This is a genomic window from Streptomyces sp. NPDC001796 (genome assembly GCF_042892355.1).
Lineage (GTDB): Bacteria > Actinomycetota > Actinomycetes > Streptomycetales > Streptomycetaceae > Streptomyces.
This window is the reverse complement of sequence record NZ_JBIAUC010000004.1, coordinates 338440-396110: the sequence shown is the minus strand read 5'-3', so window position 1 is coordinate 396110 and position 57671 is coordinate 338440. Positions and strand designations below refer to the sequence as shown.

General features: G+C 71.1%; 44 protein-coding genes and 2 pseudogenes (2 of these 46 only partly in view). 26 read left to right on the top strand and 20 right to left on the bottom strand.

From position 1 onward, the window contains the following. The 4 genes from ACFYZE_RS11380 to ACFYZE_RS11365 form a co-directional block, all read right to left on the bottom strand. A protein-coding gene (locus ACFYZE_RS11380; RefSeq protein WP_388991175.1) for a M48 family metalloprotease crosses the window boundary here: on the bottom strand, window positions 1-1427 show its 5' portion. The gene continues 763 nt to the left of window position 1, outside the view; the window shows 1427 of its 2190 coding nt (coding positions 1-1427); it begins with the start codon at window positions 1425-1427; the stop codon falls past the left edge of the window. Between the two features lie 113 nt (window positions 1428-1540). After that, window positions 1541-2176 carry a hypothetical protein gene (locus ACFYZE_RS11375; RefSeq protein WP_388991173.1) on the bottom strand — a complete coding sequence of 212 codons (636 nt, stop codon included), beginning with the start codon at window positions 2174-2176 and terminating at the stop codon, window positions 1541-1543. 211 nt (window positions 2177-2387) lie between these two features. Further along, window positions 2388-3170, bottom strand: coding sequence for a VOC family protein (locus tag ACFYZE_RS11370; protein ID WP_388991172.1), 783 nt, complete (start codon window positions 3168-3170; stop codon window positions 2388-2390). A 189-nt stretch (window positions 3171-3359) separates the two neighbouring features. Then, window positions 3360-4103 carry a hypothetical protein gene (locus ACFYZE_RS11365; RefSeq protein WP_388991170.1) on the bottom strand — a complete coding sequence of 248 codons (744 nt, stop codon included), beginning with the start codon at window positions 4101-4103 and terminating at the stop codon, window positions 3360-3362. Between the two features lie 566 nt (window positions 4104-4669). On the opposite strand from ACFYZE_RS11365, the gene ACFYZE_RS11360 reads away from it, so the two are divergent. After that, window positions 4670-6745 (top strand): N-acetylmuramoyl-L-alanine amidase, encoded by a 2076-nt coding sequence (locus ACFYZE_RS11360; protein WP_388991460.1) that lies wholly within the window; start codon window positions 4670-4672, stop codon window positions 6743-6745. Between the two features lie 107 nt (window positions 6746-6852). Here the strand turns inward: ACFYZE_RS11360 and ACFYZE_RS11355 are convergent, their stop codons facing one another. Further along, window positions 6853-8196, bottom strand: coding sequence for a serine hydrolase domain-containing protein (locus ACFYZE_RS11355; protein ID WP_388991168.1), 1344 nt, complete (start codon window positions 8194-8196; stop codon window positions 6853-6855). A gap of 235 nt (window positions 8197-8431) precedes the next feature. On the opposite strand from ACFYZE_RS11355, the gene ACFYZE_RS11350 reads away from it, so the two are divergent. Together ACFYZE_RS11350 and ACFYZE_RS11345 are read left to right on the top strand one after the other, a co-directional pair. Then, entirely contained in the window at window positions 8432-11170 is a 2739-nt protein-coding gene (locus tag ACFYZE_RS11350; protein WP_388991166.1) for a SpoIIE family protein phosphatase, read from the top strand. Window positions 11171-11323: 153 nt separating this feature from the next. Then, a complete protein-coding gene (locus tag ACFYZE_RS11345) occupies window positions 11324-12463 on the top strand; it encodes an ABC transporter substrate-binding protein (RefSeq protein WP_388991164.1) in 1140 nt (379 codons plus the stop codon). A 10-nt stretch (window positions 12464-12473) separates the two neighbouring features. Here ACFYZE_RS11345 and ACFYZE_RS11340 read toward each other — a convergent pair whose 3' ends face one another. After that, window positions 12474-15137 carry a SpoIIE family protein phosphatase gene (locus tag ACFYZE_RS11340; protein WP_388991162.1) on the bottom strand — a complete coding sequence of 888 codons (2664 nt, stop codon included), beginning with the start codon at window positions 15135-15137 and terminating at the stop codon, window positions 12474-12476. Between the two features lie 90 nt (window positions 15138-15227). Further along, the gene (locus tag ACFYZE_RS11335) at window positions 15228-16334 is read right to left on the bottom strand and encodes a pyridoxal-phosphate dependent enzyme (RefSeq protein WP_388991160.1); all 1107 of its coding nucleotides are present in this window, start codon (window positions 16332-16334) and stop codon (window positions 15228-15230) included. Window positions 16335-16558: 224 nt separating this feature from the next. On the opposite strand from ACFYZE_RS11335, the gene ACFYZE_RS11330 reads away from it, so the two are divergent. From ACFYZE_RS11330 to ACFYZE_RS11310, 5 genes are all read left to right on the top strand, one after another. Further along, window positions 16559-17311 (top strand): GntR family transcriptional regulator, encoded by a 753-nt coding sequence (locus ACFYZE_RS11330; protein ID WP_388991158.1) that lies wholly within the window; start codon window positions 16559-16561, stop codon window positions 17309-17311. A gap of 469 nt (window positions 17312-17780) precedes the next feature. Then, complete coding sequence (locus tag ACFYZE_RS11325; protein ID WP_388991156.1) at window positions 17781-17963, top strand: SPOR domain-containing protein; 183 nt, start codon at window positions 17781-17783, stop codon at window positions 17961-17963. A 91-nt stretch (window positions 17964-18054) separates the two neighbouring features. Continuing rightward, window positions 18055-18471: a (deoxy)nucleoside triphosphate pyrophosphohydrolase gene (locus ACFYZE_RS11320; RefSeq protein ID WP_388991154.1), complete on the top strand. Its 417-nt coding sequence runs from the start codon at window positions 18055-18057 to the stop codon at window positions 18469-18471. A 341-nt stretch (window positions 18472-18812) separates the two neighbouring features. After that, complete coding sequence (locus ACFYZE_RS11315) at window positions 18813-19244, top strand: ATP-binding protein (RefSeq protein WP_388991152.1); 432 nt, start codon at window positions 18813-18815, stop codon at window positions 19242-19244. A gap of 276 nt (window positions 19245-19520) precedes the next feature. Continuing rightward, window positions 19521-22130, top strand: coding sequence for a SpoIIE family protein phosphatase (locus tag ACFYZE_RS11310; RefSeq protein WP_388991150.1), 2610 nt, complete (start codon window positions 19521-19523; stop codon window positions 22128-22130). On the opposite strand, the gene ACFYZE_RS11305 is transcribed toward ACFYZE_RS11310, so the two are convergent. Then, complete coding sequence (locus ACFYZE_RS11305) at window positions 22093-23619, bottom strand: TPM domain-containing protein (protein ID WP_388991148.1); 1527 nt, start codon at window positions 23617-23619, stop codon at window positions 22093-22095. The genes ACFYZE_RS11310 and ACFYZE_RS11305 overlap by 38 nt on opposite strands. Before the next feature lie 196 nt (window positions 23620-23815). On the opposite strand from ACFYZE_RS11305, the gene ACFYZE_RS11300 reads away from it, so the two are divergent. Both ACFYZE_RS11300 and ACFYZE_RS11295 read left to right on the top strand, forming a co-directional pair. After that, a complete protein-coding gene (locus ACFYZE_RS11300) occupies window positions 23816-24115 on the top strand; it encodes a hypothetical protein (RefSeq protein WP_388991146.1) in 300 nt (99 codons plus the stop codon). Beyond that, a complete protein-coding gene (locus ACFYZE_RS11295) occupies window positions 24112-25101 on the top strand; it encodes a phosphotransferase family protein (RefSeq protein WP_388991145.1) in 990 nt (329 codons plus the stop codon). The genes ACFYZE_RS11300 and ACFYZE_RS11295 overlap by 4 nt, the downstream gene beginning before the upstream one ends. Before the next feature lie 85 nt (window positions 25102-25186). Here the strand turns inward: ACFYZE_RS11295 and ACFYZE_RS11290 are convergent, their stop codons facing one another. Genes ACFYZE_RS11290 through ACFYZE_RS11275 form a run of 4 tightly spaced genes read right to left on the bottom strand, consistent with a single transcriptional unit; the run spans window position 25187 to window position 29090 of the window. Further along, window positions 25187-25957, bottom strand: coding sequence for a succinate dehydrogenase/fumarate reductase iron-sulfur subunit (locus ACFYZE_RS11290; protein WP_388991143.1), 771 nt, complete (start codon window positions 25955-25957; stop codon window positions 25187-25189). Next, complete coding sequence (locus ACFYZE_RS11285) at window positions 25954-27927, bottom strand: fumarate reductase/succinate dehydrogenase flavoprotein subunit (RefSeq protein ID WP_388991141.1); 1974 nt, start codon at window positions 27925-27927, stop codon at window positions 25954-25956. Before ACFYZE_RS11285 ends, ACFYZE_RS11290 begins: the two co-directional genes overlap by 4 nt. An 18-nt stretch (window positions 27928-27945) precedes the next feature. Beyond that, the gene (locus tag ACFYZE_RS11280; protein WP_388991139.1) at window positions 27946-28779 is read right to left on the bottom strand and encodes a hypothetical protein; all 834 of its coding nucleotides are present in this window, start codon (window positions 28777-28779) and stop codon (window positions 27946-27948) included. Window positions 28780-28799: 20 nt separating this feature from the next. Beyond that, a complete protein-coding gene (locus ACFYZE_RS11275) occupies window positions 28800-29090 on the bottom strand; it encodes a hypothetical protein (protein ID WP_388991137.1) in 291 nt (96 codons plus the stop codon). A gap of 372 nt (window positions 29091-29462) precedes the next feature. On the opposite strand from ACFYZE_RS11275, the gene ACFYZE_RS11270 reads away from it, so the two are divergent. From ACFYZE_RS11270 to ACFYZE_RS11240, 7 genes are all read left to right on the top strand, one after another. Beyond that, a complete protein-coding gene (locus ACFYZE_RS11270; protein WP_388991135.1) occupies window positions 29463-31514 on the top strand; it encodes an ABC transporter family substrate-binding protein in 2052 nt (683 codons plus the stop codon). A gap of 260 nt (window positions 31515-31774) precedes the next feature. Beyond that, window positions 31775-33691, top strand: coding sequence for a translational GTPase TypA (gene typA, locus ACFYZE_RS11265; protein ID WP_388991133.1), 1917 nt, complete (start codon window positions 31775-31777; stop codon window positions 33689-33691). A gap of 617 nt (window positions 33692-34308) precedes the next feature. Further along, a complete protein-coding gene (locus tag ACFYZE_RS11260) occupies window positions 34309-35928 on the top strand; it encodes an ABC transporter substrate-binding protein (protein ID WP_388991131.1) in 1620 nt (539 codons plus the stop codon). Between the two features lie 150 nt (window positions 35929-36078). Continuing rightward, on the top strand, window positions 36079-37005 hold the full coding sequence (locus ACFYZE_RS11255; protein ID WP_388991129.1) for an ABC transporter permease: 927 nt from the start codon (window positions 36079-36081) through the stop codon (window positions 37003-37005). Further along, entirely contained in the window at window positions 36998-37936 is a 939-nt protein-coding gene (locus ACFYZE_RS11250; RefSeq protein ID WP_388991127.1) for an ABC transporter permease, read from the top strand. The genes ACFYZE_RS11255 and ACFYZE_RS11250 overlap by 8 nt, the downstream gene beginning before the upstream one ends. An 11-nt stretch (window positions 37937-37947) precedes the next feature. Further along, window positions 37948-39009: an ABC transporter ATP-binding protein gene (locus ACFYZE_RS11245; protein ID WP_388991125.1), complete on the top strand. Its 1062-nt coding sequence runs from the start codon at window positions 37948-37950 to the stop codon at window positions 39007-39009. Next, window positions 39002-40150 (top strand): ABC transporter ATP-binding protein, encoded by a 1149-nt coding sequence (locus tag ACFYZE_RS11240; RefSeq protein ID WP_388991123.1) that lies wholly within the window; start codon window positions 39002-39004, stop codon window positions 40148-40150. Before ACFYZE_RS11245 ends, ACFYZE_RS11240 begins: the two co-directional genes overlap by 8 nt. Before the next feature lie 118 nt (window positions 40151-40268). Here the strand turns inward: ACFYZE_RS11240 and ACFYZE_RS11235 are convergent, their stop codons facing one another. The 5 genes from ACFYZE_RS11235 to ACFYZE_RS11215 are packed head-to-tail and all read right to left on the bottom strand — an operon-like array spanning window position 40269 to window position 46084. Then, window positions 40269-41279, bottom strand: a complete 1011-nt coding sequence (locus ACFYZE_RS11235; protein ID WP_388991121.1) for an ABC transporter ATP-binding protein — start codon at window positions 41277-41279, stop codon at window positions 40269-40271. Further along, window positions 41276-42277: an ABC transporter ATP-binding protein gene (locus ACFYZE_RS11230; RefSeq protein WP_388991119.1), complete on the bottom strand. Its 1002-nt coding sequence runs from the start codon at window positions 42275-42277 to the stop codon at window positions 41276-41278. Before ACFYZE_RS11230 ends, ACFYZE_RS11235 begins: the two co-directional genes overlap by 4 nt. Then, window positions 42274-43230, bottom strand: coding sequence for an ABC transporter permease (locus ACFYZE_RS11225; RefSeq protein ID WP_388991117.1), 957 nt, complete (start codon window positions 43228-43230; stop codon window positions 42274-42276). Before ACFYZE_RS11225 ends, ACFYZE_RS11230 begins: the two co-directional genes overlap by 4 nt. Next, a complete protein-coding gene (locus ACFYZE_RS11220) occupies window positions 43227-44237 on the bottom strand; it encodes an ABC transporter permease (RefSeq protein WP_388991115.1) in 1011 nt (336 codons plus the stop codon). The genes ACFYZE_RS11225 and ACFYZE_RS11220 overlap by 4 nt, the downstream gene beginning before the upstream one ends. Continuing rightward, on the bottom strand, window positions 44237-46084 hold the full coding sequence (locus ACFYZE_RS11215) for an ABC transporter substrate-binding protein (RefSeq protein ID WP_388991113.1): 1848 nt from the start codon (window positions 46082-46084) through the stop codon (window positions 44237-44239). The genes ACFYZE_RS11220 and ACFYZE_RS11215 overlap by 1 nt, the downstream gene beginning before the upstream one ends. Window positions 46085-46484: 400 nt before the next feature. Between ACFYZE_RS11215 and ACFYZE_RS11210 the strand changes: the two genes are divergently transcribed. The 5 genes from ACFYZE_RS11210 to ACFYZE_RS11190 are packed head-to-tail and all read left to right on the top strand — an operon-like array spanning window position 46485 to window position 52122. Beyond that, on the top strand, window positions 46485-48101 hold the full coding sequence (locus tag ACFYZE_RS11210; protein WP_388991111.1) for an ABC transporter substrate-binding protein: 1617 nt from the start codon (window positions 46485-46487) through the stop codon (window positions 48099-48101). Window positions 48102-48134: 33 nt separating this feature from the next. After that, entirely contained in the window at window positions 48135-49058 is a 924-nt protein-coding gene (locus ACFYZE_RS11205) for an ABC transporter permease (RefSeq protein ID WP_388991109.1), read from the top strand. Then, window positions 49051-50019: an ABC transporter permease gene (locus tag ACFYZE_RS11200; protein ID WP_388991107.1), complete on the top strand. Its 969-nt coding sequence runs from the start codon at window positions 49051-49053 to the stop codon at window positions 50017-50019. The genes ACFYZE_RS11205 and ACFYZE_RS11200 overlap by 8 nt, the downstream gene beginning before the upstream one ends. Before the next feature lie 5 nt (window positions 50020-50024). Further along, window positions 50025-51005: an ABC transporter ATP-binding protein gene (locus ACFYZE_RS11195; protein ID WP_388991105.1), complete on the top strand. Its 981-nt coding sequence runs from the start codon at window positions 50025-50027 to the stop codon at window positions 51003-51005. Beyond that, window positions 50992-52122, top strand: a complete 1131-nt coding sequence (locus ACFYZE_RS11190) for an ABC transporter ATP-binding protein (protein WP_388991103.1) — start codon at window positions 50992-50994, stop codon at window positions 52120-52122. Before ACFYZE_RS11195 ends, ACFYZE_RS11190 begins: the two co-directional genes overlap by 14 nt. Before the next feature lie 130 nt (window positions 52123-52252). Here the strand turns inward: ACFYZE_RS11190 and ACFYZE_RS11185 are convergent, their stop codons facing one another. Next, a complete protein-coding gene (locus ACFYZE_RS11185) occupies window positions 52253-54373 on the bottom strand; it encodes a prolyl oligopeptidase family serine peptidase (RefSeq protein WP_388991101.1) in 2121 nt (706 codons plus the stop codon). A gap of 191 nt (window positions 54374-54564) precedes the next feature. Here ACFYZE_RS11185 and ACFYZE_RS11180 point away from each other — a divergent pair, with 191 nt between their 5' ends. Beyond that, the gene (locus ACFYZE_RS11180) at window positions 54565-54759 is read left to right on the top strand and encodes a hypothetical protein (RefSeq protein WP_388991099.1); all 195 of its coding nucleotides are present in this window, start codon (window positions 54565-54567) and stop codon (window positions 54757-54759) included. Window positions 54760-54813: 54 nt separating this feature from the next. Here ACFYZE_RS11180 and ACFYZE_RS11175 read toward each other — a convergent pair whose 3' ends face one another. After that, window positions 54814-55023: a DUF397 domain-containing protein gene (locus ACFYZE_RS11175; protein WP_388991097.1), complete on the bottom strand. Its 210-nt coding sequence runs from the start codon at window positions 55021-55023 to the stop codon at window positions 54814-54816. Continuing rightward, window positions 55020-55895, bottom strand: a complete 876-nt coding sequence (locus ACFYZE_RS11170; protein WP_388991095.1) for a helix-turn-helix transcriptional regulator — start codon at window positions 55893-55895, stop codon at window positions 55020-55022. Before ACFYZE_RS11170 ends, ACFYZE_RS11175 begins: the two co-directional genes overlap by 4 nt. A gap of 424 nt (window positions 55896-56319) precedes the next feature. On the opposite strand from ACFYZE_RS11170, the pseudogene ACFYZE_RS11165 reads away from it, so the two are divergent. From ACFYZE_RS11165 to mshB, 3 genes and pseudogenes are all read left to right on the top strand, one after another. Further along, a pseudogene (locus ACFYZE_RS11165) lies at window positions 56320-56544 on the top strand (helix-turn-helix domain-containing protein); the annotation flags it as partial. Between the two features lie 64 nt (window positions 56545-56608). Further along, window positions 56609-56917, top strand: a pseudogene (locus tag ACFYZE_RS11160) (Uma2 family endonuclease); the annotation flags it as partial. A gap of 37 nt (window positions 56918-56954) precedes the next feature. Continuing rightward, window positions 56955-57671, top strand: the 5' portion of a protein-coding gene (gene mshB / locus ACFYZE_RS11155; RefSeq protein WP_388991093.1) for an N-acetyl-1-D-myo-inositol-2-amino-2-deoxy-alpha-D-glucopyranoside deacetylase. It continues 168 nt past the right edge of the window; only the first 717 of its 885 coding nucleotides appear in the window; it begins with the start codon at window positions 56955-56957; the stop codon falls past the right edge of the window.

Sequence of the window (57671 nt, the reverse complement as noted above, 5' to 3'; positions counted from 1 at the left end):
AGCCCGAAGCCGGGCGTTCCCGCGGCATAGACCTGCCCGAGCCAGAAGCTCAGCAGCACCACACCGGTCGCGCAGCCGACGACGATCGGCACGAGCGGGCGCCGGGCGGCGAGCACGACCGGTGCCCACACCCGGGCGACCACCACGTTCCACCGTACGAACCCGTAGCCGACGGCTCCGAGGAGCAGCCACCACGCCAGCTGCACCGGGAGCGAGTCGGCGACGCCGAGGGCGAGGGCCGTGCTGTGCGACTGGTCCCCGAACGTGCCGACGACGAGGCCGCAGCCCACGGCGAGCCCCGTGCGGTGGGCGTTCCCCCACCTGGCGTGATGCAGATGCGCGGCCAGTGTCACACGCCAGATGCCCGCCGCCACGCCACCGCCCAGCAGGACGGCGGGGACGATCGCGGTCAGCGCGCTGCCGCGGTCGGCCAGACTGGTTGCCTCCTCGGTCCACTGCGCCACCTGCCAGTAGACGAGCGAGCAGCACAGGGCCAGCCCGAAGGCCTCCCAAGACGACACGTCGAACAGCAGCCTGGTGTCGCTCAGGGCGGCCAGCCGCTTCGCGGCGGAGGGATGCGTACGCCGGAACAGCGGCCGGCGGAGCGTGGCCGGCTCGATGCCGTGCTGCGCGGCGAGCAGGCGCCGCAACGAATGGGCGCCGCGCGTCCACACGGCGACCCGGGCGTCCGCATACAGCTCGCGGCTGCGCAGTACGGCTCTGCTGATGTGGGCGACCGTGACCGCCAGGGCGCACGGGGCGAAGGTGAACAGCAGTTGGTAGATCACACCTCCGGGCAACAGCACCCAGCTGACCAGCAGGGCGAAGGGTGCCGTGACGGCCGTCGGGATCGCGAACGCGACGACGAACAGCCGGTGGCAGATGAGGGTGAGGAAGGCGATGTCGACATCGCGGTTGCGCAGGTGCGCGAGTTCGTGCAGGACGATCGCGCGGAAGGCCTCCGGGTCGCGGCTGTGTAATCGCAGCAGTCCCTCGCCGAGCATCACATGGCGTCGGCCGAGGCGCCCGAAGGCGAGTCCGGTGGGGCGCGGGTCCCGCCAGTCGACGACGAAACGCACCCGGCACCGCAGCTCGGCGAGAGCCACCAGTTCCGTGAGCGTGCGCCGGACGTCCGGGTGCGCGTCGCCCCGCAGGGGCCGTAGCCGACGTCGGCGGAGCCGGTAGGCGGGGAGCAACCAGTACGTGATGCCGACGGCCAGCCACAGGGCGGCGAGGGCAGCCAGCTCCAGCGTGGTCTCACTGCCCAGGTCCGGCGGCGCGCAGCGGCGGGCGAACTCCGCGGGATCGGCGGCCGTCTCGGCGAAGTTCACGGACGCGCATTCGAGGGACCTGGTCATGGAGCCGACGTCGCCGCCGAGCGCGAAGTACCTCGCCGTGCCGACCGCTCCGCCGATGTTCGTCGCCATCGCCACCGATGTGCTCAGAATGAGCAACGCGAACCGCAGGGACGTTCCGGACGGTAACCGGAACGGGTGCACCCCCACCGGGGGGCCGAACCCCGCCCTGACCGGTCCCTCCCTCATGAAGGGCCGTCCTCCCCGTCCCGGCTGCCCCGGGTCGGTGCGTCGCCCACGGAGGCCCCACCGCCCCGCCCGGCGACGACCGCGCCCAGGATGGCGTCGGCGAGGAGCTGTGCCTGGTCCGGCGGCAGTCCCAGTGCCACTCCCCGGTCGTAGGCGACGCGCCGCAGCAGCTCGAAGTCCGCGGGTCGGGCCTCCCCGCCGCCCAGTGCCACCGGCCGTACGGTGCCCGGCGCGGCGAACGGGTTGTCCGCACCACCGGCCGGATCGGGGGCCGACCCACCGTCACCGTCCGGGGCGCCGCCGCCCGCATCGCCGTCGATACAGTCGTCCGCCCGCGCCCTGCGCCTTCGCCACCAGCCTCGTCTGCGCTCCTCGCGCATGACGTCGGTGGCGATGTTCCCGGCGACGGTCGCCGCGACCGGCAACGCGAACGCCGTCAGCGTGGAGACGACGATGGCCTCGATGCCGATGCCCAGCGGCTCGGGCCGTGCTTTGCGGGTCGCTCGGGCGGGGTCCTCGAAGTAGGCGTCGGCCGTCTCGTCGAAGAACGCCAGCTCCTCCGGAGCCAGCCGCCGTACGGCCTCCCGGGCCAGCTCCCGCGTCCGTGCCCTCTCGTCATCCCAAGCACCCACCGGCGGGCCCCCGTCCCCCTGGTCACCAGTCCCGTCAGCTCGAGTATCTCGCTCAACTCACGTCGCATACAAGGCGTTTGGAGTCGCGGCGGCTTCCCCTGGGTGCGGCAGACCTCGGCGCCGTAGGAGGCTTGGCGGCCGGGGTCGCCGGTGGCTCGGCAACCGCCGCCCGGGGGAACGGGCCGGCCCCGTCACCGTGCCCGCCGCCGGATCAGCCCTGGCGCGGGTTCGGCTTCAGCACGGCGAACACCGCCTGACCCGGGTCCGCCAGCCAGGCGATACGCCCGACGTCCGGCACGTCCGTGGCAGGCATGAGCACCGTCCCGCCGTTGCCCTGCACCGCCGCGACGGTGGCGTCGGCGTCGGCCACGGCGAAGTACGGCACCCAGCGCGTTTCCTCCCGCTCGTCCTGAAGCGGAGCCACGCCGCCGAAGGACCCCTCCTGCTGGTCGCCGTCCTTGATGCTGAGCACCCGGTACGTCATGCCGGGCGCCTCCATCTCCTGCGAACGCCACCCGAACAGCGCGCGGTAGAAGCGGATCGCGGCTTCCGGGTCGCCCACGTGCAGTTCCACCCACACCAGCGTGTCGTCCTGCGACGTCATCTCCAGGCCCTTGGTCCGCCCGGGCTGCCACACGGCGAACCGCGCCCCCTGCGGATCGGTGAACTGGGCCATCCAGCCCTCGCCCATGACGTCCATGGGTTCGGCACGCACACCGCCCCCGCCCGCGACCACCTCGCGGGCGGTGGCCTGGATGTCGTCGCTCTGGAAGTACGTCGTCCAGGCCGACGCGGCCCCCTCCTCGGTCAGCGGCCCGACGGCACCGACGGTCTTCCCGTCCTTCTGGAAGAACCCGTAGCCGCCCGCCTGCGGCCCCGCGGACACGAACTGCCACCCGAAGACGGCGCCGTAGAAGGCGGCGGCCGCGTCCGTGTCCGGACTGCCGAGGTCGATCCAGTTGGGTGACCCGGTGCGGAAGTCGGTGCCGAGCATGCGTTTCCTCCTGCGTGTGCGGGTGCGGAGATTCCCGCCACTATGCCGACCCCGTGGACAGGGCTCGGCGCACCGGTCCAGCGGGCCCGTGGGTTTCACCCGGGGGCGGGAAGGAAATCCCCGGTCGATGCTCCCGGTTGAGCCATGTGGCAGCTCGGTCGAGCGGCGCTCGCCGCTTCCTCGGCTCCCTCAGCCTGTGCGGTCCGCCTGCCCGGGCTTCTTGTCGGTGGACTTGCCGTTCGGCTCACCGCCGGGCTTGCCGTTCGGCTCACCGGCGGGCCTGCCCGCGTCGCCGGTCCGCGCCTGTGACAACTGGTCGGCGCAGTAGGCAGCGACCTTGTCCTCTCCACCGGCGGCTGCGAGCAACCGCTGCCAGGCCGTCGAGTTCAGCGCCCTGCCCCGGCCCTTGACCGACGCGTACGCACGGCAGTGGGCCTGGATGTCCTTGGCTGTGGGCGGACGGTCCTGCGGGTCCGAGGCGGCAGGTGTGGTGGGCTCGGCCGCCTCCGGCGCCGTCCTGGAGGGCTGCGAGCCCGTCGGCGACGGACGCCGCTGCCCAGGGGCCTCGTCCTGCGGACTCCCGGCGGAGTCGGGCGAGCCGATCGCCGCGATCGCGACACCGCCCAGGGTGAAGGTGGCGAGGAAGAGGGCGACGGTGGCCTTCACCCGCCGACCGGCAGGGCTGCGCCGCGCACGCCAGTCGTCCCGCCTCCGGGTCCGCGCCTCCTTGTGCACCCCTGCGTCGCGCGCCGCGCGGAAAGCGGCGACGGCTCGCCGCTCGGCAGTCGCATCAAGGGCGTCGGTGCGCAGGGCGTGACCGAGCGCCGCTTCCAGATCCGGGAGACCGGCCGCGCTGCTCCCGTGGGCCACTGGGCCGTCCGCGCCGGCGCGTCGGCGGGCGAACGCTCCGCCGTCGCTGTGTCGGTCGCCCATGCCTGTGTCCGTCCTTGCGTGATCGTTGCTGGTTTGTTGTACGCGTCTGGCGTCGTCGCTGCTCATTTCGACTGCCTCAGCGTATGGACCCCTTTCCCTGTCACTGCTTCAGACGCAGGTGCATGACATCGGACGACACCCATCGTGCGGATCGCGCGCGGGCCGCCCCCGCAGGTGAGCGATTGCAGTGATCTACGTCACTCCTTCCTGTTTCCCTGTGATGTTCGCCGACCCGGCCGCGCTGGGTGGATGGGTCACCCCTGTGGCGGGTGTGCCCTCCGTGACTCTGTTCTGTGGCCCTTGCCGGGCCCTCGAGGGGTGGATACGTCGTGAGTCGTCGTACGTCGCATGCGTACAGACCGCTGAGTCTCAAGCGTCGGGCGTGGCTCACGCTCGGTGCCGTGGTCCTGGGAGGCGGGGGCGTGGTGACCTATGCCGTCGCCAGCCCCTCCGACCACGGGGCGGCGGGCCGCGCCAAGCGGCCGGTGAAGGTCTACGGCCTCACGCTGAAAGGCACCGAAGCCGGCAGGCGGGAGCTGCCGCGCACGGACACCGAGCAGTTCTCGATGGTCGGCGTCTCGTGGACGGGCGGAGCCAAGCGGCTCGACGGGACGGCGCAGGTGCGCACCCGCAGCCTCGAGACCGGCGAGTGGAGCGCCTGGCGCGACCTCGAAGTGAACATCGACCCGCTGGAGAAGCCCGGTCCCCGCGTGCGCGGCGCCTCCGAGCCCCTCTGGGTCGGCTCCTCCGACGGCGTCCAGGTACAGGTCGTCCGCAAGAACGGCACCACCGGCCCGCTGCCCAAGGGACTCGAGGTGAACCTGGTCGACCCGGGCGTGGTGACCGATGCCGAGACCAGGTCCACCCCCAGCGGTGAGCCGGCCGCGTTCGTCGCCGAGACGAGTCCCGGTGCCACGCCCACCGACTCGACCACACCGACCGACTCGGCCACGTCCACGGACTCCGCCGCACCCGGCGGCGGCACCACCACGCCCACGGACGGACAGACCGCCACGTCCCCCGCACCGACCGACACCGCGCCCACGGCCACCACCCCCACCGACTCGGTGTCCGCCTCACCCACGACGAGCGCGTCGGCCACCAGGCCGTCCGCACCGCCGTCCACCGTGCCCGAACCGCCGATCACCTCGCGCGCCGACTGGGGCGCCGACGAGTCGCTCAGCCCCGACCCGTCGGATTACAACGCGGACGTGAAGGCCGTCTTCGTCCACCACACCGACGGGGCCAACGACTACTCCTGCGCCGACTCCGCGTCGATCGTGCGGGGCATCTACGCGTACCACACGCAGGTCAACCACTGGAACGACATCGGCTACAACTTCCTCGTCGACAAGTGCGGCACGATCTTCGAGGGCCGCAAGGGCGGCGTCGACCTGCCGGTGCTGGGGGCCCACACCTACGGCTGGAACCGGGAGTCCGCGGGCATCGCGGTGCTCGGTGACTACACCTCCACCAGCGCCACCAACGCCGCGCTGACCTCGGTCGCCCGCGTCGCGGCCTGGAAGCTCGGCCAGTACGGCGCCGACCCCTCCGGGACCGTCCAGCTCACCGCGGGCGCGACCCAGACGAACTCCTTCGGCACCGGCTTCACCGCGGGCACCAAGTACACGTTCCAGCGGATCTCCGGCCACCGTGACGGCTACAACACCCAGTGCCCCGGCCAATCCCTCTACAACCAACTGCCGACCGTCCGCACCTGGGCGTCCGGCCCGGTGCAGGGACTGAGGGTCTCCTCGGTCGACGGCGCGGGACTTTCGGGCTCGACGTTCTACACCAAGGGCGCGGTCACGGTGCGCTGGACGGCCACCACGCCGTCCTCGCTCATCTCGAGCTTCAAGCTGCTCGTCGACGGCAAGACCGTCGCCACCGCCCCCGGCTCCGCCACCTCCGTCGGCGCCACCCTTCCCCTGGGCAGCCACACCGTCGCGGTGCAGGCCGTGCACCAGTCCGGCAAGACCGCCACCAGCGCTTCGGTGAACGTCGTGGCCGAGACGACGGCGCCGACGTTCACCACCACCCCGACGCTCTCCCTGCGCACCGGAACCGTCAACACCGGCGCTGTCCCGGTCACCCTCGGCTGGAAGGCCACCGACAACGCCGCGCTCAGCTCCGTGAAGCTGATGTCGCCGACCGCGGCCACCTTCGGTCCGACCACCACCAGCTCGGGCCGCACCGCCACGTCCGGCACGGCCACCACCTGGTCGATGCGTGCCTACGACTACGCCGGCAACTACCGCACGGTCTCCCCGGCGTACACCCCGGTGATCCTCCAGGAGAGCTCCGCCACCAAGTCCGGCAGCTGGACCACTCGCTCCTCCACCAGCTACCTCGGCGGCAAGTCCTACTCCAGCACCGCCAATGGGGCCAGCCTGACCTGGACCTTCACCGGCCGCTCCGCCGCCTGGGTGGTCTCCCGCGCCTCCAGCTCCGGCCAGGCCTACGTCTACGTCGACGGCACCAGGGTCGCCACGGTGGATCTGAAGTCCTCCACCACGCTGTACCGGCAGGCGATCTGGACCAAGACCTGGTCCAGCAGTGCCACGCACACCGTGAAGATCGTGGTGGTCGGCACCAGCGGCCGTCCCACCGTCACCACCGACGGCCTCGTCTACATCAAGTAACCCCTACATGGGCGACCTGCGGGAAGCCCGGGCCACGACAAGGGCAAGGGGGCCGGTCCCTTCGGGAGCGGCCCCCTTCTTCTGCGGTTGTCAGTGCTCTGCGGTTGTCAGCGCCTCGCGGCCTGCAGTGACCGCCACTCGGAGACCTGTGCCGGGGCGAGGTCCACCCTGGCCGACCGCAGGGCCGGGGAACCGGTGGCCGGAGCGCACACAGCCTTGGCCACGAACGCGTTGATGGCGTCGTCGATCGGGCTCGGGGTCACCGTGCCGTCCGGTCCGAGCTTGTCGTACTTCGACAGGTTGTAGGCGAGGGCCATCTGCCGGCGGCCGTCCGGGCTGGAGACCGCCCATGTCTCGGCGCCGAACACCGCGCCGCTGTGGCCCCAGAACGTGCCGCATCCCCAGTCGAACCGGATGAGCCCCAGACCGTAGTGCCCCGTCACGTTGCCCTGGGCATCGGTCATCGGGACCGTCGTCTCCATCTGGGCGAGTTCGGCGGCGGGGAGCAGCCGGCCGCTGAGCAGCTCCCGGTAGAAGCGGTCGAGATCCGCCATGGTGGAGACGACCGCGCCCGCGGTCCGGATCCAGGACATGTCGTAGACGCTGTAGTCGCGCGGTGGGTCGATCAGTCCGTAGAAGGACTCGTACAGCTTCGGGTGCGGGCCGGTCATGCGCGGGCTGGTGGGGAAGTAGGTGTGCCGCAGACCGGCCCGGCGGATGACGTTGCGCGTGATGTACCGCTCGGGGTTCTCGCCGGTGAGCTTGCCGAGCAGCAGCCCCGCGATGATGTAGTTCGTGTTGGAGTACGACCACTTCTCGCCGGGAGCGCCGGTCGGCGGAGCCTGCACTCCCATCCGGACCAGCTCCCGCGGTTCGAAGTGCCGGAAGCGGTTCTCGTCCAGGCTGCTCGTGGACAGCGTCTGCAACGACGGGAAGGCGTAGCGGACGAAGTCCCCGATACCGCTGGTGTGGTTCAGCAGCATCCGCACGGTGATCCGGTCACCGCGCTGTCCGGGGACGAGTCCGGGGAGGTACCGGGAGACGGGCGCGTCCAGGTCGAGGCGGCCCGCGGCGACCTGCTGGAGCAGGGCGACAGAGGTCATCGACTTGGAGATGCTGCCGATCCGCTGCTCCATGTCCGGCGTCACCACACGGCCGGTGTCCCGGTCGGCGACACCGGCGGCACCGCGCCACGTGGTGTCGCCGTCCCGCACGGCCGCGTAGGCGCCGTACATGCCGGCGGTGTGGATGGCCTTGAGCGCATCCGCCAGGGCCGCCCGGTCCGGGGCCGGCCGGTGGGCAGCGGCGGCGGGGGTGGCCGGGCGGTCGGCCGCCTGTGCCTGGGGGAGCGCGGCAGCCGAGGTGACAAGGGCCGCGGCACAGGTGAGGGCGACGGCCCATCCCCGTCTCGTCGGGGCCGGGCGCCGTTCGTGCCGGCGTGCTAAGTGCATGGTCGTGTCCACAGCCTCTCTGCGTGCGGGAACCGGGAAAGATCCTCACCGTGATCTTCGCCGGGGCGGTGGTGAGGGGCATCGTGCACGCGGAGGAGCAGGGGTACTACCGGCGGACGAGCGGATTTCGGTCAGGCGGCCTCGACCGGGCGACGGGAAGGCCGGGGAGGGGCGCAGCAGGGCACCCCGGCCGGTGAGTGTGCGCGTTGCATCCCTTAAACGATAGAAAGGGGATATGACTGGAGAATCCGGTCGATCTGCGCGCCGCCCACGGCGCCCGCACCGCTCGCTGAGCGTGTCCACCCTCGCCGGGCAGGTCTTTCTCCTGCAGTTCGCCGTCGTGGTGCTGCTCGTCGTCGCCGCGCTGGTGGCTCTCGTGGTGCAGGCCCGGCGCGACAACATGGCGGACGCCCGGAACCGCACCCTCGCCGCGGCCCAGACGTTCGCCAACTCACCGGGGATCGTGGCCGCGCTGAACAGCCCGGATCCGAGCGCGGTGCTCCAGCCGCATGCCGAGGCGGCGCGGAAGGCCGCGGGTGTCGACGCCATCATCGTGTACCGGCTGGACGGGGTCACCCTCACCCACAGCGACCCGCACCAGATCGGCAAGCACGTCATCGGCCCCTACGCGCAGGCCGCGACCGGCAAGCCGTTCACCAGTACCTTCCAGGGGTCCCTGGGGCTTTCGGTGATCTCGGCGGTCCCGGTCAGGGCCCCCGACGGCTCGGTCGTCGCCGTCGTCTCCGTTCCCGTCAGGGTCGAGAAGGTGCAGCACCGGGTGGACCGGCAGCTGCCGGTGCTCTTCGGCGGCGCCGCCGGGGCGCTGTTCATCGCCGTGGGCGGGTCCGCCCTGGTGAGCCGCCGACTGCGGCGGCAGACCCATGGTCTCGGCCCGACCGAGATGACCCGGATGTACGAGCACCACGACGCGGTCCTGCACGCCGTACGGGAAGGCGTACTGATCATCTCCGCCGAGGGCAGGCTGCTGCTGGCCAACGACGAGGCACGGCGGCTGCTGGAGCTGCCGGCGGACGCCGAGGGACGCCATGTCACCGATCTGGGCCTCGAGGAGGACCTGTCCGGGCTGCTGGCCTCCGACCGCCCGGCCACCGACGAGGTCTACCTCGCGGCCGACCGCCTTCTGGCGGTCAACAAACGGCCCACCGCGCCTCGCGGACCGGCCGGCAGCGTGGTGACGCTGCGGGACACCACGGAGCTGCTCGCCCTGTCCGGCCGGGCCGAGGTGGCGCGCGAACGCCTGAAACTGCTCTACGACGCCGGGGGCCGGATCGGCAGCACCCTGGATGTGAAGCGCACCGCCGAGGAACTGGCTGAGGTGGCGGTGCCCCGGTTCGCCGACGTGGTCACCGTCGAGCTGCTGGACCCGGTCCTGTCCGGCGGGGAGCCCTCCGCGGCGAACCCCGACGTGCGCCGGGTCGCGGTCGTGGGCCTGCACGACGACCGTTTCCTGTACCCCGTCGGCGCGCTGGTCAGGTTCATCCCCGCCCACCCCGTCGCCAGGGCGATGGAAGGCGGACGGGCGGTCCTGGTCAGGGACCTGAGCGCGGACGACAGCTGGATGGCCCAGGACGCCGTACGGTCCCGGCGCATCCTCGACCACGGCATCCACTCCCTGCTGGCGGTCCCGCTGCGGGCCCGTGGGGTGGTGCTGGGAGCGGTCGACTTCTGGCGGGGGCGCGCCTCCCCGCCGTTCGACGAGGAGGACGTGTCCTTCGCCGAGGAGCTGGTCGCCCGGGCCGCGGTGAGCATCGACAACGCCCGCCGCTTCACCCGTGAGCACACCATGGCCGTCACCCTGCAGCACAGCCTGCTGCCCCGCGGGCTCCCCCAACAGTCCGCCCTCGACGTGGCCTACCGCTACCTGCCCGCGCAGGCGGGAGTGGGCGGCGACTGGTTCGACGTCATCCCGCTGTCCGGTGCCCGGGTGGCCCTGGTGGTCGGCGACGTCGTGGGCCACGGCCTGCACGCCGCGGCGACCATGGGCAGGCTGCGGACCGCCGTGCACAACTTCTCCGGCCTGGACATGCCCGCGGACGAGCTCCTCGGCCGGCTGGACGAACTGGTGGCCCAGATCGACGCCGAGGAGGTCACCGTGGGGGAGGACGGGCAGGGGATCACCGGGGCGAGCTGCCAGTACGCCGTCTACGACCCCGTCTCCGGGCAGCTGGCCATCGCCACCATGGGTAACCCGGGACCGGCGGTCGTCCACCCCGACGGGAGCGTGGACTTCCCACCGGTGCCCGTCTCGCCGCCCCTCGGCCTGTGCGCCGGTCTGCCCGTCGAGAGCACCGAGCTGACCGTGCCCGAGGGGTCGCGGCTGGTGCTCTTCACCGACGGCCTGGTCGAGGACCGGGAACGCGACCTGGACGTCGGTCTCGAGGCCCTGAGCGCCGCCCTGACCGGACCCGACCGCACCCCGGAGGCCACCTGCGCGAGGGTGATGGACGCGCTGCTGCCCGAGCGGCCCACGGACGACATCGCGCTGCTGGTGGCCCGCACCCGCTGTCTCGGCCCCGACCGGGTCGCCGAGTGGCAGGTGCCCCGCGACCCGGCGGCGGTGGGCCCGGTGCGCACCGCCTGCGCCCGCAGGCTGACGGAGTGGGGTCTGGAGGAGAACGTCTTCACCGCCGAGCTCATCCTCAGCGAGCTGATCACCAACGCCATCCGCTACGGCGGCGAACCCGTCTCCGTCCGGCTGCTGCGTGACCGCGCCCTGATCTTCGAGGTGGCGGACGGCAGCAGCACCTCACCGCGGCTGCGCCGGGCGAAGGCCACCGACGAGGGGGGCCGCGGACTCTTCCTGGTCGCCCAGTTCGCCGAGCGCTGGGGCACCCGCTACACGGGCACCGGCAAGGTCATCTGGGCCGAGCAGTCCCTCCACGGCGGCGCCACGCCGGGCGCCGAAGGGCTCGGCGAGATCCTCCTCGGCCAGTGGGAGGACACGACCCTGTGAGGACGCCGCACACCGCCTCACCTGCACGATCGCCCGTGGTGGGTACGCTGGCCTGGATGACCGAAGGGCCGATGCGGTACGCGTACCGCGGCTGAGGGCCCGAGAGTTCCGAAACTCCACGATCGCGCCGCCCGCACCCCGTCTGGAGCCGTCGTGACCGCACCCCGTGGCCGAGTCGCAGCCGTCCTCGGCTGCCTCGCCCTCACGACACTGGGCCTGCACGCCTGCGGCGGCCCACCGACCTCGCGGCTCGAGAAGCCGGCGGCGGCGACCTCCGCGGAGAACGTGGGCGGCATGCGGGCCCTGGCCGCCGCGGCGAAGAAGGAGGGCAGGCTCACGACGATCGCGCTTCCGCGTGACTGGGCGGACTACGGCGGTCTGATCGACCGCTTCCAGAAGAAGTACGGGATCAAGGTGACCGTCCGGGACCCACTGGGGCACAGCCAGGACGAGCTCAACGCCCTAAGAAGCAGCGGAACGCGGCCGACCGCCCCCGACGTGATCGACGTCGGCGACACCTTCGCGCGGGCAGCGGCGCGGCAGAACCTGCTCGCGCCGTACAAGGTCGCGGCGTTCGACGCGATCCCCGGCAACCAGAAGGACCCCGGGGGCCTCTGGTCCAACAACTACGGCGGGTACATCTCGATCGGCTGCGACGCCCGGCGCGTCAAGCCCTGCCCCCAGACCTACGCCGATCTGCTGAAGCCCGCCTACAAGGGAATGGTCGCGCTGGACGGTGACCCGACCCGGTCGGAGACCGCCTTCGCCAGCGTCTACGCTGCCGCGCTGGCGAACAACGGGTCGTTCGACGACATCCGGCCCGGCATCGACTTCTTCGCCAGGCTCAAGAAGAACGGCAACTTCAACCCCCTGTCCGCCACCTCGGCGACGGTCCGGGACGGCCGGACACCCATCACCGTCAACTGGGACTACGTCAACCTCCACGCCGCCGACGAGCTCCGCGGCAAGGGCGTCGACTGGCAGGTCTCCATCCCGTTCGACGGCAGCTTCGCCCAGTACTACGCGCTGGCGGTCAACAAACGCGCCCCGCACCCGGCGGCCGCCCGCCTGTGGCAGGAGTACCTGTTCAGCACGGAGGGCCAGAACCTCCGGCTCCACGGCTATGCCCGCCCGGTCCTCATGGACGTGATGCGGAAGGACGGCACCCTGGACAAGACCGCCGCCGCCCGGCTGCCGACCGTGGAGGGAACACCTCAGTTCCCGACGGACGCGCAACTGGAGAAGGCGAGGCGGACCGTCGACCGGGGCTGGACGGCGGCCGTCTCCGGCTGACCGGCGCGTCCTACGAGGACGGGGTGGGCGGCAGCGGCTGCTCGGTCCAGATGGTCTTGCCCGTGGGCGTGTAGCGCGTCCCCCAGTGCTGGGTCATCTGGGCGATGATGTACAGGCCCCGGCCGCCCTCGTCGTCGTTCGCGGCGTGACGCAGGTTCGGGGCGGTGTGCCCGGGGTCGGACACCTCGCAGATCAGGGTGCCCGCGGCGAAGCCGCTGATCGGCTCCGCGCGGATCAGACGCACCTGGATCGGGCCCCCGGCGTAACGGATCGCGTTGGTGACCAGCTCGGTCACGATGAGCTCGGTGGTGAACACGAGGTCGTCGAGCCCCCAGGCGGCGAGCTGCTTGCCGACGGTGTTGCGGACGGAGGCGACCGCCGCCGGGTCCGCCGCCAGTTCCCACTGCGCGAGCCGGTTGCGGTCCAGCAGACGGGTGCGGACCAGCAGCAGCGTCGCGTCCTCGTCCACCGGCCCGGGCAGCAGCGTGGCCACCGCCCGGTCGCACAGCTCCTCCAATGACTCGCGGTGATCGGCGAGGGCCCGGGCGAGCAGGCCGCGCCCGTCCTCAGGGCCGTCCGCCGCCTGGAACAGGCCGTCCGTGAAGAAGGCGAGAAGGCTGCCCGGCGCGAGCCGCAGTTCGGTGGACTGGTAGGGCGGTCCGGCGCCTCCGAGGGGCGGGCCGGGCGGGAGTTCCGGGTAGTCGGTGACGCCTGTGTCCGGCGCGACGACCGCCAGCGGCGACCGGCCCGCCCGCGCCAGGCTGCACTGTCCCGACACCGGGTCGTACACCGCGTACAGGCAGGTCACCCCGCGGGCCTCGTCGGTGAGCCGGCCGTGCTCCGCGGGGTGGCCGGGCGCGCGCTCGTGCGCGGTCTGCTCGACCAGGTCGGCCAGCCGGGCGAGCAGTTCGTCCGGGGCCAGGTCCAGCCGGGCCAGCACGCGTACGCCCGTACGCAGGCGCCCCATGGTGGCGGCGGCCCGCAGCCCGTGGCCGACCACGTCCCCGACCACCAGACCGACCCGCGTGCCCGACAGCGGGATGACGTCGAACCAGTCGCCGCCCACCCCGGACCCGTTGTCGGCGGGCAGATAGCGGCTCGAAGCCTGCACGGCGGTCTGCTGCGGCAGGCGGTGCGGGAGCAGGCTCCGCTGGAGCTTGAGGGCCGCGGTGTGCCCACGGGTGATCACCAGCATCAGCGCGAAGCCCAGCAGCAGAGCGCCCAGGCCCACCACGGTGACCCCGCCCGTCGGGCCGATCACCGGCAGGTCGACGACCGTCGCGCCGTAGCGGGGATCCGCGTAGACGCCGAAGGCGGCGTAGAGGAACAGCGCGAGCATCATGAGCCCGCCGAGCCCCGGCAGCACCCCCTTGCACAGCAGGTCACCGACGCTGCGGGGGAGGACCCTGCGGTGGTACCACACGCAGGCGAAGCCGGTCAGCCCGTAGTAGAACGCGATCGCGAGGCCGACCGATTGGACCGAGTCGGCCAGGAAGTTCCGGCTGAACGAGGACAGCGGGACCAGAACGGCGATGGAGAGCGCCCCCATGCCGACGGTCGACCAGGTCGGGGTGAGGAACTTGCGGTGGACCTGGGCGAACCGGGCGGGGACCGCCTTGTGGACCGCCATGGAGAACACGGTCCGGGCCAGCGGCAGGATGGTCGTCTGGGTGGAGGCCAGCGCCGACGTCAGCACCATCAGGACCAGCAGCCGGGAGAACGCCATCCCCGGGCCGGAGCTGCCGAAGACGGCGTCGCCCAGCCCGGAGAGCACATCGCCCGCGTGGCCGGGGTTGCCCAGCCCGATGCCCGAGCTGCCGACCCCGGCGAACGCCTGCGCGGACGTCGAGACCAGTGCGTAGGTGATCAGGAGCAGCACGGTGGAGGCCACCGCGGAGCGCCCGGGGACGCGCGTGCTGTCGACGGTTTCCTCGTTGACCGAGACGGCGGTGTCCCAGCCCCAGTAGATGAACACCGCCGCGACGAGGCCCGAGGTCAGCGCCTTGGCCGAGGACACCTGGAAGGGGTCGAACCAGGAGGCGGAGACGTGGATCGCCGTCGGGGGAGCACTGGTGTAGACCCTGACCAGCGCGGTCACCGCGAACAGGACCAGCACCGCCACCTCGATGCAGAGCAGCCAGCGCTGGAGGGCGGCCGAGATCTCGATGCCGATGTAGCAGACGGCGGTCAGTACGACGATCCAGACGATGCCCGCCACGGTGGTCCACAGCCGGCTCGTCGCCAGGGTGTCCAGGCCCACCAGCCGGAAGCCGTAGATCCCGGCGATCTCGGCGAGGTTGGCCAGGACCAGGATGTCCGCGACGATCAGGCCCCAGCCGCCCATCCAGCCGGTGCGCGGCCCGAAGGCACGGGTCGCCCAGGTGAAGGCGGTCCCGCAGTCGGCGTGGGACGCGTTCAGCTCCCGGTAGGCGTACGCGATCAGCAGCATGGGGACGAACGCCAGCATGGTGACGACCGGGGCCTGCAGCCCCACACCCGCCACGATGAGGCCCAGCGTGGCCGCCAGGCTGTACGCCGGGGCGGTGGAGGCCAGGCCGATGACGACCGAGGAGAACATGCCGAGGGCGCCGCTCTTGAGCCCTTTCCGGCCGGGCCCCGTGCCGGGGGCCGGGCGGCCGGCGGGACGAGTCGAAAGTGCGGCCCTGTCACCCACCTTGCCCATTATGTGGAGAATCGGCAGGGAGCGCTTCTTCGTCACCGCGCCGGGCGGCCCGGCCGGGGAGGCCGTTGCGGGCCGGTGGTCTCAGGGGCCGGCCAGCCCCGTCTTCAGGCCCGCCCCGCACAGCGGCACCACCGCACTGCGGGATCCGAGGCCTCCCTCCCGTACGGCCGCCCAGCAGGCCACGCCCGTCGACTCCACATACAGGCCCCGGGACGCGAGGTCGAGTTGGGCGCGGCGGATCTGGTCCTCGGTCACCGTCAGGAACGTGCCGCCCGAGTCGCGTACCGCCCGCAGGATCTGGCGGGCCCGGGGCGGCCTCGGGATCGCGATCCCCTCTGCCCACGTCCGCCCCGCGGGAGTGACGTCCACCAGGTCCTCGGCGCCCTCCTCCCACGCGCGCGCCAGCGGGGCGACCGCCGCCGCCTGCACCGCGTACAGCACCGGCCGGCGGTCGAGCAGCCCCGCCCCGTACAGCTCCGCGATCGCGAGGGAGGCGCCCAGCAGCAGCGTGCCGTTGCCGACGGGGAGCACGAGCACGTCCGGGAGCCGCCCGCCGAGGTCCTCCCACAGCTCGTGGACGTACGTCTTCGTGCCGTGCAGGAAGTAGGGGTTGAAGACGTGCGACGCGTAGAACACCCCCGGCTCGTCCGCCGCGTCGCGCGCCACCCGCGCCGCAGCCTCACGCCCGCCCTCGACCGGCACCACCCGCGCCCGGTGCGCCTCCATCTGCTCCAGCTTCTTGGCCGAGGTGCCCTCGGGGACGTACACCGTGCACGGCAGCGCGGCCCGGGCGCAGTACGCGGCGATCGCCGTGCCCGCGTTGCCGCTGCTGTCGGCGATCACCTGCCGGGGCTTGAGGCGCAGCGCGAGTTCGGCCAGCAGCACCGCGCCGCGGTCCTTGAAGGACAGCGTCGGCATCAGGAAGTCCAGCTTCGCCGAGATGCCGTCCGTCAGCTCCACGAGCGGGGTGCGGCCCTCGCCGAGACTGATCGAGGGCCCCGCGAGCGGCAGCGTCTCCGCGTACCGCCACAGCGAGTTCACCCGGCCACCGAGGGACTTCAGCGGGGCGGGCGTGGGCGCGAAGTCCAGGTCCAGCGGGCCGCAGCAGACGGGGCAGCACCAGGCGAGCGACTCCGCGGCCACCCGGGTGCCGTCCGCCGGGCAGTAACAGTCCGGCAAAGGTGTCATGCGAGAAGGCTAGTTGCCGACGCTCCTGACTCTCTGTCATGGGGACTGCCGGGCGTCCGTGTTCGGAGCAGGTGTGACGGCGTCCATAACGGGGAGAAAGTGCCTGGGTAATGCCCGCGGTAGGGAGAAGTCATCACATCGGGTGATTCTTTGGCCTGTGCTTGCGTGGTGGAACCGACGGTTGCCAGGCTGTTGCTGTCTGTACAACCTGATGGGAGCGGCCAGTGACTTTCGGTGAGCAGCCGGCGTATCTGCGTGTCGCGGGTGATCTCCGCAAGAAGATCGTCGACGGTCTGCTGCCACCGCACACCCGGCTGCCGTCCCAGGCCCGCATCCGAGAGGAGTACGGCGTCTCGGACACGGTCGCCCTGGAGGCGCGCAAGGTGCTGATGGCCGAGGGGCTGGTGGAGGGCCGCTCGGGGTCGGGCACCTACGTCCGGGAGCGGCCGGATCCGCGGCGCATCGCCCGCTCCGGGTTCCGGCCGGAGAGCGGCGCGACCCCGTTCCGCCAGGAGCAGGCGGACGCCTCCGTGCGCGGGACCTGGGAGTCGCACAGCGAGCAGACGGCGGCGAGCGACACGATCGCCGAGCGGCTCGCCATCCAGCCGGGTGACCGGGTGATGTGCACGAAGTACGTGTTCCGGGACGCGGGCGAGGCGATCATGCTGTCCACGTCGTGGGAGCCGCTCGCGCTGACGGGACGCACCCCCGTGATGCTGCCCGAGGAGGGCCCGCTCGGCGGCATGGGGGTCGTGGAGCGGATGGCGGCCATCGACGTGGTCGTGGACAACGTCACGGAGGAGGTCGGCGCCCGCCCCGGCCTGGCGGAGGAGCTCCTGGCCCTGGGCGGCGTCCCCGGTCATGTGGTCCTGGTCATCCAGCGGACGTTCTACGCCTCGGGCCGCCCGGTGGAGACGGCGGACGTGGTGGTGCCGGCGGACAGGTACCGGGTGGCGTACCACCTGCCGGTGAAGTAGCCCGAAGCCGGTGCGGTAGCCGGAAGGGGGCGGCGGCTCGCCTCCGGGCGCAGCGCGGCACCGGCCTCGGCGAGCCCACGGCGTGCGCCGCCGACAAGCCGACGTGCGCCGCCGTCAAGCCTCACCCCGGCCGTCGCGCCCGCCCTTCCTCAAGTCGCCGCCCCGGGCCCTCGGTTGTCCGCCGCCCAGGCTGTCCCGCCGCTGCAATCCGGTCGTTTCCCGCCGCCTGCCCCCGGCGCTTCGCGCTGCTCTGCGTGCATCAGGGGCGGGTTAGGGGGCGCGTGTGACGGCGCGCGCCCCCTCTGTCATGGCTGGTTGCGTACCTCTTTGTGAAAAGGCGGATTCGCTGCGTGAAGGTAAGGCGTAGGCTCGGGCATATGCGCAGTGCGGTTTCCTTGGTGGGCGGGGCGCGGCGGAAGCCGGAGACGGTACTCGGGCGGGCAGGGGCGGGAAGGAGCGGTGGGGCGCGATGAACGACAGCACGGTCACTCTGCCCTGGCTCGTCATACGGCAGGACGACAACGGCAACCGCTACCGCGTGGGCAGGTACGCCACCCGCGCCGAGGCGCAGAAGATCGTGGACAGTCTGGGCGACCGTGGCCACAAACAGCTCTACTGGGTCGAGCGCATCGGGCAGAACGGAGGCACGTGAGCCGCACCCGTCGCGCGTGGGCGGTCCGTCCCGCGCCGGTGGCCCGTCCCTCGCGGGTGACCCGTCGCGCGGCTCCCGTAGGCTCCGGCGCATGACGCAACCGATCGTGGTGGTCGGCGCCGCCGTGCTGGACGGCGGCCGCCTGCTGGCCGCCCGCCGCAGCGCACCCCCGGAACTCGCCGGCCGCTGGGAACTGCCCGGCGGCAAGGTCGAACCCGGAGAGACCCCCGAGCAGGCCCTCGTGCGCGAGCTGAGCGAGGAGCTCGGCGTCACGGCGGAGCCGGTCGCACGCATCCCGGGGGAGTGGCCCCTCAAGCCCGGGTACGTCCTGCGCGTGTGGACCGTCCGCCTCGTCGCCGGCACCCCCGAACCCCTCCAGGATCACGACGTCCTGCGGTGGCTGACCCCCGAGCAGGTCTGGGACGTCGACTGGCTCGAGCAGGACGTCGCGGCGGTCGAAGCGGTACGCGCCGCGTGGCAGCCGCTCCCTCACCACGGCGCCTCGTAGCGGCTCGGACTCGCGCCCTCCGGGCGGGCCACGGCAGTTCGGCGGCCGTGCGCGGACGTGTGAACTCGGGCGCCCGTGCATGGATTCGGTAAAACCTGTGCTCGCCGTGTGAGGAGCGCGTGTGGCCGCGCAGGCCGGAATGCCACGTTCCCCACCTGCGGAAAAGCCACAAGTCGCGCCCGGAGCGGGGGCGTCCGGGTCTCTCTGCGGCTGGTGGTGATGGGGCTGCTGTTGCTCCAGGGGCTGGCGCCCCATACGCCGTTCGTGCCACAGTGCGCCCCAGTGCGCGGTAAGGCGCCATTGATATCGGGTATGTGCCCATTAACCCCACTAAACCGGACATGGGTGGGCTCCTGGCCTGGGAAGTGATCGGCGTGCTCGACACCCAAGGCGAAAGCGCCGAGTGGACGTTCCCCGCTGACCCCGGTGCGGTCCGCACCGCCCGCGCCGTAGTCCGGGGCAAGCTGCGCACCTGGGGTCTCGACGAGCTCGGCGATGTAGCCGCGCTGCTGGTCAGCGAGCTGGTCACCAACTCGATGCGGCACGCCACCGGCCCCATCGGTGTCCGCCTGGTCCGGGCCGCCGGCCCCGTGCCCACCCTGCTCGTCGAGGTCTCCGACCCGCTTCCCGACCTGCCCCGCGAGCGCAAGGCCCGCTCCGACGAGGAGGACGGCCGCGGTCTACAGCTGGTCGCCCACTCCTCGCGCCGCTGGGGGATGCGGCCGGCGGACATCGGGAAGACGGTCTGGTTCGAGCTCGTGGTTCCGTGCTGACCGCGGTCACCCGGTGCACGGCAGCGCGCCACCCGCGCGGTCGGCGGGGCGCGCACCGACCGATCGGATCGAGCCAGGAGCGCGGGCGATGTTCTTTGGTTCGAGCGGGCGCCACCTGGTTAGAAGACTGGGAGTATGGCCCGGCCGGTCCAAAAACCATCGGGATCGTGCTGTGATCGTGAACACCGTGTTGTGCGGCACCGTAGTGCTGGATACTGCGGGCAGCCGCCCCCGGTGACCGGTGCCGGACGCGGTGAGCTGGAGGGGACGGTTCGCGTGAGCGAGATACCAGCGAAGGCCACGGAGTCCGAGGACCCGTCGGACGGCGCGAGGGGCGGGGCCGCGGTCGACGCCGCCGCGGCCGTCGAACCCCGTGACCCGGCGGGCGGCCCCCTCTGGCAGAGCAGTCCGCCCGGCTCCATCTACGACTACATCAAGGTCGCCTCGTTCTCCCTCGGCCCGGACGGGCTCGTCGACCAGTGGAGCCTGCGCGCCGAACGTCTCTTCGGCATCCCCGCCGAGCGGGCCGTGGGCATGGACCCCATCGAGGCGTTCGTCGCGCCGGAGCTGCGCGAGCGCGGCCAGCGCAAGATGACCGAGATCCTGGACGGCCGCGAGTGGACCGGCGTCATCCCCTACCGGCTGCCCGACGCGGAGCGGACCGAGGGGCTCGCCGAGGTCTATGTGATGCCCACCACGACGGAGGACGGCGAACAGGGCGCCGTGTGCATCATCGTCGACGCCCGCACCCTCCGCAGCATCGAGACCGACCTCGCCGCCTCGCAGGCGATATTCGGCCAATCTCCCTTCGGCTTCCTGCTGATCGACTCCGACCTGCGGGTGCGCCGCGCCAACGAGCGGTTCGCCTCCACGTTCGGCGGCTCGCCCGCCGACCACCGCGGGCGCACCGTCCACCACTACCTGGAGTCCCCGGAGGCCGAGCGCGTCACCGCCACGCTCCGGCGCGTCCTGGAGACCGGCCAGTCCATCACGGACATGCACATCACGGGGTTCGTCCCCGGCTCCGACGAGCGCAAGCACTGGTCCGTCAACCTCTACCGGGTGCACAGCGGCAGCGGCCGGCCCATCGGGATCGCCTGGCTCGGAACCGACATCACCGCGCGCCGCGCGGCCGCCCGCGAGGCCGCCGCCGCCCGCCGCAACCTCGCCCTGCTGAACGAGGCCGGCGCCCGCATCGGCAACTCCCTCGACCTGGAGACCACCGCCCGCGAACTCCTCGACGTCGTCGTGCCCGGTTTCTGCGACCTCGCCACCGTCGACCTCTACCAGGGCCTCCTGGCAGGCGACGAGACCCCGCCGGGCCTGCCCGACGGCAGCGCCGAGCTGCGCCGCGTCGCGTTCGCCAGCGCCGTCTCGGACGCGCCCCTGGCCGGCGGTCCCGCGCCCGTCGAGGTCGGCGCGGTGCACCACTTCTCCTTCAACTCGGCCTTCGCCGACGCCCTGCGCACCGCGCGCCCCCGGCACATCTCCGCCGAGGACGGCGGCCTGATCCAGTCCACCCTCGCGGTCCCGATGGTCGCGCACGACACCGTGGTGGGCCTCGCCCAGTTCTCCCGCACCAAGGGCAGCGAGCCGTTCGGGGAACGCGACCGCGCGCTCGCCGTGGAACTCGCCGCGCGCGCCGCGGTCTGCATCGACAACGCGCGCCTGTACCGCCGCGAACACGAACGGGCGCTGATCCTGCAGCGGTCCCTGCTGCCGCCGGGCGACCCGGAGGCCTCCGGGCTGGACATCGCCTGCCGGTATCTGCCGGGCAACGCGGCCACCGGACGGCCGAGCGAGGTCGGCGGCGACTGGTTCGACGTCATCGAACTCCCGGGCCATCGCACCGCGTTGGTGGTCGGCGACGTCATGGGCCGGGGCCTGCGCGCCGCCGTCGCCATGGGCGAACTGCGCACCGCCGTGCGCACGTTGGCCCAGCTCGATCTCGAACCGGCCGAAGTCCTCGCGCAACTGGACGAGATCGCGCGCGGCCTCGGCGCCCCGGGAGGGATCCAGCAGGCCACCCGTGCCGCCCGCCGGCCCCGCGAGGCCGACCTGTCCGAGGTCTACCTCGCGACCTGCGTGTACGCGGTCTACGACTCGGTGACGCGCCGCTGCACCTTCGCCAACGCGGGCCATCTCCCGCCGGTGCTCGTCGAGCCGGGCGAGCCCGCGCTGATGCTGGACGTGCCGCCCGGGCTGCCGCTCGGCGTGGGCGGCGAGCCGTTCGAGGAGGTCGAGGTCGAACTCCCGGAGGGAGCGCTGCTGGCGCTCTACACGGACGGCCTGGTGGAGTCCCGCGACCACCCGCTGGACGAGGGCCTGCAGGCGTTCGTCGGCGCCCTCACCGACCCCTCCCAGCCACTGGAGGATGTCTGCGACCAGGTCCTCAACACCCTGGACACCCATCACGGCGAGGACGACATCGCGTTGCTGATGGCACGTGTACAGGGACTGCCGGCCGACTCCGTCGGCGACTGGACGCTGCCCCGCGAGCCGCGCAGCGTGGGCCGCGCCCGGGAGTACGCGCGCGCACAGCTGCTCAGCTGGGACCTCGAGCCCCTGGTCGACACCGCCGAACTCCTCGTCAGCGAGCTGGTCACCAACGCGTTGCGCTACGGCGAGGGCGATATCAGACTCCGGCTGTTGCTGGACCGCACGCTGGTGTGCGAGGTGTGGGACTCGGGCCTGGTCCAGCCGCGCCGCCGCCGCGCCCGGGACACCGACGAGGGCGGCCGTGGGCTGCAACTGGTCGGCATGCTCTCCGCGGCCTGGGGCTCGCGCCGTACGCCGCGCGGCAAGACGGTGTGGTTCGAACTCCCGCTGCCCGGCGGTGAGGGCGGCGTCACGGACCCGGCGGAGGCGTTGCTGAGTCTGTTCTAGGCGCCGAGTCCTTGTCTTCGGGCCGGGGCCGGCTCTCGGCCGGCGCGGTACGGAACAGCTCACCGCCGTCCCTGCGCCCCCGGGTGGCGGGCCCGCCGAAGCTCGCGGGCCCGCCGCGGCAGCCCGGGCGGTGCCGCGCATCGAGCAGGATGCCGCCGAGCACGGCGCCGCCCGTCCACAGACCCTCGCCGTACGGCGTCCCGTACGCCCGTACGTCCCGCTCCGCGAGCCGGCGGGCCTCCCGGGCGAGTGCGTCGGCCTCACGGGCGTCGGCGAGGGCGTCGGCCGGGGCGGGGACGGGCGGCACAGCGGTGTTCACCGCGCCGCGCAGCCGCCGCTCGGCCTCCGCGAGCCGCGTCCGCGCCTCCCAGCCGACGGCGCCGCGGTGCGTGGTCACCTGGTCGGCGGCCGCCCCGACGGTACTGCGGGCGACGAGCACGGCCCGCTCCAGCCGCCTGAGCGCCCCGGGGCCCCGCGCCACCCGGTGCAGGGCCCGGTCCAGCCCGGCGGCCACCTGCTCGATGCGCCGCAGCGCGCCCACGGGGTCGTAGGGCCCCTCTCCGTTCCGCTCCTCCCGCACCCGCGCCACCACCGACTCCGCGTGGGCGATCGCCCGGGCGGTGTCCGTGCCCAGGAGCCCGCGGGCCTGGGAGAGGTCGGCCTCCATGTCGGCCAGGGCCGTGGGCAGGCGGTCCGCCGCCGCCGTCAGGTCCGCGGCGAGCCGGACCACACCGTCCACGAGGACCGCCGCCTGGTCGGTCGCGGCCTCGGCGGCGCGCAGCAGGGCCACCGCGTCGTCCGTCGCGCCGTCCCCCATCGCCTGCCGCGCCCGGTCCAGGACGGTCGTGGCGAAGAGCAGCCGGTCCTTCGCCTGTTCGTCGTGTCCGGCCACCGGCAGACAGGCCGACAGGGCGTACCGCGCGCGTGTCTCGCCGAGTGCGCGGTCCGCGTCCGGGGCCCGTGCCGTCACCTCCCGCAGCCGCGCCTCGGCACGCTCCAGCGCCTCGCCCGCGGTCCGCTCCAGCGCGCGGATCCGGTCGAACTCGGGCGCCTGAGCGTCCAGCCGCCGTCCGGCCGCCTCGCACCGCTCGATGATCTCCTCCAGCAGCCCCCGTGCCTGACCCTCCCCGTCGTCGTACCGCCGGCGCAGCCGGAACGCCTGTGCCAGCTCCGCCTCGGCGAACCCCACCGCCTCGGCGCACTCCCGTACCGCCGGGTCCCCGAACGCCTCGGCCGCCCGGCCGAGTTCCTCCCGGCTGGTGCGCACACAGTCGTCCGTCTCGACGAGCAACCGCCGGGCCCGCCGGTCGAGTTCGTCCAGCGGTACGACGGTGGGCAGCATCCCACGGGGCGTCGTACGGGTCGCCGCGCGCAGCCTGCGCCGCAGCGACGCGTACGCCGCCACGGCGACGGCGGCGAGCGCGGCGACCAGCGGCAGCACGAGATCCCCGGTGGAGGTGTGGTGCGGTACCAGCACCACGGCGAACACGACTGGCACCCTCCGCACGGCTCGGAACACGGCGGCCGGGCGTGGCCGGCGTCGACGGTGGGGCGGCGTCACATTTCGGAGCGTATGGCTGAATACGCGGCGCCGCGACCGGGGTGCGGCGCGTGGTGTACGGGGGGCGGATCTGGTCCTTCGCAGCGGTTGGTGCCATGATCAGGCCAACGAACCGGGGGGCCGGATGCTGCACATCACCTCACTGATCGCCGTGTATGTGGTCGTGGTGCTCTACGCCGTCGCGGGCGTCCTCGTCCTCACGACCGGCCGGGTCGCGCCGTGGGCGCGGGGGGAGGTGCTGCGGCCGCATCTGTGGGGCTCCGGAGCGCTCTTCTTCGCCGGGGGTATGGGCCTGTGCCGATACGCCTCCACCGTGCGCGACCTCACCGTCCTCGACATCCTCTTCTCCGTCGGCCTGCCCCTGATGATCTGCGGCGGAGTGCTGCAGTTCCTGGGCCGGCGCGTCGGCCGCGGGTCCGCATGAAGCCCGCACGGACACCCCTCACCCGCGACGAGCTCGCGCCCTTGGTCCGCGGGGCCCTGGGCCCCACCCGCCGTCTGGACACCGTCACCCGGCTGCGCGGCGGCTCGAAGAAGGGCGTCTACCGGCTCGCCCTCGACGACGGCTCCACCGCTGTCGCCTACGTCTGGTCACCCGGCGAGGACTACTGGGACGCTCCGCCCGCCGACCTCCGCGACCCCTTCTCGCACGCCTCGGGACTCGACCTGTTCACCGCCGCCCACGACCGTCTCACGGCCCTCGGCATCCCCACACCGCGCCTGCTGTTCGCCGACCCCACCCACACGCACCTGCCGGCCGACGCCGCGATCGTCGAGGACCTCCCCGGCGGCACCCTGGAGGAGCTGCTGCGCCGCGACCCGCACGCGGCGACCGGCCCGCTGAAGGACCTCGCCGCCACCCTGACCGCGATGCGCGCCCACACCGCCCCCTGCTTCGGCAAGGTCGCCCTCGTCGACGACGGCGGATCCGCGCACGGCACCTCGTGCGAAGCCGTCGTACGGGACCGCGCACTGCCGGACACCGAGGAGGCCGCGGCCCGCGAGCCCCGAATCGCGGCCGTGCGCGACCGGCTCGTCCGCCGCCTCGCCGAACTCTTCGCGGCCGTGCGGCCCCGCGACCGCCACACCCTCGTGCACGGCGAACTGGGCCCGGACCACCTCCTGCTGGACGCGGACGGCCGCCCGGCACTGATCGACATCGAGGGGCTGATGTACTTCGACGCCGAGTGGGAGCACGCCTTCCTCCAGCTCCGCTTCGGCCGCCACTACGAGGCCCTGCGCACCGACGACCTCGACGAGGACCGGCTGCGCCTGTACCGCCTCGCCCTGCACCTCTTCCTGGTGGCGGGCCCCCTCAGGCTCCTCGACGGCGACTACCCGGAACCGGGGCCGATGCGGGGCATCGTGGAACACAACCTGGAGCGCGCACTGGAGTTCGTACGACGATGAACGGCCACGGGCTCGGCGGTGTATTTCGCCGGCACGGCGATAAAGATGTCGGCCCGGCGCCCCGCCCGTCCCCGGGCCGCCGCCGCTACGAAGAACGCCTCCTGATCTTCGAGCCCAGCCACACCAGCGGGTCGTACTTGCGGTCGACCGCCCGTTCCTTCAGCGGGATCAGGGCGTTGTCCGTGATTTTGATGCCCTCTGGGCAGACCTCCGTGCAGCACTTGGTGATGTTGCAGTAGCCGAGGCCGTGTTCGTCCTGGGCCGTGCGCTTGCGGTCCACACCCCGCTCGGCCGCCGCGTCCAGCGGGTGCATGTCCAGTTCCGCGACCCGCATGAGGTAGCGCGGGCCCGCGAACGCCTGCTTGTTCTCCTCGTGGTCGCGCACCACGTGGCAGGTGTTCTGGCACAGGAAGCACTCGATGCACTTGCGGAACTCCTGAGAGCGGTCCACGTCCTCCTGCATCATGCGGTACTCGCCCGGGCCGAGCCCCGCGGGCGGGACGAAGGCCGGGACCTCGCGCGCCTTGACGTAGTTGAAGCCGACGTCCGTCACCAGGTCGCGGATCACCGGGAAGGCGCGCAGGGGAGTGACGGTGATCGTCTCCTCCCGTTCGAACACCGACATCCGGGTCATGCACATCAGCCGCGGCCGCCCGTTGATCTCCGCCGAGCACGAACCGCACTTGCCGGCCTTGCAGTTCCAGCGCACCGCGAGATCCGGGGCCTGGGTGGCCTGCAGACGGTGGATGATGTCCAGCACCACCTCGCCGTCGTTGACCTCGACCTTGAAGTCCTCCAGGCCGCCACCGCTCCCATCGCCCCGCCACACCTTGAAGCGGGCTTCGTAGCTGCTCATTCGTACAGCTCCTCTTCGGCGAGGTACTTCACCAGCTCCTCCTTCTCGAAGAGGGCGAGCAGGTCGGGGCGGATGGGTTCGGTGGTCTCCCGGGTGAGCGCGATCTGGCCCCGGACCGGGTCCGTCGCCGCCAGGCCCCCCGTCGGGTCGGTGAGCCGGCACAGCAGGTTGACCCGCCGCCACGCGCGGTCCATCGACGGGAAGTCCTCGCGGGTGTGGCCGCCGCGCGACTCCGTGCGTTCCAGCGCGGCCCGCGCCACGCACTCACTGACCAGCAGCATGTTCCGCAGGTCCAGCGCCAGATGCCAGCCCGGGTTGTACTGCCGGTGCCCCTCGACGCCCGCCCGGCGCGCCCGCACCCGCAGCTCCGCCAGCTTCTTCAGCGCCTGCTGCATCTCGGACTCGCGGCGGATGATGCCGACCAGGTCGTTCATGGTCTGCTGGAGTTCCTGGTGCAGCGCATAGGGGTTCTCCGGCGGGCGGCCCTCCTCCCCGATGTCCTCGCCGGGCGCCGGACCCTCCGCCGAGAACGGGCGCAGCGCCTCGGCCGCCGCCGTGTCGACCTGTACGTCGTCCACACGGGGCCGCTCGGCCAGTCCCATGGCGTACTGCGCCGCGTGCAGGCCGGCCCGGCGCCCGAACACCAGCAGGTCGGAGAGCGAGTTGCCGCCCAGCCGGTTGGAGCCGTGCATCCCGCCGGCCACCTCCCCGGCCGCGTACAGGCCCGTGACCCCGCGGGCCGCCGCCGTGTCGGAGTCGACCGCCACGCCGCCCATCACGTAGTGGCAGGTCGGCCCGACCTCCATCGCCTCGGCGGTGATGTCGACGTCCGCCAGCTCCTTGAACTGGTGGTACATCGACGGCAGCCGGCGCCGGATCACCTCGGCGGGCATGCGCGTCGACACGTCCAGGAAGACACCGCCGTGCGGGGAACCCCGGCCCGCCTTCACCTCTGCGTTGATGGCGCGCGCCACCTCGTCCCGGGGCAGCAGCTCGGGCGGGCGGCGGTTGTGGTCCGGGTCGTCGTACCAGCGGTCGGCCTCCGCCTCCGTCTCCGCGTACTTCTCCTTGAACACGTCGGGGATGTAGTCGAACATGAACCGCTTGCCGTCCGCGTTCATGAGCACCCCGCCGTCGCCGCGCACCGACTCGGTGACGAGGATGCCCTTCACCGACGGCGGCCAGACCATGCCCGTGGGGTGGAACTGCACGAACTCCATGTTCAGCAGCGGCGCCCCGGCGAGCAGTGCCAGCGCGTGCCCGTCGCCGGTGTACTCCCACGAGTTCGACGTCACCTTGAAGGACTTGCCGATGCCGCCCGTCGCGATCACGACGGCGGGTGCCTCCAGGACGAAGAAGCGGCCGGACTCACGTGCGTAGCCGAAGACCCCGCAGACGCGGTCCCCCGCGGCGGAGCCGCTGTCAGGCACGGACTTCAGGACCCGGGTGACCGTGCACTCCTGGAACACCTTCAGCCGGGACTCGTAGTCGCCGGTCTCGTCCTTGTCCTCCTGCTGGAGGGCGACCACCTTCTGCTGGAGCGTGCGGATCAGCTCGAGCCCCGTGCGGTCGCCGACGTGCGCCAGGCGCGGGTACTCGTGGCCGCCGAAGTTGCGCTGGGAGATCTTCCCGTCCTGCGTACGGTCGAAGAGGGCACCCCAGGTCTCCAGCTCCCAGACCCGGTCGGGTGCCTCACGCGCGTGCAACTCGGCCATCCGCCACTGGTTGAGGAACTTCCCGCCGCGCATGGTGTCGCGGAAGTGCACCTGCCAGTTGTCGTGCGGGTTGGCGTTGCCCATCGCCGCCGCGATGCCGCCCTCCGCCATCACCGTGTGCGCCTTGCCGAACAGTGACTTGCAGATCACGGCCGTGCGGGCGCCGCGCTCGCGGGCCTCGATGGCGGCGCGCAGCCCGGCGCCGCCGGCCCCGACCACGACCACGTCCCACTCCTGCCGGTCGACCACGGACATCACAAGGCCTCACTGTCGTCAGAAGAAGCGCGGATCGGCGAAGGCGCCGGACGCCACCAGGTACACGTAGAAGTCGGCGAGGGCGACGCTGACCAGGGACGCCCACGCCAGCAGCATGTGCCGGGCGTTGAGCCGGCTGATGAACACCCAGGCCCTGTAGCGGACCGGGTGCTTGGAGAAGTGCTTGAGCTTTCCGCCGACGATGTGCCGGCAGGAGTGGCAGGAGAGCGTGTACGCCCAGATCAGCGCGATGTTCACCAGGAAGACCAGGGTGCCGAGCCCCATGTGGCCCCAGCGGTAGTGCTGGTCGCGGAAGGCGAGCACGGTGTCGTAGGTGAGGACGCCCGCCACCAGGAGCGCCGCGTAGAAGAAGTACCGGTGGACGTTCTGCAGGACCAGCGGGAAGCGGGTCTCGCCGGTGTACTTCTTGTGCGGCTCCGCCACCGCGCAGGCCGGGGGCGACGCCCAGAAGCCGCGGTAGTAGGCCTTGCGGTAGTAGTAGCAGGTCAGGCGGAAGCCCAGCGGGAAGATCAGGATGATGATTGCCGGGGAGATCGCCCACCAGCTGCCGAAGAGGTCCGCGTTCGGCCCCGCGTGCATCGTGCGGCACCGCTCCGCCAGGCACGGCGAGTAGAACGGCGAGACGTACGGCGCGGCGTAGTAGTGCGCGTCGGCGAAGGCGCGCCAGGTCGAGTACACGACGAAGGCCAGCAGCCCCGCGGCGGTGCCGGCCGGGGCCAGCCACCAGCGGTCGGTGCGCAGGTGGCGCCCGGGGATCGCGGCGCGCCTGCCGGTCCGCTCACCGCCGGGCGCGGGGGCGTGGGTGTCGGGGGATTCGGTGCCAGTGGCCAACTTGGGACGCACCTTCTTCGTCAGGGGGCGTGCCGGTCGCGGGCGCCGAGACCCTCGTCGTCCGAGTCCGTCCACAGGGTGGTGTCGTACGGGGTGTCGGGGATGGCGACGAGATCGGGTCGCCGCAAGACGCCTGCCGCGCTGGCCGCCTCGCGCAGCAGCGCCACGCTCTCGCGCAGGTGGTCGGCGTCGGTGCGGACACGGCGGATGTCGAGCCCGCCGCTGCCCATCTGCCGCTCCAGCCGCCCCACCGACCGGCACAGGTCGTCGAGGCAGCGCTGGACCGATGTCAGTTCCTCGTGCACGGACATGACGTGACCTCGCTTCCACGGGTCTCTCGGACCGGGCCGGCAACGCTCATGCGCCTGCGAGTGTTGCGCGTCACACCGATCGTAGGGAAGGGACATGCAGCGATTGGCCGACGCACGGGGGTGTGTGCGGGTGTGTTTTCGAATTTCCCGCCACTCCGGGGCGAATGCAGCTGGGGTCCGGACAGGCGGCCGGCTGCGCCACATGGGTGAGCTTGCCCCGCCGCGTCGTCGTGTCGCCGCATCCCGCCGGACCTCTTCCTCTTCAGTGGGCGCATACATCTGATCAACTCCAAATACCCCCAATACTCCCAAACCGGATCATAACGCCCTAACCCCGCTCATCCGCGGAGCGGCCCCTCGGAGGTAGACGTGATGTCCCACGACGGCGTCGGACCGCGCGCGGTGCTGCGCTCGGTCGCGTTCCTCACCGCGGGAGCCCTCGCGGCCTCGGCGCTCGCCGCCTGCAGCGCCGACGACGAGCAGAAGAGCAAGCCGGTCGCCGCCCAGGACGTCGCTCCCGCCGCCCGCGCCCTCGTCTCCGACGGAGGCACCCTGCGCTGGGCCGTCGACTCCGTGCCCGAGACCCTGAACACCTTCCAGGCGGACGCCGACGCCGCGACCACCCGGATCGCGGGCGCCGTCCTGCCCTCGCTGTTCCGGATGGACGCGCAGGGCCGCCCACAGCCCGATCCGGACTTCCTGGAATCCGCCAAGGTGGTGTCGACCGAGCCCAAGCAGGTCGTCGTCTACCGCCTCAACCAGCAGGCCGTCTGGAGCGACGGCCGGGAGATCGGCGCCGACGACTTCGCCGCCCAGTGGCGCGCCCTCGCCGGCAAGGACAACGCCTACTGGACCGCCCGCAACGCCGGCTACGACCGCATCGAGAAGGTGGAGCGCGGCGCGAACAACCTCGAGGTCAAGGTCACCTTCGCCAAGCCGTACGCCGACTGGCGGTCACTGTTCTCACCGCTGTACCCGAAGGACGTCACGGGCACCCCGGACAGCTTCAACGACGCGGCCAGAGGCGGCCTGAAGGTCACCGCCGGGCCCTTCTCCCTCGCCAAGGTGGACCGCAAGGGCGGGGAGGTCACCCTCGCCCGCAATCCGCGCTGGTGGGGACGGCCCGCCAAGCTCTCCCAGATCGTGCTCGTGGCCGTGCCGCTCGACCAGCGGGCCGCCGCGCTCGCCGACGGCAGGGTCGACATGGCGGAGGTGAACCCGGAGGACGCCGAGCGCATCACCCTCGCCGCCCGCGACAAGGGCAGCAAACCCCTCCAGGGCCCCTCCGCGACCCCCAGCGGCGCCACGGGCGCACCCGGCCCCGAACAGCAGCAGGCCCTGCGCGGCTTCGTGATCCGCAAGTCCCTGGAACCCGCCTACACCCAGCTGGCCCTCAACGGCTCCCGGGGCCCCCTCACCGATGAGCGGGTGCGCCGGGCGATCGCCCGTGCCCTGGACCGCACCGAGCTGGCCGGGCTGGTCCTCAAGCCGCTCGGGTTGCCCGCCGTTCCGGTCGGCAGCCACCTCGCGCTCGCGGGGCAGGACGCCTACCAGGACAACAGCGGCTCCCTCGGCAAACAGGACACCGCCCAGGCCACGGCGCTGCTGACCGAGGCGGGCTGGGTGCCCGGCGGCACGGTCAAGGAAGAGCCGAAAAAGAAGAAGAGCGCCGCCGGGCCCCAGGACAACAAGCCGCCCGCCCAGCACGACCCCCGCGACCACGCGAACAAGCCCGCCGACGAGCAGGCGGGCAGGCACCTCGACGGCGAGATCCAGCAGGAGCAGGGCCGGCGTCCGGGCGGGGCGCCGGGGGCGTACGCGCCCAAGGGCACGGCCGCTCCGGGCGGCGCCGCCTCCGGGGTGCTCGCCAAGGACGGCAAGGCGCTGCAGCTGCGGTTCGTACTGCCCTCCGGACCGGGGGCGAAGACCCTGCGGACCGTCGGCGACCGCATCGCCCGCATGCTTCAGAAGATCGGGATCCGCACGGAGATCACCGAGGTCCCCGACGACAGCTACTTCAAGGACCACGTCGCGTCCGGGGACTACGACCTGGCGCTGTACTCCTGGCCCGTGACCGCCTTCCCCGCGACCGACGCCAGGCCGATCTTCGCCAAGCCGGTACCGGCGGCGGACGGCTCGCTGAGCGTCGAACAGAACTACACGCGGGTAGGCACCGACCAGGTGGACCAGCTCTTCGACCAGGCGATCGCCACGCTGGACGAGGACGAGGAACGGGACCTGGTCCGCAAGGCCGACGCCCGCATCTGGGCCACGGCGGCCTCGATCCCGCTGTACCAGCGCCCCCAGCTCACAGCCACCCGCACCAACCTGGCGAACGCGGGCTCGTTCGGCTTCGAGACCCCGGTCTACGAGGACATGGGCTACCTGAAGAAGGGCGCCAAACCGTCCCCGCGGGCTTCCTAGCTGCGGGCAGTCGTGCCGCTGGGGCGGCACGGGTGGGCGCAGCGGCACCTGCCAGCGCCGGGAAGCGCACCCAACCCCCGCCCAGCCCCAGCACCGGGTGCCCCGGAACCAGACCTGAGCTGCACCAACGTAACCCGGCCCCCCTCAGCGGCGGCGCCCCCGTACCATGGGGTGAGGCCGTGGCACGTTCAGCCCGGCAGGGCGCGCGTACCGAGGACGTACGCGCAGCCGTCCTCACCACTCCGGGAGTACGCCGCAATATGGCTGTGACTGCAACGCGTCACGACATCCGCAACGTCGCCATCGTCGCCCACGTCGACCACGGCAAGACGACCATCGTCGACGGCATGCTGAAGCAGGCCGGCGCCTTCGCCGCCCACCAGCTCGAGCAGGTCGACGACCGGGTCATGGACTCCAACGACCTGGAGCGTGAGAAGGGCATCACGATCCTCGCCAAGAACACGGCGGTGAAGTACCACCCGAAGGACGGCGGGGATCCGATCACGATCAACATCATCGACACCCCCGGCCACGCCGACTTCGGCGGCGAGGTCGAGCGCGGTCTGTCGATGGTCGACGGCGTCGTGCTGCTCGTCGACGCCTCCGAGGGCCCGCTGCCGCAGACCCGTTTCGTGCTGCGCAAGGCGCTCCAGGCCCGGCTGCCCGTCATCCTGTGCATCAACAAGACGGACCGCCCCGACGCCCGTATCGACGAGGTCGTCAACGAGACCTACGACCTCTTCCTCGACCTGGACGCGGACGAGGAGCAGATCGAGTTCCCGATCGTCTACGCCTGCGGCCGTGACGGCATCGCCTCGCTGACCAAGCCGGAGAACGGCACGGTCCCGGCGGACTCCACCAGCCTGGAGCCGTTCTTCTCCACGATCCTGGAGCACATCCCGGCCCCGACCTACGACGAGGAGGCCCCGCTCCAGGCGCACGTCACCAACCTGGACGCCGACAACTTCCTCGGCCGTATCGCGCTGCTCCGCGTCGAGCAGGGCGAGCTGCGCAAGGGCCAGACCGTCGCCTGGATCAAGCGCGACGGCACGATCAGCAACGTCCGCATCAGCGAGCTGATGATGACCGAGGCCCTCACCCGCAAGCCCGCCGAGAAGGCCGGCCCGGGTGACATCTGCGCCGTCGCCGGCATCCCCGACATCATGATCGGCGAGACCCTGGCGGACCCGGAGAACCCGGTCGCGCTGCCGCTGATCACGGTCGACGAGCCCGCGATCTCCATGGTCATCGGCACGAACACCTCGCCGCTGGTCGGCAAGGGCGGCACCGGCAAGGGCGCCAACGCCAAGGCCACGGTCAAGGACCGCAAGGTCACCGCCCGCCAGGTCAAGGACCGTCTCGACCGCGAGCTGGTCGGTAACGTCAGCCTCCGGGTGCTGGACACCGACCGCCCGGACGCCTGGGAGGTCCAGGGCCGCGGTGAGCTGGCGCTGGCCATCCTGGTCGAGCAGATGCGCCGTGAGGGCTACGAGCTGACCGTGGGCAAGCCGCAGGTCGTCACCAAGGAGATCGACGGCAAGGTCCACGAGCCGTTCGAGCGCATGACGATCGACGTGCCCGAGGAGCACATGGGCGCGGTCACGCAGCTCATGGGCGTCCGCAAGGGCCGTATGGACAACATGTCCAACCACGGCTCGGGCTGGGTCCGCATGGAGTTCGTGGTCCCCTCCCGCGGTCTGATCGGCTTCCGCACCGAGTTCCTGACCAGCACCCGCGGCACGGGCATCGGCCACTCCATCCACGAGGGCTTCGAGCCCTGGGCCGGGCCGCTCCAGACCCGTAACAACGGCTCGCTGGTGGCCGACCGCTCCGGCAGCGTCACCGCGTTCGCGATGACCAACCTCCAGGAGCGCGGCACGCTGTTCGTGGAGCCGGGCACCGAGGTGTACGAGGGCATGATCGTCGGCGAGAACTCCCGCTCCGACGACATGGACGTCAACATCACCAAGGAGAAGAAGCTCACCAACATCCGGTCCGCCACGGCCGACATCGCCGAGTCGATCGTGCCGCCGCGCAAGCTGTCGCTCGAGCAGTCCCTGGAGTTCTGCCGCGACGACGAGTGCGTCGAGGTGACGCCGGAGGCGGTCCGCATCCGCAAGGTCGTCCTGGACCAGCGCGAGCGGGCCCGCGCCGCGAGCCGCGCCAAGCACAGCTGATTCCAGGCCACGTACGACAGGGTCGGGCGCTCCGCGAGACGGGGTGCCCGGCCCTGCCGCGTAAACGGCGGGATAGGGAAAACCCTTCACTTCTCCAGGGGGCCGCACAGCCCGACCTGTGCGCACTACCCTGCTGCCGAGGTGCATTCCGGCCATGCCAGGCGGATCGCCGGCGAACGGGCTTTGCGGGGGCGGCCGTTCACCCGAAGAGGACGGCTCGAGCACGCTGTGCATCGGTGTGCGGATACGCCAGTGGCGCCCCCGCACACCTTCACCGTAACCGCAACCGGATTTTTTCCCCCGAGTGTCCGGAATGCGGACACCCGACCCCGGTAGATGTGTAACAAGTCCGTTTCGCAGGGATCTTTCGGCAAACCGTTTGTCCGGATTTTGGAAGATGTACGGGCCAGGTGTGATGGAACCGAGACCTTAGGGGTGTGGTTCGTCCCTGGTCGATGGCAGATAGTTAGGCGCGTAGAGCTCGGATCAAAGGGTCACGCCGCTGGTGGCGCCGACTCACGAGCGCGGGGGCACCTGACCATTTCAGGCACCGGTGACGGTGATGCGTCTTGTGCCCCTCCATGCGGTGAACCAATGGACTCATGAGGAGGAGCCCCATGCGTGGTGCCAAGAGCGCCAAGTGGGTTGCGATAGCCGCGGTTGTGGCGCTGGGTGCGACGGCCTGTGGTGGTGGCGGGGACAGCGGCTCTGGCGGCGGCAAGAGCAACGGCATCGTGTCGATGGAGATCGGTGAGCCGCAGAACAGCCTGGTCCCCACCAACACGTACGAGACCGAGGGCGGCCAGGTCATCAACGCTCTCTTCACGGGTCTGACCAAGCTCGACGGCAACAACAAGGTCGTCAACGCCATGGCGCAGTCGATCGAGACCAAGGACAACAAGGTCTGGACGATCAAGCTGAAGCCGGGCTACACCTTCCACAACGGCGAGAAGGTCACCGCCCAGTCCTTCATCGACGCCTGGAACTACGGCGCCAACCAGACCAACGCCCAGCAGACCAACCCGCTGTTCAGCCACATCCAGGGCTACAAGGACCTGAACCCGGGCGAGGGCAAGAAGCCCAAGACCGACAAGATGTCGGGTCTGAAGGCCATCGACGACAACACCCTCCAGGTCACCCTGGACGGTCCGTTCTCGGCGTTCCCGTCGCAGCTGTCCTTCACCGCGTTCGTCCCGGTGCCCAAGGCGTTCTTCAAGGACCCGAAGGGCTTCGGCGAGGCCCCGATCGGCAACGGCCCCTTCATGATCAAGGGGAAGGTCAAGCACAACCAGGAAATCGACACCGTCAAGTACGACAAGTACCCGGACGCCTCGAAGATCGAGGTCAAGGGTGTCGACTTCAAGATCTACTCGAACCTGGACACGGCCTACAAGGACCTGGTCGCGGGCAACCTCGACATCGACATCAACGTCCCGACCTCGGGTCTGCCGACCTACAAGAAGGACCTGCCGGGCCGCACGATCGACGAGGCCGACTCGGCCGTCGGCTACATCGGCTTCCCGATCAAGTACAACAAGGCGTTCCAGAACGCGGACCTGCGCAAGTCCATCTCCATGGCGATCGACCGGAAGACGATCGCCGAGAAGGTCTTCGTCGGTGCCCGTACGCCCGCGGACGACTACATCAGCCCCATCATCGACGGCTACCGCAAGGGCGCCTGCGGTGAGGCCTGCACCTACAACCCGAGCAAGGCCAAGGAGCTCTACAAGCAGGCCGGCGGGCTGCCCGGCAACACGCTGGAGATCGGCTACAACGCCGACGGCGGCCACAAGGAGTGGGTCGAGGCGGTCGCCAACCAGCTCCAGCAGAACCTGGGCATCAAGGTGACGGCCAAGCCGTTCGAGCAGTTCCAGGCCATCCTCAACGACCTGGACGCGAAGAAGTACCAGGGCGCGTTCCGCATGGCCTGGAGCATGGACTACCCGGACATGGAGGACTACCTCCGTCCGGTCTTCTCGAAGGACGCCATCGCCAACGGCTCCAACTACTCCGGTTACGTCAACGAGGAGTTCGAGAAGCTCCTCGTCAAGGGCGACCAGGCCCCGACGCACGAGGACGCCGTCAAGATCTACCAGCAGGCCGATGACGTCCTCCTGAAGGACCTGCCGTACATCCCGGTGTACTTCTACACCCTGAACGCAGGCTTCAGCGAGAACATCAAGTCGATGACGGTCGCCGGCCACCAGGTCCTCTGGGACACGGTCAAGCTCGGCTGAGCCGTATCTGAGCAGGTCCGACACGCGGCCAGAGGGTGAGCAGGGGGAGGGGCTCGAAGCCTTCCCCTGCTCACCCCTTCTGCCGTCTCCCGTCCGACAGTGCCGCCGCCCCGGCCACGGGCGGATCGAGCACCCCCCTCTGGAGCACCCATGGGCCGATACGTCGTGCGCCGCCTCCTGCAGGTGATCCCTGTGGTGATAGGCGTCACGTTCATCATCTTCTGCCTGGTCTTCGCGCTGCCCGGCGACCCGATCCAGGCACTGGCCGGCGACAAGCGCGCCGACCCCAACATCGCGGCGATCATCCGCGCGCACTACCACCTGAACGAGCCGCTGTACCAGCAGTACTGGCACTACATCAGTGGCGTCTTCACCGGTGACCTCGGTGAGACCTACAACGGCCGTGCCATCTCGGACATCGTCGCCGAGCGGTTCCCGGTCACGCTCAAGCTGGGCCTGACAGCCTTCGCCATCGAGGCCGTCATCGGCATCCTGGCGGGCATCATGTCGGCGCTGAAGAAGGGCAAGTTCCTCGACAACGTGGTGCTGGTCGCCACCCTCCTGCTGATCTCCATCCCGGTCTTCGTGCTGGGCAGCGTCCTTCAGCTGGAGCTCGGCGTGAACCTCAAGGCCACGCCGGTCGCCGGCATCGACAAGGGCTGGCCGCAGAGCTACATCCTCCCGGCCATCGTGCTCGCCTCGACCTCGATGGCCTATATCGCGCGACTGGTACGGACGAGCCTGACGGAGTCGCTCCGGGCGGACTACGTCCGCACCGCGATCGCCAAGGGCCTGCCGCGGCGCCGGGTCATCGGCCTGCACGCGATGCGCAACTCCCTGATCCCGGTCGTCACCTTCCTGGGCTTCGACCTCGGCGCCCTGATGGGCGGCGCCATCATCACCGAGCGGGTGTTCAACATGCCCGGTATCGGTGGCCAGCTGGCCCAGTCCGTCTATCTGCGCGAGCGGCCGATCGTCGTCGGGCTGGTGACCCTGCTGGTGCTGATCTACCTGGCCGCCAACCTCCTCGTAGACCTGATGTACGCCGTGCTCGACCCGAGGATCCGCTATGAGTGAGAAGACGATAGAGAGGCCCACCACCGACGAGGCCTCGCTCGCCAAGGAGATCGAGGCCGAGGAGAAGGCGGCGGCCCGTCAGGCCAGCCTGCTCAAGGACGGCTGGGCGGACCTGCGCAAGCGGCCCATGTTCATCGGGACCGCCTTCATCATCGTCTGCCTGCTCGCGCTGGCGATCGTGCCCAGCCTGTTCACGGCACGCTCCCCGTTCTCCGACGGTTTCTGCCAGCTGCAGAACTCCATGAACGGGCCGTCGTCCGGGCACTGGTTCGGCTTCGACGTGCAGGGCTGCGACATCTACACGCGGACCGTGTACGGCACCCGGAACTCGATCGTCGTCGGTGTGGTGACCACCGTCGCCACCACCCTGCTCGGCGGCCTGCTGGGCATGCTGGCCGGTCTGGTCGGCGGCTGGATCGACGCGGTGCTGTCCCGGATCACCGAGGTCTTCTCGGCCCTGCCGCTCATCGTCGGCGGTCTGCTGATCATGTCGATCTGGGGCGGCGGCGACGTGTGGACGGTGTCGTTCATCATGGCGATCCTCGGCTGGCCGCAGGTCTTCCGGATCATGCGTGGCGAGGTCATCTCGAACAAGTACAACGACTACGTGATGGCCGCCCGTGCGCTCGGCGCGGGCTCGGGTCGGATCGCGTTCCGGCACATCCTGCCGAACACGCTCGCCCCCGTGATCGTCATCACCACCATGAACCTCGGTGTCTACATCGCCGCCGAGGCCGCCCTGTCCTACCTGGGCATCGGCATCCAGTACCCCAACATCTCGTGGGGTCTGATGATCAGTGACGCCCAGGACCGGTTCCTGACCTCGCCGCACGCGCTGCTGTTCCCGGCCGGCGCCCTGAGCATCACCGTGCTGGCGTTCATCATGCTCGGCGACGTCGTCCGCGACGCCTTCGACCCGAAGATGCGCTGAGGGAGGCGTACGTGACCACCATCCAACCGACGGACGCCGTCCCGGCACCGCGACCCGGCGACGCCCAGAAGACCGGCCCGCTGCTCGAAGTGCGTGACCTGCACGTCGAGTTCCAGACCCGCGAGGGCGTGGTCCGGGCCGTCAACGGCGTCAACTACTCGGTGAACTCCGGGGAGACGCTCGCCGTGCTCGGCGAGTCCGGCTCCGGCAAGTCCGTGACCGCGCAGGCGATCATGGGCATCCTCGACATGCCGCCGGCCCGCATCCCGCAGGGCGAGATCCGCTTCTACGGCGAGGACATGCTGAAGATGTCCGCCGAGGAGCGGCGCAAGCTGCGCGGGGCGCGGATCGCGATGATCTTCCAGGACGCGCTCTCATCGCTCAACCCCGTGCTCAGCGTGGGTTTCCAGCTCGGTGAGATGTTCCGCGTCCACCAGGGGCTGTCCCGCAAGGAGGCCAAGGCCAAGGCGATCGAGCTGATGGACCGGGTGAAGATCCCGGCGGCCGCGGCGCGCGTGAACGACTACCCGCACCAGTTCTCGGGCGGTATGCGCCAGCGCATCATGATCGCCATGGCGCTCGCCCTGGAACCGGACCTGATCATCGCCGACGAGCCGACCACGGCCCTCGACGTGACCGTCCAGGCCCAGGTGATGGACCTGCTCGCGGAGCTGCAGCGCGAGTACCAGATGGGCCTCATCCTCATCACCCACGACCTCGGTGTCGTGGCGGACGTCGCCGACAAGATCGCGGTGATGTACGCGGGCCGCATCGTGGAGACGGCGCCGGTGCACGAGCTGTACAAGCGCCCGGCCCACCCCTACACCCGGGGGCTGCTCGATTCGATCCCGCGCCTGGACCAGAAGGGCCAGGACCTCTACGCGATCAAGGGCCTGCCGCCCAACCTGCTGAAGGTGCCGGGCGGTTGCGCCTTCAACCCGCGGTGCGAGAAGGCGCAGGACATCTGCCGCACGGAGCGTCCGCCACTGGTCCCGGTGACCGAGCCGGACGGAACGGAACTGCCCGGCCGCGCCAGCGCGTGCCACTTCTGGAAGGAGACGATCCATGGCTGAGCCGACCAAGACCGGCGAGCCGCAGGACGCGACACCGAACGTCTCCACCGTGGACGTCGCCGACGTGCACTCCGAGGAGGAGGCGGTCGCCGCCCTCGACGCGCCGGTCCACCGGGGCGAGCCGATCCTGCAGGTGCGCAACCTGGTCAAGCACTTCCCGCTGACACAGGGCATCGTCATCAAGCGCCAGATCGGCGCGGTGAAGGCCGTCGACGGCGTCTCCTTCGACCTCTACCAGGGCGAGACCCTGGGCATCGTCGGCGAGTCCGGATGCGGCAAGTCGACGGTGGCCAAGCTCGTGATGAACCTGGAGCGGGCGACCGCCGGTGAGATCTTCTACAAGGGCCAGGACATCACCAAGCTGTCCGGCAAGGCCCTCAAGGCGGTCCGCCGCAACATCCAGATGATCTTCCAGGACCCGTACACGTCGCTCAACCCGCGTATGACGGTGGGCGACATCATCGGCGAGCCCTTCGACATCCACCCCGAGGTGGCCCCCAAGGGCGACCGGCGCCGCAGGGTGCAGGAGCTCCTCGACGTCGTGGGTCTCAACCCGGAGTACATCAACCGCTACCCGCACCAGTTCTCGGGCGGTCAGCGTCAGCGCATCGGCATCGCCCGCGGCCTGGCCCTGAACCCCGAGGTCATCATCTGCGACGAGCCGGTCTCCGCCCTGGACGTGTCGGTCCAGGCGCAGGTCATCAACCTGATGGAGCGACTGCAGGACGAGTTCAACCTCTCCTACATGTTCATCGCGCACGACCTGTCGATCGTCCGGCACATCTCGGACCGCGTGGGCGTGATGTACCTCGGCAAGATCGTCGAGATCGGCGACGACGAGCAGATCTACGACCACCCGACGCACCCCTACACCCAGGCGCTGCTGTCGGCGGTCCCCGTGCCGGACCCGGAGGCCCGTGAGCACCGCGAGCGGATCATCCTGACCGGCGACGTGCCCTCCCCGGCCAACCCGCCCTCGGGCTGCAGCTTCCGCACCCGGTGCTGGAAGGCCACGGACAGGTGCGCCGAGGAGGTGCCGCTGCTGGCGATCCCCGAGCGCTTCAAGGACGCGGACTCCCCCGCGGCCCACGAGTCGGCGTGCCACTTCGCCGAGGAGAAGGACGTCGTGCACGCGGCCTGACGTCTGCCTGGCATCCGTTCGGTTCCCGGTACCTCGCGAGGTACCGGGAACCGGCCTTTTCCGGAGGTGACGGGCCGCCCGAGAGCCCCGAACAAGGGAGCTCCGGGCCTCCGGGCCATCAAGGGGCGACGACGGTCCGAGCCCAATGGCACGCCACCTGCCCGCCGCCACCCCCGCCCAGCACGTCCAGCTCCCGGGTCCGGCACGCGTCCGCGACACCCGCCCGTTCCGCCTCCCCGCCGGCCAGGATCTGGCAGCGGGGGTGGAAGCGGCAGCCCGTGGGGATGCGGGACGGGTCCGGGGGTTCGCCGGACAGCACCACGGGTGTGCCCGGGGCTTCCGGGAGGACCGAGAGCAGCGCCTGGGTGTACGGGTGCCGTGGGGCGGTCAGGACCTGTTCGACGTCGCCCGTCTCCACGATCCGGCCCAGGTACATCACCGCCACCCGGTCCGCGATGTTCCAGGCCAGGCCCAGATCGTGGGTCACCACCAGCGCGGACAGGCCCAGTTCGGTGCGCAGGCGCAGCAGCAGGGCCAGGATCTCGCCGCGAACCGAGGCGTCGAGGGAGGCCACCGGCTCGTCGGCGACGATCAGTTCCGGGTCCAGGACGAGCGCGCCCGCGATCACCACGCGCTGGCGCTGGCCTCCCGACAGCTCGTGCGGATAGCGCAGGAAGAAGCGCTCCGGTGGGCGGAGTCCCGCCCGGGAGAGGGCCCGGGACACCGCCGTCTGCTCGTCTCCGCCGTACCCGTGGATCCGCAGCCCCTCGGCGACCGCCTCGTACACCGTGTGCCGGGGGTTGAGCGATCCGCTCGGGTCCTGGAGCACCAGCTGGACGCGTCTGCGGTACGCCTTCAGGGCCCGGGCGGAGTAGTCGAGCGGCCGCCCGGCGAAGCGGACGCTTCCCGACGTCGGCGGTACCAGGCCGAGCAGTGCCCGGGCCAGTGTCGTCTTGCCGCAGCCCGACTCGCCGACCAGCGCCACGATCTCCCCCGGGCGGATGTCGAGGTCCACACCGTCCACCGCCCGGGACGGCGCAGCGCCGTGGCGCCCGGGGAAGGCCACACGCAGTCCCTCCGCGCTCAGCAGCGGTGAGGCGGTCGGTGATGTCGTCGGTGAGGTCGTCATGGGCTGCTCCTCGCGTCCTCCGTCGCCGCCGTCGGACCGGGGGCGGGGCCTGGCGGCACATGCACGCAGGCCGCCCGGCGGCCCGGGCCGGCGTCCCGCAGGTCCTGGTCCTGGGTGGCGCAGCCGTCCAGGGCCACCGGGCAGCGCGGGTGGAAGGCGCAGCCGGACGGCAGGGCTGACGGGTCGGGCGGATCGCCCGCCAGGCCGTGTGGGGCATAGCGGGAGGCCGGGTCGCCGATGCGGGGGAACGCCGCGGACAGGGCGCCGGCGTAGGGATGCCGGGCGTCGTCGTAGAGCTCCCGGGCCGGGCCCTCCTCGACCACCCGGCCCGCGTACATCACCGCCAGCCGGTCGCAGGTCTCGGCGAGGACGGCCAGATCGTGGCTGATCATGATCAGGCCGAGGTCCTGTTCGGCGACGAGCCGGCCGATCAGCCGCAGGATCTGCGCCTGGATCATCACGTCCAGGGCCGTGGTCGGCTCGTCGGCGATGACGAGCCGTGGGTCGCAGGCCAGTGCCATGGCGATCATCACGCGCTGGCGCTGGCCGCCGGACAGTTCGTGGGGGAACGCCGTCGCCCGTGCGGCCGGCAGGCCCACGTGCTCCAGCAGTTCGCCGGTCCTGCGTTTCGCCTCGGCCGGGGTCGCCTTGCGGTGCAGCAGCATCGGCTCGGCGATCTGGTCGCCGATCCGGTGCACCGGGTTGAGGGAGTGCATCGCTCCCTGGAAGACGATCGAGGCCCCCGCCCAGCGGACCGCCCTGACCTGCCCCCACCGCATCGTCAGCGCGTCCTCGCCGTCCAGCAGGACCTGCCCGCCGACCCGGGTACCGGGCGGCAGCAGCCGCAGCAGGGCCAGCGCCAGGGTGGACTTCCCGCAGCCCGACTCGCCCGCGACGCCGAGCCTCTGCCCCGCCTCCAGCACCAGGTCGACGCCCCGCACGGCGGCGGCCCCGCCGGCGTAGGTCACCTCCAGGTCCCTTGCCTCCAGCAGCGTCAACGCTCCACCCCCAGCCGCGGGTTGAGGACGGACTCCACCGCGCGGCCGCAGAGCGTGAAGGTCAGGGCGACCACGGCGATCGCGATGCCCGGCGGCACCAGGTACCACCAGTCGCCGGAGCTGACCGCGCCCGCTTCCCGGGCGTCCTGGAGCAGACCGCCCCAGGACACGACCGTCGGGTCGCCCATGCCGAGGAAGGCCAGCGTCGCCTCGGCGAGGATGGACGAGGAGATCATCAGCGTCGTCTGCGCCAGCACCAGCGGCATGACGTTGGGCAGTACGTGCCGGAGCATGATGTGCGCGTGGCCGCCGCCGAGCGCCCGCGCCCGCTCGATGTAGGGCCGGGACTCCACCGCCAGCGTCTGCGCCCGCACCAGCCGGGCCGTGGTCGGCCAGGACGTCACACCGATCGCCAGGATCACCGTGCCGAGCGAGCGGGACATTACGGTGGCGAGCGCGATGGCGAGGACCAGCGTCGGCATCACCAGGAACCAGTCCGTGATCCGCATCATCACCGTGGCGTAGGCGCCCCGGAAGTGACCGGCGGTGATCCCGACCAGTGCGCCGATCGCCACGGACAGCACCGCCGCGAGCAGCCCGACCAGCAGCGAGACCCGCGAGCCCCACACCACCAGGCCCAGCAGGTTCCGCCCGAACCGGTCCGTGCCCAGCGGGAAGTCACCGCTCGGATGCTGAAGCGGCCGGCCCGGCGCGCCGGTCACACTGGACACGTCGGCACCGACGGTCAGCGGCGCGGTGAGCGCGACCGCGGCGAACAGGACGAGGACGGCCAGACCCACGAGCCCGGCGCGGTGCGTGCGGTAGTGCGTCCAGAAGCGGGCGGCGGAGCGGCGGCGGCGCTGCCGGGCGAGCGTGCGCGGACTCGCCTTCGCCACCGGCGCGGTCGTGTCGGTACGGGTCGGCCCGCCCGGGGGAGTCGTGTCGGTGGTCATCGGCCCACCCGGGGGTCGAGCAGCGGATAGATCAGGTCGGCCAGCGTGTTCATGAGGATCACCGCCGAGGCGAAGACGAAGAACAGCCCCTGGACGAGGGGCAGGTCGGGCACGCTCAGCGCCTGGTAGAAGAGCCCGCCGAGGCCCGGCCAGGAGAACACGGTCTCGACGAGGATGACGCCCGCGACCGTTCGGCCGAGATTGACGAAGACCAGCGTCACGGTCGGCAGCAGCGCGTTCGGCACCGCGTGCCGGCGCCGGACCAGGTCGTCCCTCAGGCCCTTGGCGCGCGCGGTGGTCAGATAGTCGCTGCCCATCTCGTCGAGCAGCGCCGAGCGGGTGACCAGCAGCGTCTGCCCGTACTCGACCGCGACCAGCGTGATGACCGGCAGGACGAGATGGTGGGCGACGTCGACGGCGTACGCGAAGCCCTCCTTGCCGCCCGACTCCATGCCGCCGGTCGGGAACACACCCGGGACCGGGCCCATGCCCACCGCGAACACGATGATGAGCAGCAGACCCAGCCAGAAGGAGGGGATCGAGTACAGCGTCAGCGCCACACCGGTGTTGAGCCGGTCGCCGAGCCGGCCGTGGCGCCACGCCGAGCGGGTGCCGAGGACGACGCCGAGGACCGTGTAGAGGACGAACGCGGTGCCGGTGAGCAGCAGCGTGTTCGGCAGCGCCTCGGTGATCTTGTCGATGACCGGGGCCCGGAACTGGTACGACGTGCCGAGGTCGCCCGTGAGTGCCTTGCCGCAGTAGTCCGTGAACTGCTGCCACAGCGGCAGGTCGAGACCGAACTCCCTGCGGTATGAGGCCAGTTGGGCGGCCGATACGGGACGTCCGCCCGTCATGAACTTCACCGGGTCGCCCGGGATCAGCCGGAAGAGGAAGAAACTCGTCACGAGGACGGCGAGCAGGGAGACGGCGGCGCCGGCCGCCCTGCCCGCCGCGTACCGCAGGTACGGGGTGCCGGCATGTGTCCGCGGTTCGCGCGCCGGTTGCACTACTCACGGTCCTCAGCGGTGGCGCGGCGCCGCGCGCCGAGGACCACCCCGGCGCCGACGAGGACCACGACTCCCGCGACGATGCCGACGACGACCCCGGTGGACGAGGAACCGGTCGAGGAGTCACCGGAGTTCGCCGGTTCGGCCGACCACCAGCTCCAGTAGCCGTCCTGCCCGTAGATGTTGCCCGCCTTCTCGGGCATGGTGGTGATCGACGCTATCTGGTCCGTCCGGTAGGCCTCGACCGCGTTCGGGTACGCCATGACGTTCATGTACCCGAGGTCGTACAGCCGCGACTCGGCCTGCTTGACGAGGTCGGCCCGCTTGGCGGGGTCGTACTCCGCGAGCTGCCGGGCGTAGAGGTCGTCGTACTGCCTGTCGCAGATGAAGTTGTCCGTGGCGGCCGTGTCCTTGGGGGTCGCCGGGAGCGCCGCGCAGGTGTGGATCGACAGCACGAAGTCGGGGTCGGGGTTGACGGACCAGCCGTCGAAGGCGAGGTCGTATGTGCCGGCGAGCCAGGGGTCGGTCACGTTGTCGAGGCAGTCGAGCGTCAGGCCGATGCCGAGCTTGCCCCACCACTCCTTCAGGTACTGGCCGACCGCCTTGTCGTTCGGGTCGGTGGCGTGGCACAGCATGCGGTAGGTGAGGGGCTTGCCGTCCTTGCCCACGCGTTTGCCGTCGGCGTTCTTCCGGTAGCCCGCCTGGTCGAGCAGCTGGGCGGCCCTCGCGGGGTCGTAGGCCAGTTCCTGGGCCGCCGACGGCTTCCAGAAGTACGTGGAGAAGCGGGGCGGTATGTAGCCCTGACCCTCTTCGGCGTGGCCCTGGAACACCTTGTCGACGAGTGTCCTGCGGTCGACGGCCATGAACAGGGCGTGCCGCACCCGCTCGTCCAGGAGGGAGGGGGCGCCGTCGCCGAACTTCTGCCCGTTCCTCGCCCGGGCGCCGGGGTTGGTGGCGATGGCGTAGAAGCGGCGGCCCGGCGCGTCGTTGACCTTGATGTCCTTCGCGCCCTGGAGCGAGGCGGCCTGAGCGGGTGTCAGGGAGGGTGAACCCGCGACGAAGGACACCTCTCCCTTGCGCAGGGCCGCCACCGCCGCGTCCTGGTCCTTGTAGTACCGGAACACCAGCTCGTCGAACTTCGGGGCGCCCCGCCAGAAGTTCTTGTTGGCCTTGAGCCGCACATAGCTGTCGGGCTTGTAACCGGCCAGGACGAACGGCCCGTCACCGACCACGGGGAAGCTCTTGTCGTTGTTGAACGTCCCGAAGTCCCCGACCTTCTCCCAGACGTGCTTGGGCACGATCGGCACGTCGAGCGCGGTCATCGTGGCCTGCGGCTTCTTGAGTTCTATGACGAGCGTGGTGGGGTCCGGAGCTGTGACCTTCCGGAAGTTCGCGACGAAGCTGCCGTTCGCGGTGGCCGCCTTGTCGTCGGTCATCATCTTGGTGAACGTCCACGCCGCGTCCTCGGCGGTGACCTTCTGGCCGTCCGACCACGTGGCGTCGGAGCGGATCGTGTACGTCCAGGTGAGCTTGTCGGCGGACGGCTTCCACCGGGTGGCGAGGCCCGGGACCGGGTGGGCGTCCCCCGGGTCGTAGTCGGTCAGGTACTCGTACATCAGCCGGTTGACGCTGGTACTGACCAGACGGGTGGCGAGGAACGGGCTCAGCGAGTCCACGCTCTGGGCGACCGCCACGGTGAGGACCGTGTCGCTCTCCTTCGCCTCGGCCTGCTGGGGTGAGGCCAGAGCGGCCCAGACCGTGAGGGCGGCGGCGACGAGCCGCGCTGAACGGTGTCGTGGACGGTCCGGGCGCGAGCGCCCTCTGCCGTGCTGGTCTTGCGTGCTCATCGATGCTGACCTCACGTCATCACTGCACGGGGACGGCGGTTCGGGGAACGGCTTGATCGGGCCGGATCGGCTGACGCCGGATGGGTGATGAGTGTGTCTATCAGCGTCGCTCCGCGCCCGTCAACGGTGCGTCAAACACCGTGTGGCCTGCGGAAACGAGGTAACTGATGGTGTGTCGGCAACCATTGGTCCACACCTGTGAAGCGTTGCTGGTGGAGGCCTGACGCCCTCGCTGCGGCGGCCTGTCGCCTTCGCCGCCGGCGGCCTGACGCCCTGGTCCGGCCGTGGTACGGCCAGTCGGGTGGCGTTGCGTGTGATGAGGGGTCTTCGGGTCGATAGTGGCGATAACGGACAGTGTCCCGGCGCCGAGGGCAGGCGCACACCCTCGAGGAGGCACCCCATGCGTGGAGCCAGGCACGCCCTGTGGGCGGCGGTGGCCGCCCTCATGGTGGCCGCCTGTGGCGGGGGCGCGGACGGCGGCGGCACCGCGCCCGGGGTGTTCAGTTCCTCCTGGGGCGATCCGCAGAACCCGCTCGAGCCGGCCAACACCAACGAGGTCCAGGGCGGCAAGGTGCTCGACATGATCTTCCGGGGGCTCAAGCGGTACAACCCGAGGACCGGCGCGGCCGAGGACATGCTCGCCGAGAGCATCCGGACGTCCGACTCGCGGAACTTCACCGTCACCGTCAAGGACGGCTGGACCTTCAGCAACGGGGAGCCGGTCACCGCCCGGTCCTTCGTCGACGCCTGGAACTACGGTGCGAGCCTGAGGAACAACCAGAGGAACGCGTACTTCTTCGGGTACATCGAGGGCTACGACAAGGTGCACCCGGCCTCCGGCGCCCAGACCGCCGACACCCTCTCCGGGCTGAAGGTGACCGGCCGGCGCACCTTCACCGTCCGGCTGGGCCAGAAGTTCTCCACGTTCCCGGACACCCTCGGCTACGTGGCCTTCGCCCCGCTGCCCCGGGCGTTCTTCGACCACCACGCGGACTGGCTGAAGAAGCCCGTCGGCAACGGCCCGTACCAGGTCCACTCCTACACGCGCGGCTTCATGATGTCCCTGCGGAGGTGGGGCGCCTACCCCGGCCCGGACAAGGCCCGCAACAACGGCGTGGACCTGAAGGTCTACACCGACAGCAACACCGCCTACACCGACCTGCTGGCCGGCAACCTCGACCTCAGCGACGACGTGCCCGCCTCGCAGCTCAGGAACGTGCAGTCCGATCTCGGCGGCCGGTACATCACCGAGCCGGCCGGAATCATCCAGACCCTCGCCTTCCCCTACTACGACCCGCGGTGGAACAGACCGGGGACGGAGAAGGTCCGCACGGGCCTGTCCATGGCGATCAACCGGGACCAGATCACCGACACGATCTTCCACCACACCCGCACCCCCGCCAGTGACTGGACCTCACCCGTCCTCGGCACCGACGGCGGTTTCAAGGAAGGTCTGTGCGGCGACGCGTGCCGCTACGACCCGGGGCGGGCCAAGAAGCTGATCCAGGAGGGCGGGGGGCTGCCCGGCGGGCAGCTCAGGATCACCTACAACGCGGACTCCGGTTCGCACCGGGAGTGGGTGGACGCCGTGTGCAACTCCATCAACAACGCCCTCGGCAACGACCGTGCCTGCGTGGGCAACCCGGTCGGCACCTTCGCCGACTTCCGCAACCAGATCGCGCAGCACAAGATGTCCGGGCCGTTCCGCGCCGGATGGCAGATGGACTACCCGCTCATCCAGAACTTCCTCCAGCCGCTCTACTACACGAACGCCTCCTCCAACGACGGCAAATGGTCGAACAAGGACTTCGACAAGCTCGTCGACCGGGCGAACGCCGAGAGCGACAAGACGGCCGCGGTCGGGCTGTTCCAGCAGGCCGAGGGGGTGGTGCGGGACAACATGGCCGCCATCCCGCTCTGGTACCAGAACGGCAGCGCCGGCTACTCCGCGCGCCTCGCGAACGTGGCGCTCAACCCCTTCAGCGTCCCCGTCTACGACCAGATCCAGGTCCGCTGAGCCGCACGCCCGCCCGCCACCCCCGGAGGCCCCATGGGACGGTACGTCGTCCGGCGCCTGCTGCAGATGATCCCGGTCTTCTTCGGCGCCACCCTGCTCATCTTCCTGATGGTGAACGTGATGGGCGACCCCGTCGCCGGCCTGTGCGGCGAACGGCAGTGCGACCCTGCCACCGCGGCGCAGCTGCGCCGGGAGTTCGGCCTCGACAAGCCCCTCTGGCAGCAATACGCGACCTACATGGGCAACGTCTTCACCGGCAACTTCGGCACCGCCTTCAACGGGCAGAAGGTCACCGAGCTGATGGCGACCGCCTTCCCGCCCACCATCCGGCTCACCATCGTCGCGATCGTGTTCGAGGTCGTCCTCGGGATCGCGCTGGGCGTGGTCACCGGGCTGCGCCGCGGGCGGCCCGTCGACACCACGGTCCTGCTGCTCACCCTCGTCGTGATCTCCGTGCCGACCTTCGTCACCGGTCTGCTGCTCCAGCTCCTGCTCGGTGTGAAGTGGGGCTGGACCAGACCGTCGGTCTCCCCGGCGGCCACCGTCGGGGAGCTGATCGTGCCCGGCCTCGTCCTCGCCTCCGTCTCCCTCGCCTATGTCACCCGGCTCACCCGGACCTCCATCGGCGAGAACAGACGCTCCGACTACGTCCGCACCGCCGTCGCCAAGGGGCTGCCGCGCCGCCGTGTGATCACCCGGCATCTGCTGCGCAACTCGCTCATCCCCGTCGTCACCTTCATCGGCACCGACATCGGCGCCCTGATGGGAGGCGCGATCGTCACCGAGCGGATCTTCAACATCCACGGCGTGGGCTACCAGCTCTACCAGGGGATCCTGCGGCAGAACACCCAGACGGTCGTCGGGTTCGTGACCGTGCTCGTGCTGGTCTTCCTGATCGCCAACCTGCTCGTCGACCTCCTGTACGCCGTACTCGACCCGAGGATCCGCTATGCCTGAGCAGCCGCGGTACGAGCAGAAGGGGGCCATCGCCGGGACGGGCATGGGCGGTGCCATGGACCTCGCCGCCAGCGAGGCGAGCACCCTGCACAGGGGACCGGAAGGCCCGGCCGGCCGACCGCGCAGCCTGTGGTCCGACGCCTGGCGCGACCTGCGCCGCAACCCGGTCTTCCTCGTCTCCGGGCTGGTGATCCTCTTCCTCGTCCTGATGTCCCTGTGGCCGTCGCTGATCACCTCCGGCAACCCCCTCGTCTGCGAGCTGTCCAAGGCCCAGGAGGGCTCCCAGCCCGGACATCCGTTCGGGTTCGACGGCCAGGGCTGCGACGTGTACACCCGGACCGTCTACGGCGCCCGTACCTCGGTCACGGTGGGCGTCTGCGCCACGCTCGGCGTCGCCGTCCTCGGCTCGGTCCTCGGCGGGCTGGCCGGGTACTTCGGCGGCGGATGGGACGCGATCCTGTCCCGGGCCACCGACATCTTCTTCGCCATCCCGGTCGTCCTGGGCGGGCTCGTCCTGCTCTCCGTGGTGACCGGCAACACGGTCTGGCCGGTCGTCGGGTTCATCGTGCTGCTCGGCTGGCCGCAGATCTCCCGGATCGCCCGCGGCGCGGTCATCACCGCCAAACAGCACGACTACGTCCAGGCCGCCCGCGCCCTCGGGGCCTCCGACACCCGCATCCTGCTGCGCCACATCGCGCCCAACGCGGTCGCGCCGGTGATCGTCGTCGCGACCATCGCGCTCGGCACCTACATCGCCCTCGAGGCCACCCTGTCGTACCTCGGCGTCGGGCTGAAGCCGCCGAGCGTGTCCTGGGGGATCGACATCTCCGCCGCCTCCCCCTACATCCGCAACGCCCCGCACGCGCTGCTCTGGCCCTCCGGGGCTCTGGCGGTCACCGTGCTGGCGTTCATCATGCTCGGCGACGCGGTGCGCGACGCCCTCGACCCGAAGCTGAGGTGACGGCCGTGCTGCTCGAAGTGCGTGACCTGCACGTGGAGTTCCGGACCCGGGAGGGGATCGCCCGCGCGGTCAACGGGGTCGGCTACTGTGTGGACGCCGGCGAGACGCTGGCCGTGCTCGGCGAGTCCGGCTCCGGCAAGTCCGTCACCGCCCAGGCCGTCATGGGCATCCTGGACACGCCGCCCGGCCGGATCACCGGCGGCCGTGTCCTCTTCCAGGGGCGGGACCTGCTCACCCTCAAGGAGGAGGAGCGGCGCAGGATCCGCGGTGCCGGAATGGCCATGATCTTCCAGGACGCCCTCTCCGCGCTGAACCCCGTCCTCACCGTGGGCGACCAACTCGGGGAGATGTTCGTCGTGCACCGGGGGATGTCGAAGAAGGACGCGCGCGCCCGGGCGGTCGAGCTGATGGACCGGGTACGGATCCCGGCCGCCCGGCAGCGCGTGCGGGACTATCCGCACCAGTTCTCCGGCGGTATGCGCCAGCGGGTCATGATCGCCATGGCGCTGGCGCTGGAGCCCGCGCTGATCATCGCCGACGAGCCCACCACCGCCCTCGACGTCACCGTGCAGGCCCAGGTCATGGACCTGCTGGCCGAGCTGCGCCGGGAGTACGGCATGGGGCTGATGCTCATCACCCACGACCTCGGTGTCGTCGCGGACGTCGCCGACCGGATCGCCGTCATGTACGCGGGCCGGATCGTGGAGTCCGCCCCCGTGCACGACATCTACAAGAGCCCCGCCCACCCCTACACACGGGGCCTGCTCGACTCCATCCCCCGTCTCGACCGCAAGGGCCGGCGGCTGTACGCCATCGAGGGCCTGCCGCCGAGCCTCACGCACATCCCCCCGGGCTGCCCCTTCCACCCCCGCTGCCCGCTGGCCCGCGACGTGTGCCGCACCGACGAGCCGCCGCTCTACGAGGTGGACGAGCAGCGGGGGAGCGCCTGCCACTTCTGGAGGGAGTGCCTGCATGGCCGGTCCTGAGACGATCCTGGAGGTCAGCGGGCTGGTCAAGCACTATCCGCTCACCCGGGGGATCCTGTTCAAGAGGCAGATCGGCGCGGTGAGGGCGGTCGACGGCGTCGACTTCACGCTCGGCCGGGGGGAAACGCTCGGCATCGTCGGGGAGTCCGGGTGCGGCAAGTCGACGCTCGCCAGGCTGCTGGTCAACCTGGAGCCGCCGACGGCCGGTTCGATCCGGTACAAGGGCGAGGACATCACCCGGCTGTCCGGGCGCGCGCTGAAGGCGGTGCGGCGCAACATCCAGATGGTGTTCCAGGACCCGTACACCTCCCTCAACCCGCGTATGACGGTGGGCGACATCGTGGGGGAGCCGTACGAGATCCACCCCGAGGTCGCGCCCAAGGGGGACAGACGGCGGCGGGTGCGGGAGCTGCTGGACGTCGTCGGGCTCAACCCCGAGCACATCAACCGCTACCCGCACCAGTTCTCCGGCGGTCAGCGCCAACGCATCGGCATCGCACGGGGGCTGGCGCTGCGCCCGGAGATCATCGTGGCGGACGAGCCGGTCTCGGCGCTCGACGTGTCGGTGCAGGCCCAGGTGATCAACCTGATGGCGCGGCTCCAGGACGAGTTCGGGCTCAGTTACGTCTTCATCGCGCACGACCTGTCGATCGTGCGGCACATCTCCGACCGGGTGGGGGTGATGTATCTCGGGAAGATCGTCGAGATCGGCACCGACGAGGAGATCTACGAGCATCCCACGCACCCCTACACCCAGGCGCTGCTGTCCGCCGTGCCCGTGCCCGACCCGGCGGCCCGGGAGCGCCGGGAGCGGATCATCCTCACCGGTGACGTGCCGTCCCCGGCGGACATCCCCTCCGGCTGCCGGTTCCGCACGCGCTGCTGGAAGGCCAGGGAGCGGTGCGCGCTCCAGGTGCCGCCGCTCGCGGTGCCGGAGGAGTTCCGGGGGACGAGGGGACCGGCCGCGCACGATTCGGCGTGCCACTTCGCGGAGGAGATGCGTGTGGTGCCGCGCGAGAAGCCCCAGGAGGAGCCGCCGGAGGAGCCGCCCGAGGAGCCGCCGGAGGAGCCGCCCGAGGAGCCGCATAACTCCGCAAACACACATGAAGTGCGTTAACACACAGGCAACTTGGCTGACGCGATTCCGATATACGGACGCAGCACAGTGAACAGCGTACGGCCGTGCGGGTGCCGTAAACGGGCCGGGGCGCGCCATGTCGCCCCGGCCCGTTGCTGTGCGGCCCGGCTCAGCCCAGGTTCAGCGCGCGGCGCAGGAAGTCCCGCTGGAGGAGCAACAGGTTCTCCGCGACCGTTTCCTGCGGCGTCATGTGCGTCACCCCGGACAGCGGCAGCACCTCGTGCGGGCGGCCCGCGGCCAGGAGGGCCGAGGACAGACGCAGGGAGTGGGCCACCACCACGTTGTCGTCCGCCAGGCCGTGGATGATCATCATCGGGCGGGCAGGTTCCGCCGCGTCCACCAGGCCCGCGTCGTCGATGAGCGAGTTGCGGCGGTAGACGTCCGGTTGCTCGCCGGGGTGCCCCAGGTACCGCTCCTGGTAGTGGGTGTCGTAGAGCCGCAGGTCGGTCACCGGCGCGCCCACGACGGCCGCGTGGAAGACGTCCGGGCGGCGCAGCACCGCCAGCGCCGCCAGATAGCCGCCGAAGGACCAGCCGCGGATCGCGACCCGGGACAGGTCGAGCGGGAAGTCGCCGGCCAGGGCGTGCAGCGCGTCCACCTGGTCCTGGAGCACGACCGCCGCGAGGTCGTCCTTGACCGCCTTCTCCCAGGCGGGGGAGCGGCCCGGGGTGCCGCGTCCGTCGGCGACGATCACCGCGAAGCCCTGGTCGGCGAACCACTGCGAGGTCAGGTGCGGATTGTGCGCGGCCACCACACGCTGTCCGTGCGGGCCGCCGTAGGGGTCCAGGAGGACGGGGAGGGAGGCGTCACCGGAGTAGTCCGTAGGCATAAGCACGGCGCATGGGATTCGACGTGCGCCCCCCTGTGTCAGCCGCACGCGCGGGGACAAACCGGGGTTTTCGGCATACGACGCCACGGTGGCCAGACGCTTGCCGTCGCGCAGCACCTGCACCTGGACGCCGGGGCGGTCGAGGACCGAGGAGACGAGCACGGTCACGGCCCCCGCGCGCACCGCCGAGTGCACACCGGGCTCCTGCGACACGCGCTCCACGCCGAGTTCGTTCACCCGGTAGACATGGACCTCGCCGGTCTCCGGGTCCGCCGCGGCCTCTCCCGCCGACGCGGCCACCAGCACATCCGCGTCAGCCACGTCGAGCACCGCCCGCAGGTGCAACTGCGGTCCGGTCAACGGCCGGTCCCCCACGGCGAGCACCCGCGCGCCGCCCTCGTCGGCGACCCGGACCAACTGCCCGGAGGGGCTCCAGCAGGGCACACCGGCGAAAAGTTCCAGCCAATATGGATCTTCGTCCGCGTGCACCATCCTGGTCGCCCCGGTGTCCGGGTCCACCGCCAGGTACAGCTGGCTGCGCTGGTCCCGCGCCTGCACCAGGATCAGCGGTGCCCCCGCCGCTGACCAGTGCACTCGCGCCAGGTACGGGTACCGCGTCCGGTCCCAGACGACCTCGGTGCGCGCCCCGTCGAGCCCCACGACGAACAGCCGTACGTCCGCGTTGTCGGTGCCCGCCGCAGGGTACGGAACCCGCTGCGGCTCCTGGTCCGGACGGGCCGGATCGGAGATCCACCACCGCCGCACCGGCGTGTCGTCCACGCGCGACACGAGCAGCCGGTCGGACTCCGGCGACCACCAGAAACCCCGCGAACGGCCCATCTCCTCGGCCGCGATGAACTCGGCCAGGCCGTACGACACCGATTCCGACTCCGGCTCGGCGAGCGCCCGGTCGTCCTCGCCCTCCGCGCCGACCACGCGCAGCGCGCCCCCGCGCACGTAGGCGATGTGCCGTCCGTCGGGTGCCGGACGCGGGTCGATCACCGGCCCGGCCACGGGCAGTTCGCGGGCCGTGCCCGCGCGCAGCTCCGCCGTGAAAAGCCGTCCTGACAAGGCGAAAGACGCCAACTCCACGGCCGCGTCGGTGGCGTAGCCGACGATGCCGGCGCCGCCCTCGCGGCTGCGTTCCCGGCGGGCGCGCTCCTCGGGCGGCAACTGCTCGACGGCGCCCCCGAGGAGCACGCCCGGGTCGGCCGCGGAGCGTTCCTTGCCGTCCGCCAGGTCGAGGACCCACAACTGGTGCGCGCGGTCCGTGCCGGAGGCGGACCGCAGGAACACGACACGGGAACCGTCGGGCGCGACGGTGAACGCACGCGGCGCGCCGAGCGTGAACCGCTGGGTCCGCGCGTGCCGTCGGGGGAAGGATGCAGGCTCGGTGGTCATGACCCGACCATATTGGCCATGCGCCCCCTTGTGCGGCTGTGCGCCGATCGATGCGCACGTACGGATAGTTATGATCACTAGCGCATAGTGGGTATGAACGTGCTGCCCGCTGCGTGGATTTATCTGCGTGCATTTGTCTGCCCCCATAGTCCGAACCCCCCGCGTCCCGGGATCTTTGGAGGTGAGCCGCCGTGGCACTCTCGATTTCGGCGGTGGTGCTGCTGGCGATCGTCGTCTTCCTTCTGATCAAGAAGTCCGGACTGAAGGCGGCCCACGCGATCGTGTGCATGCTGCTCGGCTTCTACCTCGCCTCCTCCACGGTGGCACCCACGATCCACGAGCTGACCACGAACATCGCGGGGATGATCGGCAGCATCAAGTTCTAGCGGCCGCGGAGGACGGGCCTCTCTCGCCCGCAGGGATGACGGCCGGGAGGGTCGTCAGCCCCGGGACGCGTACGCCACGAAGCGGGTCCAGGCCTCCGGGGGCAGTGTGAGCCGGGGGCCCTGGATGCGCTTGGAGTCGCGGACGTGGACGGCGAGGGGCGCTATGGCGATCTCTACGCAGGAGTCGCCATCGGGGCCACTGCTGTAGCTGCTCTTGAACCACGCCAGTTCGGAGGCGTCACCGGCAGCGAGCTTGCAGATCATGTTTCCCCTAGCAGTTGCTCGATGAGGGCCAGTGACTCCCCGGGCGGAAGAGCCTGGGCCCGGACGGTCCCGTACCGCAGTTCAAGAATGCGCAGCTCCTTGAGGTTCGAGACCGGACGCCCGTTGAAAGCACCGTCGGCGCGCCCCACCGCCGTGCCGTCCTCGAACTTCAGCAACTCGATCCTGCCGCTCATGCCGGGGTGCGGAGGGCTGTCCAACGGCATCACCTGAAGCGTGACGTTGTTCAACCGCCCCACCTCCAGCAGGCGCTCGAACTGCTGTCGCCGCACCATTGTGCCTCCGACCCTGCGGCGCAGGGTCGCCTCCTCCAGGACGAACCCGAGGGCCGGTGCGGGAGACCGGTCGAAAATGGACTGCCTGGCCATGCGGGCGGCCACTCGCCGTTCCAAGTCCTCCGGCGTGTAGGCGGGCAGCCAGCACTCCAGCAGCGCTCGCGCATGCTCGGGCGTCTGCAACAGGCCGTGAATGTTGCTGGTCTCGTACACGCCGATCTCGACCGCCTTGGCCTCCATCTCCGCCAAGGCCCGCACCTTCTTCGGGTACCGGACCTTCTCCACGTCCTCCTTCATCGCCGAGAGCAGCCCGTCCGCCCCCAACACCTCGTCGGCCTTGTCCAGATACTCGGGCCGGGGAATCCGCTTGCCGCTCTCGATCTTGTAGACCATGTCCTCCCCGTAGCCGACGGCCCTGCCGAACTCGCAGGCCTTCATCCCCACGGCCTCCCGGCGCAGCTTCAACTGCCGCCCGACGGTCGCGACGACCGCGACACCCCACTCGTCGTCCGGATCCACCTCCCAACCCGGCTCGTCCGTCTCGCTCTTGAGCCGCCCCGCCTCCGCGTCGACCGTCATCGGCGCGCCCCTCCCTCGACAATCACCGTGCGCAACTGCATGGTCACTCATCACGCTAGGCGTCACCGGCGACTTCGAGTGACGTGAACCAGCACATCGCCGGCACCGGAACCCACCCCCACGGGCTCCGGTGACACCAGCGGTTGAAAGACAAAGGACCACGGGGGAAAGGACCCCACCAAGCCCCACCCCTCCCGCCCGTGCCGCACGCTCACCCGGCAGGGTGAACATCCCTGACTCGGGTGCGTTTCGCGGCCGCGCGCGGCCCTACGCTCAGCGCGACACAACCGCAGACATGCGACGGCCCCCGCCGGGACGGCAATCCCAGTGCGAGGGCCTGACCACCGAGGAAGAAGAAGGCTTCCCGATGGATACGCAGAACCCTAGCGTGCCCCCGCGCGCCCAGTCCCGTACGGCGGGCAACCGGCGGGCACTGACCGCCGACCTGCCGCCCGAGCGGCTGCACCGGCCCGCCGCCCTGCTGGCCCACCGCCTCACCGAGCAGCTGCCGCCGCCACCCCCGTTCCGCGAACCGGCCGCTCCACCGCCCGTACGGCACCCGCTCCAGACGTGCGACGGCTGCGACCGCGCCTTCCGCGCCCCCGGCCGCTGCCGTGACTGCCGAACCGATCTCCTGGAGGCCGCCTAGCATGAGAGCGACGATCCTTGCCCCTGGGTACAGACGACGAGGAGCGAGCGCTATGGGGGGTGACGGTTCCTTCGACCCGCGCGCCCTGATCGCCGCCATTGAAATCGTCTCCCGCTCCAACCCGGACAACGACTGGGTCACCAAGATGCGCGACTACCCCCTGATGGGCATCCCCGTCTACGCGGTCTTCGATCCCCGCACGGGAACCGGCGCCGTCTTCACCGACATCCACCCCACCCCGGACGGCCCCCGCTACGCCACCCGCAAGGACTTCGTCTACGGCGAGGACGTCACCATCGCCGACTGGACCATCCCGACCGACGGCCTGCCGCGTTACAAGGACGAAAGCGCCGAGGAGGAGCATCAGGGGTGACACCGGCGGAGCGCCGAGGCACTCGTAGGGTGGTCCCATGACGGATCTGCCCGACCGGCGTCTGCTCCTGGTGCACGCGCACCCGGACGACGAGTCGATCAACAACGGCGCGACCATGGCCAAGTACGCGGCCGAGGGCGCCCGGGTGACGCTGGTGACCTGCACCCTCGGTGAGGAGGGCGAGGTCATCCCGCCGGAGCTCGCGCACCTCGCGCCCGACCGGGACGACGCGCTGGGTTCGCACCGCCTCGGCGAACTGGCCGCCGCCATGGCCGAGCTCGGCGTCGGCGACCACCGCTTCCTCGGCGGCCCGGGCCGCTACCGCGACTCCGGGATGATGGGCGCCGAGCAGAACCACCGGCCGGGCTCCTTCTGGTCCGCGGACCTGGACGAGGCGGCCGGCCACCTCGTGACGGTCGTCCGGGAGGTGCGCCCCCAGGTCCTCGTCACCTATGACCCCGACGGCGGCTACGGCCACCCCGACCACGTCCAGGCCCACCGCGTCGCCATGCGCGCCGCCGACCTGGCCGCCGACCCCGGCTTCCGCCCGGAACTCGGGGAGCCCTGGCGGATCACCAAGATCTACTGGAACCGGGTGCCGCGTTCGGTCGCCCGGGCCGCGTTCGCCCGGCTCGGCGAGGTGCTCGACAAGACGCCCTTCGCCAAGGCCGCGAGCATCGACGACGTCCCCGGCGTGGTCGACGACCGAGTGGTCACCACAGAGATCGACGGCACGGCGTTCGCGGCCGCGAAG

Bases quoted from the DNA above. Each gene is read 5' to 3' on its own strand.
- ACFYZE_RS11370 (WP_388991172.1), bottom strand. From the start codon at position 3,170: ATGCTCGGCACCGACTTCCGCACCGGGTCACCCAACTGGATCGACCTC.
- ACFYZE_RS11365 (WP_388991170.1), bottom strand. From the start codon at position 4,103: ATGGGCGACCGACACAGCGACGGCGGAGCGTTCGCCCGCCGACGCGCC.
- ACFYZE_RS11360 (WP_388991460.1), top strand. From the start codon at position 4,670: ATGGTCGGCGTCTCGTGGACGGGCGGAGCCAAGCGGCTCGACGGGACG.
- ACFYZE_RS11355 (WP_388991168.1), bottom strand. From the start codon at position 8,196: ATGCACTTAGCACGCCGGCACGAACGGCGCCCGGCCCCGACGAGACGG.
- ACFYZE_RS11350 (WP_388991166.1), top strand. From the start codon at position 8,432: ATGACTGGAGAATCCGGTCGATCTGCGCGCCGCCCACGGCGCCCGCAC.
- ACFYZE_RS11335 (WP_388991160.1), bottom strand. From the start codon at position 16,334: ATGACACCTTTGCCGGACTGTTACTGCCCGGCGGACGGCACCCGGGTG.
- ACFYZE_RS11325 (WP_388991156.1), top strand. From the start codon at position 17,781: ATGAACGACAGCACGGTCACTCTGCCCTGGCTCGTCATACGGCAGGAC.
- ACFYZE_RS11320 (WP_388991154.1), top strand. From the start codon at position 18,055: ATGACGCAACCGATCGTGGTGGTCGGCGCCGCCGTGCTGGACGGCGGC.
- ACFYZE_RS11315 (WP_388991152.1), top strand. From the start codon at position 18,813: ATGGGTGGGCTCCTGGCCTGGGAAGTGATCGGCGTGCTCGACACCCAA.
- ACFYZE_RS11300 (WP_388991146.1), top strand. From the start codon at position 23,816: ATGCTGCACATCACCTCACTGATCGCCGTGTATGTGGTCGTGGTGCTC.
- ACFYZE_RS11295 (WP_388991145.1), top strand. From the start codon at position 24,112: ATGAAGCCCGCACGGACACCCCTCACCCGCGACGAGCTCGCGCCCTTG.
- ACFYZE_RS11290 (WP_388991143.1), bottom strand. From the start codon at position 25,957: ATGAGCAGCTACGAAGCCCGCTTCAAGGTGTGGCGGGGCGATGGGAGC.
- ACFYZE_RS11285 (WP_388991141.1), bottom strand. From the start codon at position 27,927: ATGTCCGTGGTCGACCGGCAGGAGTGGGACGTGGTCGTGGTCGGGGCC.
- ACFYZE_RS11275 (WP_388991137.1), bottom strand. From the start codon at position 29,090: ATGTCCGTGCACGAGGAACTGACATCGGTCCAGCGCTGCCTCGACGAC.
- ACFYZE_RS11270 (WP_388991135.1), top strand. From the start codon at position 29,463: ATGTCCCACGACGGCGTCGGACCGCGCGCGGTGCTGCGCTCGGTCGCG.
- typA (WP_388991133.1), top strand. From the start codon at position 31,775: ATGGCTGTGACTGCAACGCGTCACGACATCCGCAACGTCGCCATCGTC.
- ACFYZE_RS11260 (WP_388991131.1), top strand. From the start codon at position 34,309: ATGCGTGGTGCCAAGAGCGCCAAGTGGGTTGCGATAGCCGCGGTTGTG.
- ACFYZE_RS11255 (WP_388991129.1), top strand. From the start codon at position 36,079: ATGGGCCGATACGTCGTGCGCCGCCTCCTGCAGGTGATCCCTGTGGTG.
- ACFYZE_RS11250 (WP_388991127.1), top strand. From the start codon at position 36,998: ATGAGTGAGAAGACGATAGAGAGGCCCACCACCGACGAGGCCTCGCTC.
- ACFYZE_RS11240 (WP_388991123.1), top strand. From the start codon at position 39,002: ATGGCTGAGCCGACCAAGACCGGCGAGCCGCAGGACGCGACACCGAAC.
- ACFYZE_RS11235 (WP_388991121.1), bottom strand. From the start codon at position 41,279: ATGACGACCTCACCGACGACATCACCGACCGCCTCACCGCTGCTGAGC.
- ACFYZE_RS11225 (WP_388991117.1), bottom strand. From the start codon at position 43,230: ATGACCACCGACACGACTCCCCCGGGCGGGCCGACCCGTACCGACACG.
- ACFYZE_RS11215 (WP_388991113.1), bottom strand. From the start codon at position 46,084: ATGAGCACGCAAGACCAGCACGGCAGAGGGCGCTCGCGCCCGGACCGT.
- ACFYZE_RS11210 (WP_388991111.1), top strand. From the start codon at position 46,485: ATGCGTGGAGCCAGGCACGCCCTGTGGGCGGCGGTGGCCGCCCTCATG.
- ACFYZE_RS11205 (WP_388991109.1), top strand. From the start codon at position 48,135: ATGGGACGGTACGTCGTCCGGCGCCTGCTGCAGATGATCCCGGTCTTC.
- ACFYZE_RS11200 (WP_388991107.1), top strand. From the start codon at position 49,051: ATGCCTGAGCAGCCGCGGTACGAGCAGAAGGGGGCCATCGCCGGGACG.
- ACFYZE_RS11190 (WP_388991103.1), top strand. From the start codon at position 50,992: ATGGCCGGTCCTGAGACGATCCTGGAGGTCAGCGGGCTGGTCAAGCAC.
- ACFYZE_RS11185 (WP_388991101.1), bottom strand. From the start codon at position 54,373: ATGACCACCGAGCCTGCATCCTTCCCCCGACGGCACGCGCGGACCCAG.
- ACFYZE_RS11175 (WP_388991097.1), bottom strand. From the start codon at position 55,023: ATGATCTGCAAGCTCGCTGCCGGTGACGCCTCCGAACTGGCGTGGTTC.
- ACFYZE_RS11170 (WP_388991095.1), bottom strand. From the start codon at position 55,895: ATGACGGTCGACGCGGAGGCGGGGCGGCTCAAGAGCGAGACGGACGAG.